Annotated in this window: 42 protein-coding genes and 1 riboswitch (1 of these 43 cut by a window edge); of the genes, 25 read left to right on the forward strand and 17 right to left on the reverse strand. The window is 70.1% G+C overall.

Features of this window, described 5'->3' with window-relative positions; genetic code table 11:
• Both VDQ83_RS13535 and VDQ83_RS13540 read right to left on the reverse strand, forming a co-directional pair.
• A protein-coding gene (locus tag VDQ83_RS13535; protein WP_455435333.1) for an OmpA family protein crosses the window boundary here: on the reverse strand, positions 1-184 show its 5' end (the start). The gene continues 713 nt to the left of window position 1, outside the view; 184 of the gene's 897 nt are visible here — the first part of the coding sequence; its start codon is at positions 182-184; its stop codon lies beyond the left edge, outside the window.
• Positions 181-573 (reverse strand): DUF4398 domain-containing protein, encoded by a 393-nt coding sequence (locus VDQ83_RS13540; protein ID WP_263397147.1) that lies wholly within the window; start codon positions 571-573, stop codon positions 181-183. Before VDQ83_RS13540 ends, VDQ83_RS13535 begins: the two co-directional genes overlap by 4 nt.
• A gap of 99 nt (positions 574-672) precedes the next feature.
• On the opposite strand from VDQ83_RS13540, the gene VDQ83_RS13545 reads away from it, so the two are divergent.
• Positions 673-1,821, forward strand: a complete 1,149-nt coding sequence (locus VDQ83_RS13545; protein WP_263397146.1) for a PilT/PilU family type 4a pilus ATPase — start codon at positions 673-675, stop codon at positions 1,819-1,821.
• Positions 1,822-1,929: 108 nt separating this feature from the next.
• On the opposite strand, the gene maiA is transcribed toward VDQ83_RS13545, so the two are convergent.
• Positions 1,930-2,589 carry a maleylacetoacetate isomerase gene (gene maiA / locus VDQ83_RS13550; RefSeq protein WP_455435334.1) on the reverse strand — a complete coding sequence of 220 codons (660 nt, stop codon included), beginning with the start codon at positions 2,587-2,589 and terminating at the stop codon, positions 1,930-1,932.
• Between the two features lie 91 nt (positions 2,590-2,680).
• Positions 2,681-3,670: a fumarylacetoacetate hydrolase family protein gene (locus VDQ83_RS13555; RefSeq protein WP_263397144.1), complete on the reverse strand. Its 990-nt coding sequence runs from the start codon at positions 3,668-3,670 to the stop codon at positions 2,681-2,683.
• 373 nt (positions 3,671-4,043) lie between these two features.
• Between VDQ83_RS13555 and VDQ83_RS13560 the strand changes: the two genes are divergently transcribed.
• The 3 genes from VDQ83_RS13560 to VDQ83_RS13570 all read left to right on the forward strand — a co-directional run bounded on the left by VDQ83_RS13560 (position 4,044) and on the right by VDQ83_RS13570 (position 6,540).
• Positions 4,044-5,402 carry a DEAD/DEAH box helicase gene (locus VDQ83_RS13560; RefSeq protein ID WP_455435335.1) on the forward strand — a complete coding sequence of 453 codons (1,359 nt, stop codon included), beginning with the start codon at positions 4,044-4,046 and terminating at the stop codon, positions 5,400-5,402.
• A gap of 130 nt (positions 5,403-5,532) precedes the next feature.
• Positions 5,533-5,892 carry a 6-carboxytetrahydropterin synthase QueD gene (gene queD, locus VDQ83_RS13565; RefSeq protein WP_455435336.1) on the forward strand — a complete coding sequence of 120 codons (360 nt, stop codon included), beginning with the start codon at positions 5,533-5,535 and terminating at the stop codon, positions 5,890-5,892.
• 276 nt (positions 5,893-6,168) lie between these two features.
• On the forward strand, positions 6,169-6,540 hold the full coding sequence (locus tag VDQ83_RS13570; protein ID WP_455435337.1) for a phasin family protein: 372 nt from the start codon (positions 6,169-6,171) through the stop codon (positions 6,538-6,540).
• Positions 6,541-6,900: 360 nt separating this feature from the next.
• Here VDQ83_RS13570 and bioD read toward each other — a convergent pair whose 3' ends face one another.
• On the reverse strand, positions 6,901-7,593 hold the full coding sequence (gene bioD, locus VDQ83_RS13575) for a dethiobiotin synthase (RefSeq protein WP_455435338.1): 693 nt from the start codon (positions 7,591-7,593) through the stop codon (positions 6,901-6,903).
• 256 nt (positions 7,594-7,849) lie between these two features.
• On the opposite strand from bioD, the gene VDQ83_RS13580 reads away from it, so the two are divergent.
• From VDQ83_RS13580 to VDQ83_RS13595, 4 genes are all read left to right on the forward strand, one after another.
• On the forward strand, positions 7,850-8,332 hold the full coding sequence (locus VDQ83_RS13580; RefSeq protein WP_309916496.1) for a GAF domain-containing protein: 483 nt from the start codon (positions 7,850-7,852) through the stop codon (positions 8,330-8,332).
• A complete protein-coding gene (locus VDQ83_RS13585) occupies positions 8,329-8,772 on the forward strand; it encodes a TfoX/Sxy family protein (protein WP_455435339.1) in 444 nt (147 codons plus the stop codon). Before VDQ83_RS13580 ends, VDQ83_RS13585 begins: the two co-directional genes overlap by 4 nt.
• Positions 8,773-8,798: 26 nt before the next feature.
• Positions 8,799-9,017: riboswitch (cobalamin riboswitch) on the forward strand.
• Positions 9,018-9,129: 112 nt separating this feature from the next.
• Complete coding sequence (gene btuB / locus VDQ83_RS13590; protein ID WP_455435340.1) at positions 9,130-11,001, forward strand: TonB-dependent vitamin B12 receptor; 1,872 nt, start codon at positions 9,130-9,132, stop codon at positions 10,999-11,001.
• Positions 11,002-11,274: 273 nt separating this feature from the next.
• Positions 11,275-11,730, forward strand: coding sequence for an N-acetyltransferase family protein (locus tag VDQ83_RS13595; RefSeq protein ID WP_455435341.1), 456 nt, complete (start codon positions 11,275-11,277; stop codon positions 11,728-11,730).
• Positions 11,731-11,775: 45 nt separating this feature from the next.
• Here VDQ83_RS13595 and gph read toward each other — a convergent pair whose 3' ends face one another.
• Both gph and VDQ83_RS13605 read right to left on the reverse strand, forming a co-directional pair.
• Positions 11,776-12,429: a phosphoglycolate phosphatase gene (gene gph, locus VDQ83_RS13600; protein ID WP_455435342.1), complete on the reverse strand. Its 654-nt coding sequence runs from the start codon at positions 12,427-12,429 to the stop codon at positions 11,776-11,778.
• 45 nt (positions 12,430-12,474) lie between these two features.
• Entirely contained in the window at positions 12,475-13,377 is a 903-nt protein-coding gene (locus tag VDQ83_RS13605) for a LysR family transcriptional regulator (protein ID WP_455435343.1), read from the reverse strand.
• A 100-nt stretch (positions 13,378-13,477) separates the two neighbouring features.
• On the opposite strand from VDQ83_RS13605, the gene VDQ83_RS13610 reads away from it, so the two are divergent.
• Both VDQ83_RS13610 and VDQ83_RS13615 read left to right on the forward strand, forming a co-directional pair.
• On the forward strand, positions 13,478-14,113 hold the full coding sequence (locus VDQ83_RS13610; RefSeq protein WP_455435344.1) for an NAD(P)-dependent oxidoreductase: 636 nt from the start codon (positions 13,478-13,480) through the stop codon (positions 14,111-14,113).
• Positions 14,114-14,255: 142 nt separating this feature from the next.
• Positions 14,256-15,197, forward strand: a complete 942-nt coding sequence (locus VDQ83_RS13615) for an MBL fold metallo-hydrolase (protein ID WP_455435345.1) — start codon at positions 14,256-14,258, stop codon at positions 15,195-15,197.
• Between the two features lie 51 nt (positions 15,198-15,248).
• Here the strand turns inward: VDQ83_RS13615 and dinB are convergent, their stop codons facing one another.
• Entirely contained in the window at positions 15,249-16,310 is a 1,062-nt protein-coding gene (dinB, locus tag VDQ83_RS13620; RefSeq protein WP_309916463.1) for a DNA polymerase IV, read from the reverse strand.
• A gap of 207 nt (positions 16,311-16,517) precedes the next feature.
• On the opposite strand from dinB, the gene fabA reads away from it, so the two are divergent.
• Both fabA and fabB read left to right on the forward strand, forming a co-directional pair.
• Positions 16,518-17,033, forward strand: coding sequence for a 3-hydroxyacyl-[acyl-carrier-protein] dehydratase FabA (gene fabA / locus VDQ83_RS13625; RefSeq protein WP_309916460.1), 516 nt, complete (start codon positions 16,518-16,520; stop codon positions 17,031-17,033).
• Entirely contained in the window at positions 17,033-18,241 is a 1,209-nt protein-coding gene (gene fabB / locus VDQ83_RS13630; protein ID WP_455435346.1) for a beta-ketoacyl-ACP synthase I, read from the forward strand. Before fabA ends, fabB begins: the two co-directional genes overlap by 1 nt.
• A gap of 54 nt (positions 18,242-18,295) precedes the next feature.
• Here fabB and VDQ83_RS13635 read toward each other — a convergent pair whose 3' ends face one another.
• The 6 genes from VDQ83_RS13635 to VDQ83_RS13660 form a co-directional block, all read right to left on the reverse strand.
• The gene (locus VDQ83_RS13635) at positions 18,296-19,153 is read right to left on the reverse strand and encodes an SH3 domain-containing protein (protein WP_455435347.1); all 858 of its coding nucleotides are present in this window, start codon (positions 19,151-19,153) and stop codon (positions 18,296-18,298) included.
• 313 nt (positions 19,154-19,466) lie between these two features.
• A complete protein-coding gene (locus VDQ83_RS13640; protein ID WP_455435348.1) occupies positions 19,467-21,491 on the reverse strand; it encodes a M3 family metallopeptidase in 2,025 nt (674 codons plus the stop codon).
• 61 nt (positions 21,492-21,552) lie between these two features.
• Positions 21,553-22,656, reverse strand: coding sequence for a PLP-dependent cysteine synthase family protein (locus tag VDQ83_RS13645; RefSeq protein ID WP_455435349.1), 1,104 nt, complete (start codon positions 22,654-22,656; stop codon positions 21,553-21,555).
• Between the two features lie 156 nt (positions 22,657-22,812).
• A complete protein-coding gene (locus VDQ83_RS13650; protein WP_455435350.1) occupies positions 22,813-23,025 on the reverse strand; it encodes a heavy-metal-associated domain-containing protein in 213 nt (70 codons plus the stop codon).
• Between the two features lie 40 nt (positions 23,026-23,065).
• Positions 23,066-25,516 carry a heavy metal translocating P-type ATPase gene (locus tag VDQ83_RS13655; RefSeq protein WP_455435351.1) on the reverse strand — a complete coding sequence of 817 codons (2,451 nt, stop codon included), beginning with the start codon at positions 25,514-25,516 and terminating at the stop codon, positions 23,066-23,068.
• A complete protein-coding gene (locus VDQ83_RS13660) occupies positions 25,513-25,956 on the reverse strand; it encodes a heavy metal-responsive transcriptional regulator (protein ID WP_455435352.1) in 444 nt (147 codons plus the stop codon). Before VDQ83_RS13660 ends, VDQ83_RS13655 begins: the two co-directional genes overlap by 4 nt.
• Before the next feature lie 244 nt (positions 25,957-26,200).
• Here VDQ83_RS13660 and VDQ83_RS13665 point away from each other — a divergent pair, with 244 nt between their 5' ends.
• The 3 genes from VDQ83_RS13665 (at position 26,201) to VDQ83_RS13675 (ending at position 29,997) form a co-directional block, all read left to right on the forward strand.
• Positions 26,201-26,635, forward strand: a complete 435-nt coding sequence (locus tag VDQ83_RS13665) for a CopL family metal-binding regulatory protein (RefSeq protein WP_455435353.1) — start codon at positions 26,201-26,203, stop codon at positions 26,633-26,635.
• 111 nt (positions 26,636-26,746) lie between these two features.
• Positions 26,747-28,567 carry a copper resistance system multicopper oxidase gene (locus VDQ83_RS13670; RefSeq protein ID WP_455435354.1) on the forward strand — a complete coding sequence of 607 codons (1,821 nt, stop codon included), beginning with the start codon at positions 26,747-26,749 and terminating at the stop codon, positions 28,565-28,567.
• Positions 28,568-28,893: 326 nt separating this feature from the next.
• Entirely contained in the window at positions 28,894-29,997 is a 1,104-nt protein-coding gene (locus tag VDQ83_RS13675) for a copper resistance protein B (protein ID WP_455435368.1), read from the forward strand.
• Positions 29,998-30,254: 257 nt separating this feature from the next.
• On the opposite strand, the gene VDQ83_RS13680 is transcribed toward VDQ83_RS13675, so the two are convergent.
• Positions 30,255-30,728, reverse strand: a complete 474-nt coding sequence (locus tag VDQ83_RS13680; protein WP_455435355.1) for a hypothetical protein — start codon at positions 30,726-30,728, stop codon at positions 30,255-30,257.
• 325 nt (positions 30,729-31,053) lie between these two features.
• Complete coding sequence (locus tag VDQ83_RS13685; RefSeq protein WP_455435356.1) at positions 31,054-31,779, reverse strand: TetR/AcrR family transcriptional regulator; 726 nt, start codon at positions 31,777-31,779, stop codon at positions 31,054-31,056.
• 145 nt (positions 31,780-31,924) lie between these two features.
• On the opposite strand from VDQ83_RS13685, the gene VDQ83_RS13690 reads away from it, so the two are divergent.
• Entirely contained in the window at positions 31,925-33,010 is a 1,086-nt protein-coding gene (locus tag VDQ83_RS13690) for an FAD-dependent oxidoreductase (RefSeq protein WP_455435357.1), read from the forward strand.
• A 168-nt stretch (positions 33,011-33,178) separates the two neighbouring features.
• Here the strand turns inward: VDQ83_RS13690 and glmS are convergent, their stop codons facing one another.
• Positions 33,179-35,011 (reverse strand): glutamine--fructose-6-phosphate transaminase (isomerizing), encoded by a 1,833-nt coding sequence (gene glmS, locus VDQ83_RS13695; RefSeq protein ID WP_455435358.1) that lies wholly within the window; start codon positions 35,009-35,011, stop codon positions 33,179-33,181.
• Between the two features lie 296 nt (positions 35,012-35,307).
• Here glmS and VDQ83_RS13700 point away from each other — a divergent pair, with 296 nt between their 5' ends.
• The 9 genes from VDQ83_RS13700 (at position 35,308) to VDQ83_RS13740 (ending at position 46,792) form a co-directional block, all read left to right on the forward strand.
• Complete coding sequence (locus tag VDQ83_RS13700) at positions 35,308-36,579, forward strand: efflux RND transporter periplasmic adaptor subunit (protein ID WP_455435359.1); 1,272 nt, start codon at positions 35,308-35,310, stop codon at positions 36,577-36,579.
• A 168-nt stretch (positions 36,580-36,747) separates the two neighbouring features.
• Positions 36,748-37,470, forward strand: coding sequence for an ABC transporter ATP-binding protein (locus VDQ83_RS13705; protein WP_455435360.1), 723 nt, complete (start codon positions 36,748-36,750; stop codon positions 37,468-37,470).
• Positions 37,471-37,551: 81 nt separating this feature from the next.
• Positions 37,552-38,850 (forward strand): ABC transporter permease, encoded by a 1,299-nt coding sequence (locus VDQ83_RS13710; protein ID WP_455435361.1) that lies wholly within the window; start codon positions 37,552-37,554, stop codon positions 38,848-38,850.
• A 64-nt stretch (positions 38,851-38,914) separates the two neighbouring features.
• On the forward strand, positions 38,915-40,144 hold the full coding sequence (locus VDQ83_RS13715; protein WP_309916409.1) for an ABC transporter permease: 1,230 nt from the start codon (positions 38,915-38,917) through the stop codon (positions 40,142-40,144).
• A gap of 49 nt (positions 40,145-40,193) precedes the next feature.
• A complete protein-coding gene (locus tag VDQ83_RS13720) occupies positions 40,194-41,495 on the forward strand; it encodes an ABC transporter permease (protein ID WP_455435362.1) in 1,302 nt (433 codons plus the stop codon).
• A 37-nt stretch (positions 41,496-41,532) separates the two neighbouring features.
• Entirely contained in the window at positions 41,533-42,759 is a 1,227-nt protein-coding gene (locus VDQ83_RS13725) for an ABC transporter permease (protein WP_455435363.1), read from the forward strand.
• A 16-nt stretch (positions 42,760-42,775) separates the two neighbouring features.
• The gene (locus VDQ83_RS13730; protein WP_455435364.1) at positions 42,776-43,948 is read left to right on the forward strand and encodes an ABC transporter permease; all 1,173 of its coding nucleotides are present in this window, start codon (positions 42,776-42,778) and stop codon (positions 43,946-43,948) included.
• A 157-nt stretch (positions 43,949-44,105) separates the two neighbouring features.
• Positions 44,106-45,443, forward strand: a complete 1,338-nt coding sequence (locus tag VDQ83_RS13735) for a sigma-54-dependent transcriptional regulator (RefSeq protein WP_263397107.1) — start codon at positions 44,106-44,108, stop codon at positions 45,441-45,443.
• On the forward strand, positions 45,440-46,792 hold the full coding sequence (locus VDQ83_RS13740) for a sensor histidine kinase (RefSeq protein ID WP_455435365.1): 1,353 nt from the start codon (positions 45,440-45,442) through the stop codon (positions 46,790-46,792). The genes VDQ83_RS13735 and VDQ83_RS13740 overlap by 4 nt, the downstream gene beginning before the upstream one ends.
• Positions 46,793-46,860 lie beyond the last annotated feature (68 nt).

A 46,860-nucleotide genomic window follows, 5' to 3' on the forward strand; every position in this document is an offset into this window, starting at 1 on the left:
CCGCCTGCTGCGCCTGCAGCCGCTCGTAGGCGGCCACGTCGGCGCTCAGCGGATCGGCCTGCAGGGCGACCAGGCGCTGGTTCAGCACCGCCAGTTCCGGATCGTCGGCCGCGAACGCGGCCAGCGGCGCGACCAGCAACAGCAGCGCGGCCAGGCGGCCGGCCATCCCCACGCGACGGCTCATGGACGGCCCTCCCCGGTGTTCAAGCTGCGCTGCAGGTCGGCCACCTCGGCCTTGCGCTGCTGCAGTTGCGCGTTCGCCACCGCCTCCTCGCTGCGTACCCGCGCCAAATCGGCATCGGCCGCCACGCGCAGCGCCAGCTGCGGCGCGGTCTTGCGTTGGCGGCGGTCCAGTGCCGCCTGCTGGGCCTGCTCCAGGCCCTGGCGGGCCGTGGCGATCAGGTCCGGCGCGTACTGGTCGGCGTCGGCCTGGATCGCGCGCTGCACCGCCTGCTGCGCGGTCTGCAGCTCCGGCGAGGCGACCTGGGCGAACGCGGCGGGCGCGGCAAACAGCGCCAATGCGCACGCCATCACGTACTGCGGGCAACGGATTTGTGCGAAGCTAGTTTTCATCAAGGGGGGCCGTAGGCGGAGACGTCGAGCGCGGCCATTGTCGGAAGCCTGTGGCGCGCTTGCAACGGGCAGCCGCGGATTGTTGGGGAACCATTGCGCATGGATATCGGCTACTTCCTGAAGCTGATGACCGAAAAGAACGCCTCGGACATGTTCCTGACTACGGGAGCACCGGTCTATATCAAGATCGAAGGCAAGCTGTACCCGCTCGGCGCCACCGGCCTGCCGCCGGGCATGGTCAAGAAGATCGCCTATTCGCTGATGGACGAGGGCCAGGTGCCGCAGTTCGAGCGCGAGCTGGAGCTGAACATGGCCATCGCGCTGCAGGACGCCGGCCGCTTCCGGGTCAACGTGTTCAAGCAGCGCGGCGAGGTCGGCATGGTCATCCGCGCGATCCGCAGCAAGATCCCCAGCATCGAGGAACTGCACCTGCCGCAGGTGCTCAAGGACGTGATCATGACCCCGCGCGGGCTGGTCCTGGTGGTCGGCTCGACCGGCTCCGGCAAGTCCACCTCGCTGGCGTCGATGATCGACCACCGCAACAGCACCACCACCGGGCACATCCTCACCATCGAGGATCCGATCGAATACCTGCACAAGCACAAGATGTCGATCGTCAACCAGCGCGAGGTCGGCCTGGACACCCACGCCTTCCACAACGCGCTGAAGAACGCGATGCGCGAGGCGCCGGACGTGATCCTGATCGGCGAGATCCTGGACGCGACGACGATGGAGGCGGCGATCGCCTTCGCCGAGACCGGCCACCTGTGCCTGGCCACGCTGCACTCCAACAACGCCGACCAGACCATCGAGCGCATCCTCAACTTCTTCCCGGAAAGCGCGCACAAGAACGTGCTGATGAACCTGGCGCTGAACCTGCGCGCGGTGGTCTCGCAGCGCCTGGTCAAGGACAAGAACGAGCGCCGCCGCCCGGCCACCGAGGTGCTGCTGAACACGCCGATGATCCGCGACCTGCTGCGCCGCGGCCAGGTGCACGAGATCAAGGCCGCCATGGAGGAGTCGCTGGAGGAAGGCATGGAGACCTTCGACCAGTGCCTGTTCCGGATGGTCAAGCAGGGCCAGATCGAGCAGGAGGAAGCGCTGCGCGCTGCCGACTCGCGCGACGGCCTGGCGCTGAAGTTCCGCCTGTCCGAGGGCTCCAGCGGCGAACACGACCCCTACGCGGACTATGACGCCGCAGCCGGCGGCGGCGCCAGTTCGCCGCGGATCACGCACGGCTTCGGTTGAGCGCGCTGCGCCCCTGTACCTGTAGGAGCGGCTTCAGCCGCGACACACATCGTCCGGCAAGACCCTGTCGCCGCTGAAGCCGCGCCTCCAGGGTCGAGACGCCAGGCCTCAGCCCTGCGCGTCCGGCTGCCGCTCCGGGCGCGCCGCATCGAACGCCGGCAGCGCCAGGCAGGCCTGCTCGATCCGCGCCAGGGTCGGATAGACCTGCATGTCCACGCCGAAGCGGCGCGCGTTGAAGACCTGCGGCACCAGGCAGCAATCGGCCAGCCCCGGCTGCTCGCCATGGCAATAGGTGCCGGTGTCGGGCGATTCGGCGAGCAGTTGCTCCAGCGCATCGAAGCCCAGCACGATCCAGTGCAGCATCCACTCCTCGCGCTCGGACTGCGGCACGCTCCACACGGTCTCGAAGAACCGGCCCACGCGCAGGTTGTTGAGCGGGTGGATGTCGCAGGCGATCAGCTGCGCGAGCCCGCGCACCCGCGCGCGGTCGATCGCCGCATCCGGCAGCAGCGGCGGCTCCGGCCAGCGTTCGTCCAGGTATTCCAGGATCGCCAGCGACTGGCGGATCGGCTGGCCGTCGTGGCACAGCGTCGGCACCAGCTCCTGCGGATTGAGCCGCGCGTACTCCGGCGAGTGCTGCTGGCCGCCGTCGCGCACCAGGTGCACCGGCAGCGCCTGGTAGGCCAGCCCTTTCAGGTTGAGGCCGATGCGCACGCGATAGGCGGCGCTGGAACGCCAGTAGGTGTACAGCTGCAACGCCTCTTCCACGCCCCTGCCCCTCCCCGTCCGGACGATCACGATACCGGTGGACACAGTAGCAGCGGCACCGCCGGTCGTCTCGGCGCCGCCGCCGGCCGGCTCAGGGCCGGGAAGCGGGCTCGATGCGCTGTTCGATCGCGCCGAAGATGCTCACCCCGTCACGGTCCAGCATCTCGATCCGCACCACGTCACCGAACTTCATGAACGGCGTACTCGGCTGGCCGTCGCGCAAGGTCTCGACCACGCGCTGTTCGGCGAAGCAGGAGGCGCCGCGGCTGGTGTCCTGGTTGGCGATGGTGCCCGAGCCGATCACCGCGCCGGCGGCCAGCGGCCGCGTCTTCGCCGCGTGCGCGACCAGTTGCGCGAAGTCGAACTGCATGTCCTCGCCGGCTTCCGGCGCGCCGAACCACGCGCCGTTGATGTGGGTCAGCAGCGGCAGGTGCAGCTTGTTGTCGCGCCAGGCCTCGCCCAGTTCGTCCGGGGTCACGAACACCGGCGACAGCGCCGAGCGCGGCTTGGACTGCACGAAGCCGAAGCCCTTGGCCAGTTCGGCCGGGATCAGGTTGCGCAGCGACACGTCGTTGACCAGCCCGATCAGCTGGATATGCCCTGCGGCCTGCTGCGCATCGACCGCCATCGGCACGTCGTCGGTGACCACCACGATCTCCGCCTCCAGGTCGATGCCGTAGTCCTCGCTGACCACCTTGACCGCGTCGCGCGGGCCGTAGAAGCCGGCGCTGACCGCCTGGTACATCAGCGGATCGCTGTAGAAGCTCTCCGGCACCTCGGCGCCGCGCGCGCGGCGCACCCGCTCCACGTGCGGCAGGTAGGCGCTGCCGTCCAGGAACTCGTAGGCGCGCGGCAGCGGCGCGGCCAGCGCGGCGATGTCCAGGTCGAACTGGCCGTCGGCGCTGCCGTCGTTGAGCGACTCGGACAGCGCGTTCAGGCGCGGCGCCAGGTTGCTCCAGTCCTCCAGCGCGCGCTGCAGGGTCGCAGCGATGCCGGTGGCGCGCACCGCGCGGGTCAGGTCGCGGGAAACGACGATCAAGGTGCCGTCGCGACCGCCTTCCTTCAGGGAACCTAGCTTCATGTCCGTCCAGTGCTGGGGAGCCGATCGGACGATTGTACGGCCAGACCGGATATTGGTTGCAACTGAAACAGAGCCGCCGGCCGTCGGAAAACCGCCCGGCCTTTTGTGCATTGCGCCAATTCAGCGTAGACTGGCCAGGTCTGCATGCGGCCGTCCGTTTCCCTCAGGGACCGCCGGCGAGGTCAGGATCGTTCGATCCGCTCGCCCGCCCCGCCCGACGCCTTTCGTGGTGCCGACAAACCCGAGCGCTGTCTGCTCCGGGTTGTTCCACCCTCTCGCAGCGCGGTTCACGGGAACGCTCCGAGCCTCACCCTACTTGCGTCTGCACTCCGGGCACGTCCCGGCGACGGCGCGTTATCCGGAGCTTTTCTCGATGTCATTCGAATCCTTGGGCCTGGCGCCCTTCCTGCTGCGCGCGTTGGCCGAGCAGGGCTACGAAACCCCCACCCCGATCCAGTTGCAGGCGATTCCGCTGGCGCTGGCCGGCCACGACCTGATGGCTGGCGCGCAGACCGGCACCGGCAAGACCGCCGCGTTCGGCCTGCCGCTGCTGCAGCACCTGGGCACCTCGCCGCAGCCGGTGGGCAATGGCGCGCGCAAGCCGCGCGCGCTGATCCTGACCCCGACCCGCGAGCTGGCCACCCAGGTGCACGACAGCCTGCGCGGCTACAGCAAGTACCTGCGCATCCCCAGCACCACCATCTACGGCGGCGTCGGCATGGGCAACCAGCTCGACGCGCTGCGTCGCGGCGTGGACCTGCTGATCGCCTGCCCGGGCCGCCTGCTCGATCACCTCGAGCGCCGCAGCGTGGACCTGTCGGGCATCGAGATCCTGGTGCTGGACGAGGCCGACCGCATGCTCGACATGGGCTTCCTGCCCTCGATCAAGCGCATCCTGGCCAAGCTGCCCAAGCAGAACCGGCAGACCCTGCTGTTCTCGGCCACCTTCGAGGAAGGCATCAAGCAGCTGGCCCGCGAGTTCATGCACGACCCGCAGGAAATCCAGGCCACGCCGAGCAACACCGTCGCCGACACCATCACCCACCGCGTGCACCCGGTCGATGGCACCCGCAAGCGCGAGCTGCTGCTGCACCTGCTGGCCGCCGATTCGCGCATGCAGACGCTGGTGTTCGCGCGCACCAAGCACGGCGCCGACAAGCTGACCATGTTCCTGGACAAGTCCGGGCTCAAGACCGCCGCGATCCACGGCAACAAGAGCCAGGGCCAGCGCCTGCGCGCGCTGAGCGACTTCAAGGCCGGTCGCATCACCGTGTTGGTGGCGACCGACATCGCCGCGCGCGGCATCGACATCGACCAGCTGCCGAAGGTCATCAACTACGACCTGCCGATGGTCGCCGAGGACTACGTGCACCGGATCGGCCGCACCGGCCGCAACGGCTCGCAGGGCGAGGCGGTGTCGCTGGTGGCGCAGGACGAGGCCAAGCTGCTGCGCGCGATCTCGCGCATGCTCAAGCGCGAGATGGACATCCGCGACGTGCCGGGCTTCGAGCCGTCCACGCCGATCCGCTGGGGCAACAACAATCCGGCCGACGAGCGTCCGGGCGGCCAGCGTCCGCCGCGCAAGAGCACCCACGCGCGCCGTCCGCACGGCGATGCGCCGCGTCCGCACGCGCATGCCGGCGCCAAGCCGGCCGGCGGCACCCAGCCGGGCGGCGCACGCCGCCAGGGCGAGCGCCGTCGCAGCGGCGGCCAGCCCAGCGCTGCGCGCTGAGCGCAGCCGACCGCAGCACCACGAACGCCGCCTCCGGGCGGCGTTCGTGTTTTCGCGACGCCTCGCCACCGCAAATCCCGCAGCCGCCAGCGCCGACGATCCGCGCGGCGCCCACACTTAGAATGACGCCATGAATATCTTCAAGATCTTCACCCTCGAAGCGGCGCACCGCCTGCCCAACGTCCCGCCCGGCCACAAGTGCGCGCGGCTGCACGGGCATTCGTTCCGGGTCGAGCTGCACGTCAGCGGCGAGCCTGGCGCCGACACCGGCTGGGTCATGGACTTCGGCGACATCAAGGCCGCGTTCGGCCCGATTTACGACCAGCTCGACCACCACTACCTCAACGATATCGAGGGCCTGGAGAACCCGACCAGCGAACGCCTGGCGGTGTGGATCTGGGAGCGGCTCAAGCCGGCATTGCCGCTGTTGAGCGAGGTGGTGATCCACGAGACCTGCACGTCCGGCTGCCGGTATCGCGGTCCTGCTTGAGGCAGGGATTGGGGATTGGGGATTGGCAAGGGCGGCATGACGGCGACTGACCCATTGCGGATGGACGGCCCTGTTCCCGGGTGCCCGCGTAGGCGCAGCTGGCGTCCGCCCAATGCGTCCGCAGGCCAGGTCGGCGCCAGGCAGATCGCCTCCAACCTATTGATCCGAAAGCCAGTTTGAACCAAGCCTGAGCGACTTCAGAAAATTTTGTTGCATTGCAGCAGAATGCGCGTATGTTGCACTGCAACAGCAATCGGCATTCCCTGGAGTTGCATGATGTCCGCTCAGTTCAATGATCAGTTCAGCAGCTACACCCAGCAGTTCGCCGCCGCCGCCGCGCGGGCCAACCGTCTGGCGCTGGAAAGCGCTGAGAGCGTGTTCGGCGTGCAGCTGAAGACCTTCGAGAAGAACGTCGCCGCGACCACCGGCTTCCTCGGCGAGCTCACCGAAGCGCGCGACATCGGCAGCGTGCAGTCGCTGTGGCCGAAGGGCCTGCAGATCGCCCGCGACAACTTCGAGCGGCTGGCCACGGCCAACCAGGAAATGTTCGGCCTCAGCCTGAAGACCTCCGAAGCCATCGGCCAGCTCGCCAAGAACCAGTTCGAGGCGGCCACCGATCAGGCCGCGCCGAAGGCCAAGACCAAATAAGCAAGACCAGACAAGTCCGCTGCGGCACAGCCGCAGGACTGACCAGTGGTACGCGCGGGTCCCTCCCCCCGTGCAGCCAAGACCCGGTAGATCCCTCCCTCTACCGGGTCTTTTTTATGGCTGGGATTCGGGATTCGCGGTTCTCGGTTCTCGGTTCTCGGTTCTCGGTTCTCGGGACTCGGTTCTCGGGACTCGGGACTCGGGACTCGGGATTTTCGCAGTGCCAGGCATTCTTGTGCTTCTTGCGGATGTCTCAGCCCGACTTTTTCGGTCCGTTGGGGCCGAAAGTCCCTCCTCCACAAGAAACCCTCCTCGCGGCCGCCATTCCTGCGCTGCGCGCGCTCGCGGCCAGGCGCCGAATCAGCCCGCCGTCTGCGCGCCCGGCCATGGGTGCAGCTGCGCCGCCAGCGCGGCCGGATCCGGTTGCGGCCGGTACGGCAGCCGCCCCCAGCAGGGCATCGGCAAGCGCTCCTGCAGCATCTGCATATTGGCGTCGATGCGTTGCATCGCCGGATCGATCTCGTTACCGATCCAGCCGATGCAGCGCAGGCCGTCGGCGGCGATCGCCGCGGCGCTGAGCCGGGCGTGGTTGAGGCAGCCCAGGCGCAGCCCGACCACCAGCAGCACCGGCAAGGCCAGCGCGCGCGCCAGGTCGGCCTGGTCCAGCGTCGCCGACAGCGGCGCCGCCCAGCCGCCGACGCCTTCCACCACCACCACGTCCGCCTGCGCGCGCAGACGCGCGAAGGCCGCCGCGATCGGTTCCAGCTCCACGCGCACGCCGGCCGCGGCGGCGGCCAGTTCCGGCGCCAGCGGCAGCGGCAAGGCATAGGGATTGAGGTCCGCGTAGTCCGGCCGCGGCGCGCTGGCCGCCTGCAGCGCCAGCGCATCCTCGTTGCGCCAGCCGTCCGCGCCGCGTTCGCAGCCGCTGGCGACCGGCTTCATGCCCACCGCCGCCTGCCCGCGCGCGCGCAGCGCATGCAGCAGCGCGGTGCTGGCGACGGTCTTGCCGATGCCGGTATCGGTGCCGGTGACGTAGAAGGCGGGGAAGCGCATCGTCGCAGGATCCTCGGGGGCCGCCACATGCGGCGCGGCCGCGCAGGATAGCCGGCGCCGTGCCGCCGCGTCAGCGTCAGCGGCGATCTGCCCGTGCGCACAGGGGCCATCGCGCGGATGCATGCGCCAAGGAACACGTGGGGCGCAGGTCGATCGCTGCCAGCGACGGCTCGGCCCATCCAGGCACGCGTCCGCTCTCCCTTGCGTCGGCCGTCTCCGCCGCCAGGCCGCCACCGGCCGCTGCTAGACTCGTGCGATGTTCGCTTCCTCTTCGCTCACCGGCAGCAAGCCGGAACAGTACGCCCAGTTGCTCGCCCAGGCCCGCTCCCTGGTCAGCGGCGAACCCGACCGCATCGCCAATGCCGCCAACCTGGCGGCGCTGGTGTACCACGCGCTGCCGCGGTTGAACTGGGTCGGCTTCTACCTGTACGACGGCAAGGAACTGGTGGTCGGGCCGTTCCAGGGCCTGCCCGCGTGCGTGCGCATCCCGCTGCACAAGGGCGTGTGCGGCGCCGCCGCCAGCAGCGGCCAGACCCAGCGCATCGACGACGTCGAGGCCTTCCCCGGGCATATCGCCTGCGATGCGGCGTCGCGCTCGGAGCTGGTGGTGCCGCTGCTGCGCGACGGCGAGTTGATCGGCGTGTTCGACCTGGACAGCCCGGACCTGGCGCGCTTCGATGCCGACGACCAGCACGGCCTGGAGGCGATCGCCCAGGTCTTCGTCGACGCGCTGCGATGAGCACCGAGAAGCTGCGCAACATCGGCCCCAAGAGCGCGGCCTGGCTGCGCCAGGTCGGCCTGCGCACGCAGGAGGACTTGGCCGCGGCCGGCGCGGTGGGCGCATTCCTGAAGGTCAAGCGCGCCGGCTTCAAGCCCAGCCTCAACCTGCTGTACTCGCTGGAGGGCGCGCTGACCGGCTGCCACTGGCAGGAACTGGCCGAGGCACGGCGCACGCAGTTGCTCGCCGAGCTGGACACGGCGGCGGCGGCGCTTCCGGCGCAACGCGGCCTGCCGGTGGCCGGACCGGTGGCGACCACCCATTTCGACCGCGGCGGCGACCATAGCGATACGCCGTATGCGGACTACGCCGACGACGCGTCCGGCGGCCATGCCTACGACGCCGAGCGCGACCACGGACGCGACGACGACGGCCACGCCGGCGAGCGCGACGCCGACTGATCCGCGCGTCACGCCGGCGATCGCGTACAATCGCGCCGCTTCAAGGTGACCTGCCGGCTCCGGCCTGCAGGTTGAAACGGGAAGCCGGTGCGTCTTGCGACAAGGCCGGCGCTGCCCCCGCAACGGTAAGCGATCCAAGCTGACGACCTGCGCCACTGTGCAAACCGCATGGGAAGGCGTCGCCAGCCGGGAGTTCCGACTCCCAGATCGCCAGCCCGGAGACCGGCCTTGCAGTCCACTGGTTGCGATGCGGAGGGCGTCGCGGCGTGCCGCGCCGCGTCTGGCGCCGTCCGCTCGCACCTTCCGTTCGCGACTCCTTCGCCGTCACAGCGCGCAACCGCGCGCCGGAGTTGCCCCATGTCGTTCCGCCTGCTTTCGGTCGCGATCGCGTCCGCCCTGTCCCTGCCCTCGCTGGCGCTCGCCGCCGATGCCGCCACCGACCTGGACCAGGTCCTGGTCACCGCCACCCGCACCCAGATCTCGGTCGAGGACAGCGTGGTCCCGGCGCAGGTGATCGACCGCGCCGAGATCGAGCGCAGCCAGGCCACGTCGCTGGCGCAGCTGCTGCAGGGCCGCGCCGGCATCGGCGTGTCCAACCAGGGCGGGCTGGGCAAGCTGACCACGCTGAGCCTGCGCGGCAGCGAATCGGACCACGTGCTGGTGCTGGTGGACGGCGTGCGCATCGGCTCGGCCAGCGCCGGCCTGGCCGCGTTCCAGGACCTGCCGCTGAGCCAGATCGAGCGCATCGAGGTCGTGCGCGGCCCGCGCTCGAGCCTGTACGGCTCCGATGCGATCGGCGGGGTGATCCAGATCTTCACCCGCCGCGGCGGCCAGGGCCTGCAGCAGAACCTGAGCCTGGGCGCCGGCAGCAATGGCCTGCGCCAGGCCAGCGCCGGCTTCAGCAACCGCGGCGAGCGCGGCTGGCTGTCGGTGCAGGGCGGCTACCAGAAGACCGACGGCATCAACGCCTGCAACGGTTCGGCCACCCTGTTCGCCGGCTGCTTCATCGACGAGCCGGACCGCGATGGCTACCGCAACACCTCGCTGAGCGCGCGCGCCGGCTATGCGCTGAGCGACACGCTGCGCATCGAAGGCCAGGCGCTGAACATCGACAGCCGCAACGAATACGACGGCGATGCGCTGTTCGCCGGCAACGAGGCCGACAACACCCAGCAGGTGTTCGGCGGCAAGCTCGACTGGACCCCGTCCGAGCGCGTGCACGTGGCCGCGCAACTCGGCCGCAACACCGACCAGGCCGACAGCTACTACCACGCCGCCGGCAGCGACACGCGCAGCTTCGTCAGCACCTTCGACAGCCGCCGCGACACCGCCTCGCTGCAGGGCGACTTCGGCCTGGCCGAGGGCCACCTGCTCAGCGCCGGCGCCGACTGGCAGCGCGAGGAAGTCACCGGCAGCACCGCTTTCGACCTCGACCAGCGCGACAACACCGGCGTGTTCGCCGAGTACCAAGGCCGCTTCGGCGCGCAGCAGGTGCAGGCCAGCGTGCGCAGCGACGACAACGAGCAGTTCGGCCAGCACACCACCGGCAGCCTCGGCTGGGGCCTGGCGCTGGACGGCGGCTTCAAGCTCACCGCCAGCGTCGGCACCGGCTTCAAGGCGCCGACCTTCAACGACCTGTACTACCCGTTCTCCGGCAATCCGGAACTGAAGCCGGAGAAGTCCAAGAGCGGCAACCTGGGCGTGGCGCAGTACGCCGATACCTGGAACTGGACCTTCAACGTCTACGAGACCCGCGTCGACGACCTGATCTCCTACGACGCCGTCAGCTTCCTGCCGGTCAACGTGGACGAAGCGCGGATCCGCGGCGCCGAGCTGACCGGCTATGCGACGCTGGCCGGCTGGGAACTGTCCGCGCAGCTCAGCCACACCGATCCGCGCAACCGCAGCGACGGCGGCAACCGCGACAACTGGCTGGCGCGGCGCGCGCAGAACACCGCGCGGCTGGACGTGGACCGCGGCTTCGGCCCGGTCAAGCTCGGGGTGACCGCGTTCGGCAGCGGCCACCGCTACGACGACGCGGCCAACAGCGTGCGCCTGGCCGGCTACGGCACTGTCGACCTGCGCGTGGAATACGCATTCGCGCCGGACTGGACGCTGCAGGCCAAGGCCAGCAACGTGTTCGATCGCGACTACCAGACCATCAACTGGTACAACCAGCCGGGCCGCGAGTACGCGGTGACGCTGCGCTACGCGCCGGCGGCACGCTGAGGAACGAAGCGCTGCGCCGCACGGCGCAGCGCTTGCTACGACTGTGAAAAGCGCGGCAGCATCGACATCGACGCTGCAGCCCTTGTAGCAGCGGCTTCAGCCGCGACCGGGCTCTACCGGTAAAGCGTCGCGGCTGAAGCCGCTCCTGCAGGATCGAACGCGCATTGGCTGCTTCGTCGAAGCAGCGCTTTCGCGCATCGTCGCCTGTTCCCGCGACATGCCGCGCGCGCCCCGGATAATGACCGGCGTAGCCAGTCAATTCCGGGATCACCCATGCACATCTCTTATCGCGCCGCCGTGCCCGCCGACGCGGCGGACTGCATCGACCTGCGCGGCCGGACCCGTGAGAACGCGTTCTCGGCCGAGCAGCTGGCTGCGCTGGGCATCACCGTGGACAGCTGGCAGGCCGGTATCGCCAACGGCAGTTTCCCCGGACACGTGGCCGAGGCGGGAGGCCGCATGGTCGGCTACTGCTTCGGCGATCGCGACAGCGGCGAAATCATCGTGCTGGCGCTGCTGCCCGCGTGGGAGGGCAAGGGCCTCGGCAAGGCATTGTTGGCGCGGATGGTCGAGGATTTCCGCGCATGGGGCTTCACGCGGCTGTTCCTCGGCTGCGCGGCCGACCCGGCGGTGCGCTCGCATGGTTTCTATCGGCACCTGGGCTGGCGTCCCACCGGCGAGATCGATGACCTGGGCGATGAAGTGCTGGAGTACCGGCTGTCGGCTTGATCGGTCGCAAGCCCGAACGCGCGCTCGGGCAGCGATCGCCGGCGGCTACCCCAGCGTCAGCAACTCGCGCATGTCGTCCATCAGCAGCACCACGTCCGCGGTGGCCAGGTCCAGGTCGCGCGGGTAGCCGTAGCGCACCAGCGCGGCCGGCATGCCGGCGGCGTGCGCGGCCTGCAGGTCGGTGCCGGAATCGCCGACCATCAGGCAACGGGCCGGCGGCTGCGCGAAGCGCTGCGCCAGGTGCAGCAGCGGCAGCGGGCTCGGCTTGCGCTCGGGCAGGCTGTCGCCGCCCAGCACTGCGGCGAACGCGTCGGCCACGCCGAGATGGCGCAGCAGCGGCGGCACGAACGCGGACGGTTTGTTGGTGCACAGCGCCAGCGTCACGCCGCGCGTGCGCAACTGCGCCAGCGCCTCGGCCGCGCCCGGATACAGGCGCGGGCTGCGCAGCAGGCACTCCTGGTAATGGCGCATGAAGGTCGGCATCACCGTGTCGATCGGCGTGGCGTCGTGCGCATGCCGCCACGCGGCCTCGACCAGCTTGCGCACGCCCTCGCCGATCCAGCCGAGCACGGTGGCGTCGGGCACGCGCGCCAGGCCGAAGTCGGCGAGGGTGCGATTGAGCGCTTCGGCGATATCGGCGCCGCTGTCCACCAGCGTGCCATCCAGATCGAATACCACCAGCGCATACGGAAATGTCATCTCGTTCCTCGGTGCGAAGCGCAGCGCCCATTGTAGGCGCCGCGCTCAGTCGCGATCCCAGTACGGCACTTCGCCGAAACGCGCGACCAGGAAATCCAGGAACGCGCGCACGATCGCCGGCTGCTGCCGGCGCGACGCATACACGCCGAAGATGTCCATGGTGTCGAGTTCGTGGTCGGGCAAGACGCGCCGCAGTTCGCCGCTGCGCAGCAGCGCCGCGGCCTGGTAGGTGGGCAGCATCGCGATGCCGGCGCCGATCCGCACCGCCTCCAGCAGCACGGTGGCCTCGTTGGCGCTGAAGTTGCCGCTCACCGGCACCGACACCCGTTCGCCGCGATAGCGCAGCGGCCATTCGTGCTTGCCCACGTAGTGATGGCCCAGGCAGTTGTGCGCGGCCAGGTCGGCGGCGCTCAGCGGCGCGCCGTGCCGCTGCAGGTAGGCCGGCGCCGCGCACAGCACCGAGCGGCACACGCTCAGGCGCCGCGCGATCAGTCCGGGATCGACGCGACTGGAAATGCGCACTGCCAGGTCGATGCGCTCCTCGACCAGGTTGACCGTGCGGTCGGCCAGCAGCATGTCCACCCGCGCCTGCGGATAGCGGGTCACGAACTCGGCGGCCGCCGCGGCCAGATGCGCCTGACCGAACGAGGCGGAGGCGGTGACGCGCAGCTGTCCGTGCGGCTCCGGGTCGTCGCTGGCCAGCTCGTCGCGCAGCGATGCGCCGATCGCCAGCATCGGCCGGAACCGCGCCAGCGCGGTCTCGCCGGCGCCGGTCAGGGTCACCCGCCGCGTGGTCCGGTGCAGCAGGCGGGCGCCCAGCCAGCGCTCCAGCTCGGCCAGGTAGCGCGAGACCATCGCCCGCGACAGGTCCAGCGCCTCGGCGGCACCGGTGAGACTGCCGCGCTCGGCGACCTCGACGAACACCGCAATCGCGGTCAGACGGTCCATTTGCCCGTTCCATGCAACAAAGAATCGACTTATACGCGGTTTATCGCGCTAATTGCCATGGCTAGGCTGTGCACATCCCGTCCCTCTCTGGAGCACCTCGATGCACATCGCCCTGATCGGCGCCACCGGCAATATCGGCCGCCATATCGCCCAGGAAGCCCTGCGCCGCGGCCATGCGCTCACCGCCCTGGTCCGCCGCGCGCAGCCGCTGCCGCCGGAACTGGACGGCGCCAGCATCGTGATCGCGTCGCTGGACGACCGCGCCGCCCTCGTCGCCGCGGTGCGCGGCCACGACGTGCTGGCCAGCGCCTACGGCCCCGGTGCCGAGGCGGCCGACACGATTCCCGGCGTGGCCCAGACCCTGATCGAGGTCGCCCGCGACGCCGGCGTGCCGCGCCTGCTTGCGGTCGGTGGCGCCGGCAGCCTGGAAGTGGCGCCGGGCGTGCAACTGGTGGACACGCCGAACTTCCCCGACGCCTACAAGCCCTATGCGCTGGCGCACCGCGCCGCCCTGCAGCGCTTCCAGGCGGCCGCCGACCTGGACTGGACTTTCTACGCCCCGGCCGCGGAAATCGGCCCGGGCGCCAAGCGCGGCGGCGTGCGCACCCAGGCCACCGCGCTGCTCAGCGATGCGCAGGGCCACAGCGCGATCAGCTACGCCGACTACGCCAGCGCCTTCGTCGACGAGATCGAACGCCCGCAGTACCTGCGCCAGGTCGCCACCGCCGCGTACTGAGCAGCGACGCCCGGCGCACTGCGCGGCGGCGTGCCGATGGCGCCGCGCGCGGCCGCCCGTTCCGCGCCGCGACCGCATACGGGCGCGGCCGATCCGCACGCCATGCCGATGCCTGGCGGCGCCTTTCCCGATGGAGTTCCGCATGTCTTCCTTTTCGTTGTCGCGCCTCGGCGCCGCGCTGATCCTCGCCCTCGGCATCGCCGGCACTGGCGCGGCGCACGCCGCCACCGGCACCCCGGCCCAGGCCGCGGCTGCCACCGCGAAGCAGCCGGCGGCCGCGCCGCTGCAGCTGCAGGTCTACCATCCGGACGCGAACGCGATCTTCGGCGTCGCCTCGGTGCTGGTGAGCGGCGCCAAGGACGCGCTCCTGGTCGATGCGCAGTTCTCCGCAGCCGATGCGCGCGCCCTCGTCGCACAGATCCGCGACTCCGGCAAGCGCCTGACCACGATCTACATCAGCCACGGCGATCCGGACTACTACTTCGGCCTGGACGTGCTCACCCAGGCGTTCCCGCAGGCCAAGGTGCTGGCCAGCCCGGCGACGGTCGCGCACATCCGCCAGACCCAGGCGCAGAAGCTGCAGGTGTGGGGACCCAAGCTCGGTGCCGACGCGCCGCAGCGCATCGTGCTGCCGCAGCCGCTGCATGGCGACCGCCTGCTGCTGGAAGGCCGCGAGCTGCAGATCGTCGGCCTGGACGGCGCGACCCCGGACCGCACGTTCGTGTGGATTCCCTCGATCCAGACCGTGCTCGGCGGAATCCCGGTGATGGCCGGCGAACACGTGTGGATGGCCGATACGCAGACCCCGGCATCGCATGCGCAGTGGCTGGCCACGCTGCAACGGATCCAGGCGCTGCAGCCGCAGCGGGTGATTCCCGGGCACTTCGTGCCAGGCGCGGCGCAGGACCTGGCCGCGGTGCGCTTCACCGCCGACTACATCCGCGCCTTCGACGAGGAAACCGCCAAGGCGAAGGATGCGGCCGCGCTGGTCGCGGCGATGCAGCGCCGCTATCCGCAGCTGGGCGGCGTCGAGGCGCTGCAGCTGAGCGCGAAGGTGGCCAAGGGCGAAATGCGCTGGCCGTGAGCGAGGCGCCCGCGCGCGGCGCGAACACGGCCGCGCGCATCGCTGCACGGTTCAGCGGAACAGCTGTCCTTGCGTCTGCACCGGCTCGGCTTCGTGGAAGCCGGCCAGGCCCACGCCGACCAGGCGGTAGCGCGTGGACGCGGGCAGCTCGACGCGCTGGCGCAAGGCCAGCGCGATGTCGGTCAGCGCCTGCAGCGAGTCCGGCGGCTGCTCCGGGGTGAAGCTGCGGGTCAGGATACGGAACTGCGCGGTCTTCAGCTTCAGCACCACGGTGCGCGCGACGCGCTCGGTGCGACGGGTCGCGTTCCAGGTCTTCTCCGCCAGTTGCCGGATCGCCGGCTCCAGCGCGTCCAGCGCCAGGTCCTCGGCGAAGGTGTCTTCGGAAGAGATCGACTGCACCGGCTGGTCCGACTCCACCGGCCGCTCGTCGATGCCGCGCGCGCGCTGGTACAGGCGCCGTCCGAAGCTGCCGAAGTGCGCCTCCAGTTCCGCTTCGGCATGCGTGCGCAGGTCGCCGACGGTGACGATGCCCAGCGCCGCCAGCTTGGCCTGCATCACCTTGCCCACGCCCGGCACCTTGCTCACCGGCAGCGGGGTCAGAAACGCGTCGACGCGATGCGGGCGGACCACGAACTGGCCGTCGGGCTTGCGCCAGTCCGAGGCGATCTTGGCCAGGAACTTGTTCGGCGCGATGCCGGCCGACGCGGTCAGCTGGGTTTCCTCGCGGATCTGCGCGCGGATGGTCTGCGCGATCTCGGTGGCGGTGGCCAGCTCGCCCTTGGGCACGGTGACGTCGAGATAGGCTTCGTCCAGCGACAGCGGCTCGATCAGGTCGGTGTGGCGCTGGAAGATCTCGCGCACCTGCCGCGACACCGCCTTGTAGCGAACGAAATCCGGCGGCACGAAGATCGCGTCCGGGCACAGCCGCTCGGCGCGCAGCGCCGGCATCGCCGAGCGGATGCCGAACACGCGCGCCTCGTAGGACGCGGCGCAGACCACCGAGCGCATGCCGCGCCAGGCCACCACCACCGGCTTGCCGCGCAATGCGGGATCGTCACGCTGCTCCACGGACGCGTAGAACGCATCCATGTCGACGTGAATGATCTTGCGCATCGGCCCTGCACCCTACGCCAGCGAACGGTAGCCGCATGATAAGCCAGGCTCGCGCATACGCCGAGAACGCATGCCTTGATTTCGCTCAGCGCGCCGCATTGCAGCACTGTCTACGCTACGCGTGCGTACGGATAAAACGTTTGATTGAAAGCGCGCACCTCGTGCACGCTTGCGCGCCTCGACTGTCTGCCCTGGGAATTTCTGCTCATGAGCCGCCTCACTTCGTATTCACGCGAACAGCTTCTCGCCAGCGCACGCGGCGAACTGTTCGGCGCCGAGGCTGGACGCCTGCCCAACGATCCGATGCTGATGTTCGACCGCATCACCCACATCGACGATGCCGGCGGCGCGCACGGCAAGGGCACGGTCCGCGCCGAGCTCGACGTGCGCCCGGACCTGTGGTTCTTCGGCTGCCACTTCATCGGCGACCCGGTGATGCCCGGCTGCCTGGGCCTGGATGCGATGTGGCAGCTGACCGGCTTCTTCCTGACCTGGATCGGCGCGCCGGGCCGCGGCCGCGCGCTGGGCGTGGGCGAAGTGAAGTTCACCGGGCAGGTGCTGCCGAGCGCCAAGCAGGTCGTCTACGAACTGGACATCAGCCGTGTCATCAACCGCAAGCTGGTGATGGCGGTGGCCGACGCGCGCATGGCGGTGGATGGCCGCGAGATCTACACCGCCAAGGATCTGCGCGTGGGCCTGTTCACCTCGACGGAGGCGTTCTGATGCGCCGCGTCGCGATCACCGGCATGGGCATCACCTCATGCCTGGGCAATGACCTGGACACGGTGTCGCGCGCGCTGCGCGACAGCCGCGCCGGCATCCGCGCCAATCCCGAGGCCGCCGAACACGGCCTGCGCAGCCAGGTCGCCGGCGACGTGCAGTTGGACCTGGAAGCGCTGATCGATCGCAAGCTCAAGCGCTTCATGGGCGATGCGTCGGCGTACGCCTACCTGGCGCTGCGCGATGCGATCGCCGACGCCGGCCTGAACGAGGCCGTGGTCAGCGACGTGCGCACCGGCCTGATCGCCGGTTCCGGCGGCGGCTCCAGCCATTGGCAGGTGGAAGCGGCGGACCTGCTGCGCAACCGCGGCGTGCGCAAGGTCGGCCCATACATGGTGCCGCGCACCATGTGCTCGGCGGTCTCGGCCAGCCTGGCCACCGCGTTCAAGATCAAGGGCGTGAGCTATTCGCTGTCGGCGGCCTGCGCGACCTCGGCGCACTGCATCGGCGCGGCCGCGGACCTGATCCGCCATGGCCAGCAGGACGTGATGTTCGCCGGCGGCGGCGAGGAACTGGACTGGACCATGAGCCTGATGTTCGATGCGATGGGCGCGCTGTCCAGCGGCTTCAATGACCGCCCGGCGGTGGCCTCGCGCCCGTACGACGCCGAGCGCGACGGCTTCGTCATCGCCGGCGGCGGCGGCATGCTGGTGCTGGAAGACTACGAGCGCGCGGTGGCGCGCGGCGCGCGCATCCATGCCGAACTGCTCGGCTACGGCGTGACCTCCGACGGCGCCGACATGGTCGCCCCGTCCGGCGAGGGCGCGGTGCGCTGCATGCAGATGGCGATGCAGGGCGTGGACGCGCCGATCGACTACCTCAACACGCACGGCACCTCCACGCCGCTGGGCGACGTCACCGAGCTGGGCGCGGTGCGCGAGGTGTTCGGCGACGCGGTGCCGCCGCTGTCCTCGACCAAGGCGCTGTCCGGGCATTCGCTGGGCGCGGCCAGCGTGCACGAGGCGATCTACTGCCTGCTGATGATGCGCGACGGTTTCATCGCCGGCTCGGCCAACATCGACGCGCTGGACCCGCGCGCCGAGGGTTTCCCGATCGTGCGCGAGAGCCGCGAGGCGGACCTGCGCACGGTGATGTCCAACAGCTTCGGCTTCGGCGGCACCAACGCCGCGCTGGTGTTCGGCAAGCGCTGAGCGGGGCTGCGCACGGCAGCGGCAGGAGCGTCCTGCCGCTGAGTACCGGCGACGTCAGCGTTCCAGCTGCTTGCCGTCGCGGCGCTTGTTCTCGTCCTCGTCCTTGATCCGCTCTTTCCTGGGCGGCGGCGCGGATGGCGGTGGCGCGGGCGGTGGCGAAGCGGGCTTCGGTGGCGGTGGCGGTGGTGCCGGCGGCGGCGTGTGCTGCGCCGCCAGCACCACCGTCTCCGGCTTCGGCGGCCACCACGGCGTGGCGGACGACGAGGATTGCGGGGGCTCGGTCGACTGGTGCACGGACTCGCGCCAACGCCGCTCGTCTTCGTCGCGCCGCTGCTGCTCGGCCAGTTCCTTGTTGCGCTTGGGGTTGAGCGCATCCGGCGGTGGCGCCTGGTACATGCGCTCGCCCGGCGGCACCCATTGCGACTGCATCGGCGCCTCCACGGCGGGCGGCGCCGGCTGGTAGCCGAGCGTGTCGGCGATGCGTTGCGGGATCAGCTGACGCTTGAGCGCCTCGGGCATCGGCGCCGGCGCAGAGGGCGACGCCTGCGCTTGCTGTCGCCAGCGCGCGCGGTCGCGCGCCCAGGGCCGGCCACGGTAGTGCGCGTCCCAATAGGGATCGATGGCGAACCCGATGGCCGGAGCGAAGACACCGTCGCGCGCGTCGAACTCGACCACGCCGGCCGGCAGCCATCCGCGCGCCTCGCGCCAGCGCACATCGCACCACGAAAAATCGTTGACGCATCCGTAGACGGTGATGCTGTCGCCGCCCACCACCGTGGCGACGCGCGGATAGTCGTTGGCCGGGCCTGCGCGCAGATTGGCGGCACTGCGGGCGAACCCGCCGTTGCTCTGCGCCAGCACCGGCGCGACGGCGGCCAGCAACAGCGGTGCGATCCAGATGCAGCGTTTCATGCCCAACCTCCTGTGCCTGGCCGGCCCCGTGGCCGGGGTTTCTTCCATGGGCTCGTGAGAGCCATCGTGTTCGGCAATGTTCTAGCACGCCGACGCGCTAAGGACCTGTTAACCCGCTCGGGCCACGGTGCAACTAGGCGCATGCCGGCCGGAAGACAAGGAAGAAACCGCTGCCATCAGCCACCACGCGCACATGTGGCACGTGCGCACCAAGACGGATTGGCGGATTGCTGCGCGCGAAAGGCGGATGCCTGCGCCAGCGCATCGGCACGTCGCCACCGCGCCGCAAGGATCGCGGCGCGGTGGCGCGCGATCAGCCGGCCATGCCGCTGTGCCGCAGCAAGGCGTCCAGTTCCGGCGCGCGGCCGCGGAAGGCGGTGAAGTTCTCCAGCGCCGGACGGCTGCCGCCGCGCGCCAGGATCTGCTGCAGGAAGCGCGCGCCGGTGGCGGCCAACTGGTCCGGCGCTTCCTCGAACGCGGCATAGGCGTCCGCGCTGAGCACTTCGGCCCATTTGTAGCTGTAGTAGCCGGCGCCGTAGCCGCCGGCGAAGATGTGGCTGAACTGGTGCGGGAAGCGGTTCCATGCCGGCGGCCGGTTCACCGCGACCTCGTCGCGCACGCGTTCGAGCAGTTGCAGCATGCTGTCGCCGGCGGCGTCGAAGCTGTGATGCAACTGCATGTCGAACAGCGCGAATTCCAGCTGACGCACGGTGAACATGCCGCTCTGGTAGTTCTTCGCCGCAAGCATCTTGTCGAACAGCGCGCGCGGCAGCGGCTGCCCGCCGTCCACGTGCGCGGTCATCGCCTGCAACCGCGGCCACTCCCAGCAGAAGTTCTCCATGAACTGGCTGGGCAGTTCCACCGCGTCCCATTCCACGCCGTTGATGCCGGCCACGCCGAGTTCGCCGACTTGGGTCAGCAGCTGGTGCAGGCCGTGGCCCATTTCGTGGAACAGGGTGGTGACTTCGTTGTGGGTGAAGGTGGCCGGCTTGCCGTCGCCGCCGCGGCCGAAGTTGCACACCAGGTACACCAGCGGCGTCTGCACGCCGTCGGCGCGGTCGCGGCGGTTGCGGCAATCGTCCATCCAGGCGCCGCCACGCTTGCCTTCGCGCGCGTACAGGTCGAGATAGAACTGCCCGACCAGGCGGCCCTGTGCATCGCTGACGCGGAAGAAGCGCACATCCGGATGCCACACCGGCGCGCTGTCCGCTTGCACCTGCAGGCCGTACAGGTCGTTGATGACGCCGAACAGGCCGTCCAGCACCTTCGGCTCGGTGAAGTACTGCTTCACTTCCTGCTCGGAGAAGCTGTAGCGCGCCTGCTTGAGCTTTTCGCTGGCGTAGGCCAGGTCCCAGGCCTGCAGCTCGTCCAGGCCCAGATGCTCGCGGGCGTAGGCTTCCAGTTCGGCGCGGTCGCGCTGCGCGTACGGCTTGGCGCGCGCGGCGAGGTCGCGCAGGAAGCCCAGCACCTCGTCGGGGCTGCGCGCCATCTTGGTCGCCAGCGAATACTCGGCGTAGCTGGCGAAGCCGAGCAGGCCGGCCAACTCGCCGCGCAGCGCCAGGATGCGCTCGATCGCCGCGCTGTTGTCCAGCGCCGGGTCGCCGAACTCCGAGGCGCGGATCGCGTTGGCGCGGTACAGGGTCTCGCGCAGCGCGCGATCGTCGGCGTACATCTGCACCGGCAGGTAGCACGGCATCTGCAGGGTCAGCTTCCAGCCTGCCTGGCCGTCCTTGTCGGCGGCCGCGCGCGCCGCGGCGACCACGTCCTCGGGCAGGCCGGCCAGGCGCGCGCGGTCGTCGACCAGCAGCGACCACGCGTCGGTGGCGTCGAGCACGTTCTGCGAAAACTTCGCCGACAGCGCCGACAGTTCTTCCTGGATCGCGGCGAAACGCTGCTTGTCGGCATCGCCCAGTTCGGCGCCGCCCAGGCGGAAATCGCGCAGCGCGTTGTCCAGCACCTTGCGCCGCGCGGCGTCGTAGCCGGCGGCCTCGGGCATGGCGGCCAGCGCGCGGTACTGCGCGAACAGCGCCAGGTTCTGCCCCAGCGCGCTGGAGAAGCGCGTCACCTTGGGCAGGTTGGCGTTGTAGGCCTCGCGCAGCGCCGGCGTGTTGACCACGCCCTGCAGGTGGTTGACCTGGCCCCAGGCGCGCCACAGGCGCTCGGTGGCGTCGTCCAGCGGCGCCACGAAGCTGTCCCAGCGCAGCGGCGCGACCCGCTCGGCCTGGGCGACCGCCGCCTCGGCCTCGGCCAGCAGCGCATCGATCGCCGGGCCGACGTGCTCGGGCTGGATCGCATCGAAGCGCGGCAGGCCGGAAAAATCGAGCAGGGGGTTGGTCATCGCGGGACTCTCGGTAGCGGGGGAAGGGCCGGCACCGCCGGCCATCGTGGGGATATGGCGATCAGGACAGCGCGGCACAAGCCAGCGGCGGCAGGCCGGCGCCGGCCACCGCCGCGGCCAGCTGCGCGTCGGCCTGCTCCACGTCGATGCCGTGCTGGCGGTACCAGTCCGGCTGATAGTAGCTGTGCCCGTAGCGTTCGCCGCTGTCGCACAGGATGGTGACGATGGAGCCGCTGCGGCCCTGCTCGCGCATCTGCGTGGCCGCCTGCAGCACGCCGACGAAGTTGGTGCCGGTGGAACCGCCCACGCGCCGGCCCAGGCGCGCGGTGACATAGCGCATCGCCGCCAGGCTCAGCGCATCGGGCACCTTGACCATCGCATCGACGCAGCTGGGAATGAAGCTGGATTCCACCCGCGGGCGGCCGATGCCCTCGATGCGCGAGCCGCCGGTGCTGGTCAGGCCGGCATAGTCGCGTCCGGCCAGCGCCTCGCGGTAGCCGTCGAAGAACATCGACACCTCCGGATCGGCGCACAGGATGCGGGTGGCGTGGCGGCGATAGCGCACGTAGCGGCCCAGCGTGGCGGCGGTGCCGCCGGTGCCGGGGCTGCACACGATCCATTCCGGCACCGGATGCGGCTCTTCCTGCATCTGCCGGAAGATCGACTCGGCGATGTTGTTGTTGGCGCGCCAGTCGGTGGCGCGCTCGGCGTACAGGAACTGGTCCATGAAATGGCCGCCGCTCTCGCGCGCCAGCTGCACCGAATCGGCATGCAGGTCGCAGGCGCGCTCGACCAGGTGGCAGCGCCCGCCCTGGAACTCGATCGCGGCGATCTTCTCCGGCGAGGTCGTGGCCGGCATCACCGCGATGAACGGCAGCCCCAGCAGGCGCGCGAAATAGGCTTCAGACACCGCGGTGGAGCCGCTGGAGGCCTCGATCACCGGCCGCCCCTCGCGCAGCCAGCCGTTGGCCAGCGCGTACAGGAACAGCGAGCGCGCCAGGCGGTGCTTGAGGCTGCCGGTGGGATGGCTGGACTCGTCCTTGAAATACAGGTCGATGCCGGGGAAACCGGGCAGGTCCAGCGGGATCAGGTGGGTGTCGGCCGAGCGGTTGAAATCGGCTTCGATCTTCTGGATGGCGTTGGCCACCCAATCGCGAGGGGTCATGGCGGTGCGCAGGGCGGAAAAATCGTGCCCACGATACACGCCTGCCGATGTCCTTGGGTTGCGCCGCAGCGGCGCCGCACGACGACGTTCACTTGGTGGCCGCGTGGCGTTTCGTGGGCGTGGTCGCAACTGGCTGAGCGACGCCCGCGCCGCCGCTCAGCGCGCCGCGACGCCGAAGCCGGCCTCGACGATGGCGCGCTCGATCGCCGCCGCGTCGATGCGGGCGTCGTCGTAGTCGACATCCACGCGTCCGCCGTCCAGCACGATCTGCGCCGCGGCGACGCCGGCGCTGGCCTCCAGCACCCGTTTCAGCCGCGCCGCGCAGCCGCCGCAGGTCATGCCCTGGACTGTGAGTTGGAGATGGTGCATTGCAGTGTCCTCGTTCGGAGTGGCGTCGCCGCCGGCGCGCTCACCGCGACCGCCAGCGGTTCAGCAGCAGGGAGTTGCCCAGCACCGAGATCGAACTCAGTGCCATCGCCGCGCCGGCGAGCACCGGATTGAGCAGGCCGAACGCCGCCAGCGGGATGCCGAGCACGTTGTAGACGAAGGCGAAGAACAGGTTCTGGCGGATCTTGCGCAAGGTCGCCGCGGACAGGTCGATGGCGGTGGCCACGTCGTCCAGGTCGCCATGCACCAGCACCACGTCGGCCGCTTCCACGGCGATGTCCGAACCGGCGCCGATCGCGAAGCTGACGTCGGCCGCGGCCAGCGCCGGCGCGTCGTTGATGCCGTCGCCGACCATGCCGACGTGCGCGCCGGGTTCGGCCTGCAGGCGCCGCACTTCCTCGGCCTTGTGCTGCGGCAACACCTCGGCCAGCACCCGCGCGATGCCGACCTGCGCGGCCACGGCCTGCGCGACATGGCGGTTGTCGCCGCTGAGCATGATCACCTCGATGCCGCGCGCCTTGAGCCGCGCCACCGCGTCGAGGGCACCGTCGCGCAGCGGATCGGCGATGGCGATGTAACCGGCGAGGCGGCCGTCCAGCGCGACCGCAACCACGCTCTGGCTCTGCGCCTGCGCCGCCTCGGCGCGCTGCAGCAGCGCCGCATCCGGCGCCTGCACGGACAGCTCGCGCAACCACGCCAGCGACCCCAGCGCCACCTCGCGGGTATCGACGCGGCCGCGCAAGCCCTTGCCGGGCACCGTTTCGACCGCCGCCACCGGCAGCGGCAGCGTCCCGCGCACGCCCTCGTCGGCGGCCCGCCGCACGATCGCATCGGCCAGCGGATGCGCCGAACCGACCTCCAACGCAGCGGCCAGGCGCAGCAGCGCCGTCGGATCGGCGCCTTCCGCCACGCCGATCGCAGTCACCTGCGGCCGGCCTTCGGTCAGGGTGCCGGTCTTGTCCAGCACCAGCGTGGTCAACGCACGCGCGCGCTCCAATACCTCGGCATTGCGGATCAGGATGCCCGCCCTGGCGCCCACGCCGGTGCCGACCATGATCGCGGTCGGCGTGGCCAGGCCCAGCGCGCACGGGCAGGCGATCACCAGCACCGCCACCGCATGCACCAGCGCAGTGGCGAAGCTGCCGCTCAGCGCCCAGGTCGCGACCAGGGTCAGCGCGGCGATCGCGATCACCGCCGGCACGAAGATCCCGGCGATGCGGTCGACCAGATGCTGGACCGGCGCCTTGGAGCCTTGCGCCGCGTCGACCATGCGCACGATCTGCGCCAGCAGGGTGTCGGCGCCGACGCCGGTGGCGCGCGCGCGCAGCATGCCGAACTGGTTCACGGTGGCCGCGAACAGGCGGCTGCCCGGTTCCTTGGCCACCGGCATCGCCTCGCCCGACAGCATCGCCTCGTCCACGCTGGAGCGGCCGTCGAGCACCTCGCCGTCCACCGGCACGCGCTCGCCGGCGGCGACCACGAACACGTCGCCGACGACCAGCGCGGCGGCATCGATCTCCACGATCGCGCCATCGCGCTCGACCCTGGCGGTCTTCGGCTTGAGGTCGAGCAAGGCACGGATCGCCGAGGAGGTCCTGCGCCTGGCGCGCGCCTCGAGCAGGCGCCCGAGCAGGATCAGGGTGATGATCGAGGCGCTGGCCTCGAAGTACACGTGCTGCCCGGCCAGGCCGAACACGGTGACCGCGGCGCTGTACAGATAGGCCATGCTGGTGCCGAGCGCGACCAGCACGTCCATGTTGGCGCGGCCGTTGCGCAAGGCCGCAAACCCGGCGCGGTAGAAGCGCGCGCCGATCCAGAACTGCACCGGCGTGGCCAGCAGCAGCTGCAGCCAACGCGGCAACGGCTCGGCGTGCTGGCCGCCGAAGGCATGTTCGATGCCGGAGGGGTCGAACATGCCGAACATCTGCGCGAACAACGGCAGGGTCAGCAGCACCGACGCGGCGAACAGGCCCAGCTCGCGCTGCCAGGCGCGGCGCTCGGCCTGTTCGCGCGCGGCCATCTGCGCCTGGTCCAGTTCGCGCACTGCAGTGGCGCCGAAGCCGGCCTGGCCGATCCGCGCGATCAGGTCGGCCGGCTCGACCACGCCGGCCACGTACTCCACGCGCGCGCGGGCCGCGGCCAGGTTGACCGTGCCTGCGATCACCCCGGGCGTCTTTGCCAATACCGCTTCGATCGAAGCGGCGCAGGACGCGCAGCTCATGCCGCTCAGTTCCAGTGTCGCGGTCTGCGTCGGCACCGCGTAGCCGGCCTGGCCGATGCGCTGCAGCAGGGTCTGCGCATCCACCTGCTGCGGGTCGTAGTCCAGGCGCACGCGCGCGGTGGCGAAGTTGGCCTGGGCGCTGACCCCGGGCAACTGGTTGAGCGCCCGCTCCAGGCCCACGGCGCACGACGCGCAGCTCATGCCGTGTACCGGCAGGCTCAGCGTGGCGGTGCCGGCGACTGCGGTGTTCACGGCTGCACCTTGGCTGGCGCCGCGTCGCCGCGGATGTCGCTGAGGATCGGGCAACGCTCGGGTTCGCCGCTACCCGGGCATTCCTCGACCAGTGCGGCCAGCGCGTCGCGCATCTCGGTCAGTTGCGCGATGCGCCGGTCCAGTTCGTGCAGGCGCTCGCTCGCGCGCTGCTTGATGCCCTGCACGCCGTGCAGGCGGTCGTCCTGCAGCGCGAGCAGGTCGCCGATCTCCTCCAGCGAAAATCCCAGGTCCTTGGCGCGGCGGATGAAGCGCACCCGCTCCACCGCGGCGGCATCGTAGTCGCGGTAGCCGGACGCGCGCCGCGGCGGCGCCGGCAGCAGGCCCTGGCGCTCGTAGTAACGGACCGTGTCGATGGCGACATCGGCCTGGCGCGCGAGCGCGCCGATGGTGAAGTGGGACGGAGTGGCAACCGGTTTCATGCGTCCAAGCTACTCCCTGGACGTCGGTCCAGGGTCAAGCCATTGTCGCCGTGGCGCGCACGTCGTTCATTGGCCGCTCACGCTGCAACGAAATCCAGGTCCGCCAAGCGTTTGCCGGAGTGCAGGGGCGCCCTGGACCCGGCTCCAGGGTGCGGCCTTGGCGAGCGGCCAGCGCGCGCCGGCGCTTGCCCGCAGCGATCACTCCAGTATTCTCTGGGCATCCTCCGCGCGCCTTTCGTGTCCCGTGCCGATCTTCGCCCTGCTGACCCGCCTGCTGCTGTGCCTGAGCCTGTTGCTCAATGGCGCCGGCAGTGCCGTGGCGATGCCGGGGGTGCACGGCACGGCCGACGCGGCGCCAGGCGCGGACCATGCCATGGCGCATGCGCATGCCGGCAAACACATGCAGGCCGTGCAGGTCGCCCGCGCAGCGATGCCCTGTCATGAGGGCATGCCGCCGCAGGCCGACGAGCACGGCGACGATTGCCATGACAAGGCCGGCAAGCACGGCTGCTGCGGCACCGCGGCCGGCTGCCAGTGCCCGCATGCGCAGCCGTTGCCGGCGCTGATCGCGCTGCCGTCGGCCCTGCCCATCGCCGCGCAGGGCGGGTTTCCAGGCGGCCATCAGGATGGCCGCGGCGCGCCGGGGCTGCCGCGACTGGAGCGACCTCCCAGCGCCTGATCGCGACGCTGCCGCCCTTCCGGGTGGCGCCACTGCGGCCGCGCTTCCGCGCGCCGTCGTTTCCGCGCATGCACCGCTCAGGCGGTCGCGCATCGCATCGAGGCTTGCCCCATGAAACCACCTTCCTCCGGCCTGCCGGCCTTGCCGTCGCGGCGCCGTTTCGTCACCGGGCTGGCGCTGGGCGCCGCCGCCGGCCTCGGCGGCCTGTCGCTGCGCCCGGCGCAGGCTGCGGCGCTGGCCCGCAACGGCGCCGTGCCCTACCAACTGCACGGCACCGATTTCGACCTGAGCATCGGCAGCGCACGGGTCAACTTCACCGGGCGCGAGCGCCCGGCCATCACCGTCAACGGCAGCGTGCCCGCGCCGATCCTGCGCTGGCGCGAAGGCGACACGGTCGACGTGCGCGTCGCCAACCGCCTGCCCGGGCAGGCGCAGACCTCCGTGCACTGGCACGGCATCCTGCTGCCGGCCAACATGGACGGCGTGCCCGGAATGAGTTTCGACGGCATCTACCCCGGCGAGACCTACCGCTACCGCTTCACCCTGCGCCAGTCCGGCACCTACTGGTACCACAGCCATTCGCTGCACCAGGAGCAGGCCGGCCTGTACGGCGCCATCGTCATCGATCCGCTGCAGCCGCCGCCGTATCGCTACGACCGCGAGCACGTGCTGCTGCTGTCGGACTGGACCGACCTGGACCCGGCAGCGCTGTTCCGGCGGTTGAAGAAGATGCCGTCCTACGACAACACCTACCAGCGCACCGTCGGCGACTTCCTGCGCGACGCGCGCGAAGACGGACTGCGCGCCACCCTCGCCGATCGCGGCATGTGGGGCCGCATGCGGATGACCCCGAGCGACCTGTCCGACGTCAACGCCAACACCTACACCTACCTGCTCAACGGCGTCGCCCCGGACGGCAACTGGACCGGCGAATTCCGTCCCGGCGAAAAGATCCTGCTGCGCCTGATCAACGCCTCCAGCATGACCTACTTCGACGTGCGCATTCCCGGGTTGAAGATGACCGTGGTCGCCGCCGACGGCCAGTACGTGCACCCGGTGAGCGTGGACGAACTGCGCATCGCTGCCGCCGAGACCTACGACGTGCTGGTCGAGCCCAGCGGCCAGGACGCCTACACCGTGTTCGCCCAGGACATGGGCCGCACCGGCTACGCGCGCGGTACGCTGGCGGTGCGCCAGGGACTGCAGGCGCCGGTGCCGGCGAACGATCCGCGGCCGCTGCTGCGCATGCAGGACATGGGCCACGACATGGGCGGGCATGCCGGCATGGACCATGGCGGCGGCGCGCCGATGCAAGGCGTGCAGGGCGGCGGCGCCAGCATGGGCATGGCCGGCATGGAGCATGCCGCGATGGATCACACCACGCACGCGGCTGCCGGCGCTGGCGCCGCGCCCGCGCACCCGCCCAGCGAGCGCGGCAATCCGCTGGTGGACATGCAGTCCTCCGCCACCGCGCCGAAGCTGGACGACCCGGGCATCGGCCTGCGCGGCAACGGCCGCCGCGTATTGACCTACGCCGACCTGCACAGCCTGTTCGAGGACCCCGACGGCCGCGAGCCGGGGCGCGAGATCGAACTGCACCTGACCGGCAACATGGAGAAGTTCGCCTGGTCGTTCGACGGCATCCCGTTCGCCAGCGCCGAGCCGCTGCGGCTGAACTACGGCGAGCGCCTGCGCATCGTGCTGGTCAACGACACGATGATGCAGCACCCGATCCACCTGCACGGCATGTGGAGCGACGTGGAGGACGCCGAAGGCCGGTTCCAGGTGCGCAAGCACACCGTGGACATGCCGCCCGGCACGCGCCGCAGCTACCGCGTGCGCGCCGATGCGCTGGGCCGCTGGGCCTACCACTGCCATCTGCTGTACCACATGGACGGCGGCATGATGCGCGAAGTGCGGGTGGACGCATGAACGCCGCACCGCTCGCCACGCTCGCGCAGGCCATCGGCCTGGCGCTGCTGTTCGCGCACGCCGCTGCGCATGCGCAGCATCTGCATGCCACTGCAAGCGATGCCGACCCGGCCGCGGTCGCTCCCACCGCCGCCGCTGCGCCTGCGTCTGCATCGTGCGAGTGCCCGGCACCCGACGACCGGACACTTATGCACACCCCGCCGCCGCCCGCTGACGCCGGCAACGCTGACGCAGCGATGGCCCATGCCGGCATGGACCATGCCACGATGGGCCATGTCGCACACACCGACGCTGCGCCAGCCACCCCGACAGCGAGCGATGGCGGCATGCAGCACGTGGGCATGGACCACGCAGCACATGGCGCCCACGCCGTGCCGAACGCTGCAGACATGCAGCACACAGGCATGAACCATGCCGCACACACCGGCACTGCACCGGCCACCCCGGCGGCGAGCGATGGCGGCATGCAGCACGTGGGCATGGACCACGCAGCACATGGCGCCCACGCCGTGCCGGAGACTGCGGACGTGCAGCACACAGGCATGGACCACACCACGATGGAACACGGCACGCCAACCACGCCGCATGCCGATCGCGCCATGCACGACCCTGCCATGCCCGACCACGCCGGAACGCCGCACGCCGCTGCGGCAGCGGCGGCTGCAACGCCACCAGCCGCGGCATGCACCTGCACGGGTGCGCCCGCTGCGGCCCTGCCGCGCGAGCCGATCCCGCCGCTCACCGACGCCGACCGCGCCGCGGCATTCCCGACCCTGCGCGCACACACCATGCAGCATGGCCCGGCGCGCACCGGCTACCTGCTGTTCGATCGGCTGGAGGGCTGGGACGCCGACCACGGCAGCGGCCAGGCCTGGGAGGCCAGCGCCTGGTATGGCGGCGACATCGATCGGCTGTGGCTGCGCAGCGAAGGCGAGCGCAGCGGCGGCCGCACCGAAGCGGCGGACCTGGAGGCGCTGTACGGTCACGCGGTGTCGCCCTGGTGGGATCTGCTGGTCGGAGTCAAACAGGATTTCGCCCCGGGCGACGCGCGCACCTCGGCCGCGTTCGGCGTGCAGGGCATGGCGCCGTACAAGTTCGAAGTCGCCGCCACGCTGTACGTCGGCGAAGGCGGCAGCGCCAGCGCGCGCCTGGAAGGCGAATACGACGTGCTGCTGAGCAATCGCTGGATCCTGCAGCCGCGGCTGGAAGCGGAGGCGGCGTTCGCCGACGATCGCGCACACGGCATCGGCAGTGGCCTGTCCACGCTGGAAGCCGGATTGCGCCTGCGCTACGAGATCAGCCGCCGCTTCGCGCCGTATCTCGGCGTGGTCCACGAGCGCGCGTTCGGCGCGACTGCGGACTATCGGCGCGAGGCGGGAGAAGCCGCACGCGACACGCGTGTGGTGGCGGGCGTGCGGGTCTGGTTCTGAGGCTGCAGAGCGAGCATTCCGGTTCGGCACCCTCCCAACGTCAGCGAAACACTGCAAGAAAGCACCACTGTGGGAGCGACTTCAGTCGCGACGGGCATTCCCGGTAGAGCCCGTCGCGACTGAAGTCGCTCCCACATGGATCAGCGCAGGCGTTCGCATCGCTGTGATCGCGCCGCAAACCACCATTGAGCGCAGCGCCATGCCGAGCAGCGTTCAACCGCCAAGGCTACCTATGCGGCAAGCAGTGGCGCCGCCCTTCAGGCGCGCAGCGAACCGCCCTGCCCGATCCGCCACTCGCGCGGCGGCCGCAACGCGCCCAGCGTGCGCACCAGTTCCTGGTAGCTGCGCGCCAGTTGCCCGAACAACCCGGCGTCGCTGGCGCGGGTTTCGGCGACCTCGTAGTAGGCGCCGCGGCCCAGCTCGATGAAGTAGTCCACGCTGACCCGGCGCCGCGCGGCCATGCCGGGAAACAGCCCGGCGATCAGCAGGCATCCGTCGCCGACCTCGCGCAGCGCGTCGGCGCGGGCGCGCCCGACCTGCTCCTGCGCATGCAGCCAGGCCAGCGCCTGGGTGCGCGACAGCAGATGCCCATCGGCCTGGTAGCGCAACAGCACGAACACCAGATAGCTCTCGCGCGACTCGTCCAGCGGCCGGCCCAGCCGCTGCCCTGCCTCGTGCACCAGCGCCTGCCACAGTTCGGCCGGCGCCCCCTGTCTGAAAGACTCGTACATACGTCCTCCTGCGTGGTGGGAACCCTCGCCGAAAGCTTATGCATAAGCTGGGCCACTGCGTTGGCAGCCGACCGCCGCGGCTGCCAATCCGGCGTGCGTGGGTGCGCGGCAAACCGCGGAAGCCTGTTGATACGCGGATGCCGTGCGACGCGGCAATCACCGGCATGCGTGCGTGGAATCGGTGCGACCTGCACCGACAACCAGCGGCGATCCGGCACCGAAGAGGCTCGCGACCGCAAAACGATGTCACATGGCGCCAGCATGTTGACCAGCACCGCTTCCGCTACACGCGCCATGCCGGCACCGTGACGCGACGCCAACCCCGCTACTTCTTCTTGGTGGCGATCTTGCGGGCCGGTACGGCGGCCGGCTGCGCCTGCGCGCGCCCTGCCAGACCATGCAGGATCAGGTCGATGCCGGCCAGGAAATCCACCCGGTCGTCATGCGTGCGCAGGTGTACGGCCATGCCGCGTACGAACGGGTACGTGTCCGCATCCAGCCGCGACCACGCATTCGCCACCGCATCCAGGAAATCGGATCTGACGATGCCGCGCGCGCGCGCGCGCTGCGTGTTGGCCGCGTTCTGCCCGGCAACGCCGAGCACATAGCTCAACAACGCGGAGACCGCCGCCCACTGCTCGTGGTCCGGCACGCCAAGCGCACGCACCTGCTGGCCGATGCGCTCGACGATACGTACGATCGGCAATTCACCGGGTGCGCCGGTGAGCGCCGACCCCATCCACGGATGCGCATCGATCGCGTCGAACATGCCCAGCGCCAGCGCGCGGATCGCAGCCTCCGGCGTGGCGTCGGCGAAGGGCGCATGCAAAGTGCGCGCGACGATGGCGTCGCAGGCGGCGGTCAGCAGATCGCGCTTGTCGGCGACGTGCCAATACAGCGCACCGGGGCCGGTGGCGAGCCGTTCGGACAGCGCGCGGAAGGTCAGGCCGCCCTCGCCGCCGCTGTCCAGCAGCGCGATCGACGCGTCCACGATCTGTTCGCGCGAGAGCGATTCCTCGCGTCGCGGGGTGCCGCGCATTGTCTTGGCCATGTCCCATGTTGACACGGATGGAACGTCATTCCAATATGTGGAACGACGTTCCATTCGTACGCGCACCCGTCCTGGCGCGCCCACTCGACCAAGGATTCAGATGCACACTCCCATCGCGATCATCGGCGCCGGACTCGGCGGGCTCATGCTCGCCCGCGTGCTGCACGTGCATGGCATCGCCGCGACGATCTTCGAAGCCGAGGCATCGGCGGATGCCCGCCCGCAAGGCGGCCTGCTCGATATCCACACCTACAACGGCCAGCGCGCGCTCAAGGCCGCGGGTCTCTACGACGCGTTCCTCGGCCTCGTCCTTCCCGGCGCGGATGCGAAGCGGGTCGTCGACAGCCAAGGCACCCTCCTGATCGACAGGCCCGACATGGGCAGCGGCGGCAGGCCCGAAGTGGACCGCGGCAACCTGCGCCGGCTCCTGCTCGATTCGCTACCCGCGGGCACCATCCATTGGGGACGCAAGCTGGCCATGGCGGCCCCGCTCCCCGACGGGCGGCACCTGCTGCGCTTGGCCGACGGCGCGACAGTGACCACCGATCTGCTGGTGGGTGCGGACGGCGCCTGGTCGCGCGTGCGCCCGCTGCTGTCCCACGCAGTGCCCGCCTACGCCGGCACCTCGTTCGTCGAGACCTGCCTGTTCGACGGCGACATCCGCCACCCGGCCAGCGCGCAGGCGATCGGCGGCGGCACGCTGATGGCGGTCGCGCCGGGCAAGGGTATCCTCGCCCACCGCCATGCCGATGGGACGCTGCAGACCTACGTGTCGCTGAACAGGCCGGAGGAGTGGTTCGCGCGCCTGAACTTCGCCGACCCGGCGACCGCGCTGGCCCGCGTCGCCGCAGAATTCGCCGGCTGGGCGCCTGCGCTGACCGCACTCATCACCGACGGCGACACCGCTCCCGTGCTGCGCCCGATCCATGCGCTGCCGATCGGGCACCGCTGGGAGCGCACGCCCGGGGTGACATTGCTCGGCGATGCGGCGCACCTGATGTCGCCGTTCGCCGGCGAAGGCGCCAATCTCGCGCTCTACGACGGCGCCGAACTTGGCAAGGCCATCGTCGCCAATCCCGGCGATGTTGAAGCCGCGCTCACCGCGTACGAAAGCGAGATGTTCCCGCGCAGCGCGGCCTTTGCCGAAGAGTCCGCGCAGAATCTCGCGATGTTCTTCGACGCCGACGCGCCGCAGGGCCTGGTCGCGTTCTTCAACAGCGTGGCCGGGTAGCCAAATCGGTACGCGGAGGCAGTCGTGCCGCATCGCGCCGACGCGGCCGTGCCGGCATCGGCCGCGCCGCACGGCACTTCTGAAACCAGCGGTGTAACAGCGATATCCATGCGCTGCGCCAGCCGGCATGCGAAGGCACGCAGGCCGGCCTAGCGACGCACGTCGCACCTACTCCACCGTCACCGACTTGGCCAGGTTGCGCGGCTTGTCCACGTCGGTGCCGCGCGCCAGCGCGGTGTGATAGGCGAGCAACTGCACCGGGATGGTGTGCACTACCGGACTGAGCAGGCCGGCATTGCGCGGCGTGCGGATCACGTGCACGCCTTCGGATTCGCTGAAGTGGCTGTCCTGGTCGGCGAACACGAACAGCTCGCCGCCGCGCGCGCGCACTTCCTGCATGTTGGACTTCACCTTCTCCAGCAGCGCGTCGTTGGGCGCGATCACCACCACCGGCATGCTCGCGTCGACCAGCGCCAGCGGGCCGTGCTTGAGTTCGCCGGCCGGGTAGCCCTCGGCGTGGATGTAGGTGATTTCCTTGAGCTTGAGCGCGCCTTCCAGCGCGATCGGGTAATGCAGGCCGCGGCCAAGGAACAAGGCGTTGTGCTTGTCGGCGAAGCGCTCGGCCCACACCGCGATCTGCGGCTCCAGGTTCAGCGCGTGCTGCACGCTGCCCGGCAGGTAGCGCAGTTGCTCCAGGCACTCGGCTTCCTGGGCGGCGCTCAGGCGTCCGCGCAGCTTGGCCAGCACGCAGGTGAGCTGGAACAGCGCCGCCAGCTGGGTGGTGAAGGCTTTGGTCGAGGCCACGCCGATCTCGGCGCCGGCGCGCGTGTACAGCACCAGTGCGCTGGCGCGCGGGATCGCGCTCTCGGGCACGTTGCAGATCGAAAGGGTCTTGGCATGGCCCAGCGACTTGGCGTATTTCAGCGCCTCCATCGTGTCCAGGGTTTCGCCGGACTGGGAGATGGTGACGATCAGCTGCCGCGGATTGGCGTGGGCGGCGCGGTAGCGGTACTCGCTGGCGATCTCCACGCTGCACGGCAGCCCGGCGATCGACTCGATCCAGTAGCGCGCGGTCAGCCCGGCGTAGTAGCTGGTGCCGCAGGCAAGGATCTGCACGCCGTCGATGTCGGCCAGCAGCGCGTCGGCGTTGCGGCCGAACAGCGTCGTCTCGAAACCGCCGGCATCGAACAACGCTTCCAGCGTGTCGGCCAGCGCGCGCGGCTGTTCGTGGATTTCCTTCTGCATGAAGTGGCGGTACGGGCCCAGCTCCAGCGAGGCCAGCGACACTTCGGACATGTGCACTTCGCGCTGCACCGGCCGGTTCTCGGCGTCGTACACCTGCACGTCGGCGCGGCGCAGTTCGGCGGTGTCGCCCTCTTCCAGGAAGATCACCCGGCGCGTGGCCTGGATCACCGCCGACACGTCCGAGGCGATGAAGTTCTCGCCCTCGCCCAGGCCGATCAACAGCGGGCAGCCCATCCGCGCGCAGACCAGCACGTCCGGCCGCGACTTGCTGACCGCGGCCAGCGCGTAGGCGCCGGTCAGTTCCTTCACCGCGGCCTGCAGCGCCGCCAGCAGCGAAAGTCCCTGCGATGCGTGGTGGTGGATCAGGTGCGCGATGACCTCGGTATCGGTCTGCGACTCGAACACGTAGCCCAGCGCGCGCAGGCGCTCGCGCTGCTGCTCGTGGTTCTCGATGATGCCGTTGTGCACCAGCGCCAGGTCGCCATGGCTGACGTGCGGATGCGCGTTGGCCTCGGTGACGCCGCCATGGGTGGCCCAGCGGGTATGGCCGATGCCCAGCGTGGCGTGGACGTCCTCGGCCAGCGCGGCGCTCTCCATCTCCGCCACGCGCCCGGTGCGGCGCACCCGGCGTACGTGGTCGCCGGCGACCACGGCGATGCCGGAGGAATCGTAGCCGCGGTACTCCAGACGCTTCAGGCCTTCGATCAGCACCGGCACCACGTCCCGCTCCGCAATCGCACCCACGATCCCGCACATAGCCGCACCCTTCGCCGAAAGATCGCCATTCTAGCGATGTCCGCTGAATGTCCCGCAGGAGCCCGCAGCGCGACCGGAACAGGCCACGTCCTGTCCCAAGCGCAGTCCTGTCGGCTGGCCGTGGCTTTCCGCGCGTGTCAGGCCTGCTCGATCGCGGCGGACACGGTGTCCGCGAACGTGTCCGCGGACACCCGGACAGCCGTCAGCCCCACAAAAAAATACTATTTTTCAAACGTTTGCGATTGGCACGCAGCATGCTTTGGATTCGTTCATCTCCACTGCGCCGACCCGACCCGATGATCCGCGACACTTCCGCCCAGGACCAGGTTCTCGCCCGCCCCCGCTCCGCCGCCGCCTGGCGCCGCTGGTTCTGGCCCGCACTGATCGCGTTGGCGGTGCTGCTCGGCATCGCCTTCGCCGCGCGCGGCTGGATCGCCGGCAGCCGCTCGTTCGATGCGCAACGCGTGCGCATCGCCACGGTCAGCCGCGGCGACCTGGTCCGCGACATCTCCGCCGACGGGCGCCTGATCGCCGCCAACAGCCCGACCCTGTACGCGATCTCCGGCGGCACCGTGAGCCTGAAGGTGGTCGCCGGCGACGTGGTCAAGCAGGGCCAGGAGCTGGCCGAGATCGACAGCCCCGAACTGCGCAGCAAGCTCGCCCAGGAAGAGGCCACGCTGGCCGGTCTGGAAGCCGAAGCCGGCCGCGCCGACCTGGATGCGGTGCTGGCGCGCGCCAACGCCAGCAAGCTGGTCGACCAGGCGCAGATCGAGCGGCAAGCCGCCAGCCGCGACCTGGAACGCTACCAGCGCGGCTACGACGGCGGTGCGGTGCCTGCGGTGGAACTGGCCAAGGCGCAGGATTCGCTGAAGAAGGCCGACATCGCGATGAGCCATGCGCAGAAGGATTCCGGCCTGCAGACCCAAGGCGCCGGCCTGGACGCGCGCAACAAGCGCCTGCTGGCCGAGCGCCAGCGCGCGGTGGTGACCGAGGTGAAGCGGCAGGTGGAGCTGCTGACGCTGCGCTCGCCGTTCGACGGCCAGGTCGGCCAGGTGCAGGTGTCCCAGCACACCAACGTCGCCGCCAACGCACCGGTGCTGAGCGTGGTGGATCTGTCCAAGTTCGAACTGGAGATCAAGGTGCCGGAAAGCTTCGCCCGCGACCTGGCGATCGGCATGCCGGCGCAGCTGACCAGCGGCGCTGGCGAACCGTTCGCCGGTGCGATCTCGGCGGTGTCGCCGGAAGTGGTCAACGGCGAGGTCAACGCGCGCATCCGCTTCACCGACAAGCAGCCCCCCGGCCTGCGCCAGAGCCAGCGCATGAGCGCGCGGGTGCTGCTGGATACCCGCAAGAACGTGCTCAAGCTCGAGCGCGGCCCGTTCGTCGAACAATCCGGCGGCCGCTACGCCTACGTGATGGACGGCAGCTCGGCGATCCGCCGCCCGGTGGAGCTCGGCGTCACCAGCCTGGGCGAAGTCGAGGTGCGTTCGGGCCTGCAGCCCGGCGACCGCGTCGTCGTCTCCGGCAGCGACCTGTTCGGCGAGGCGCCGCAGGTGACGGTGCATTGAAGCCGGGACTCGGGACTCGGGACCGGGGACTCGGAAAAGCAAACGCAAGATGCAGAACAACTGAATTTCGGCGGGGAGACGGGTAACGAAGCGTGAGCTTTTCGAGTCCCGAGTCCCCAGTCCCCAGTCCCGGCACCACAACATCACTCCTAGCGAAGGAACCACCTCATGCTCGAAATGCGCTCCGTCTCCAAGGTCTTCCGCACCGAACAGGTCGAAACGCACGCGTTGCGCTCGCTGGACCTGCATGTGCGCGAAGGCGAATTCGTCGCCGTCACCGGGCCGTCCGGCTCCGGCAAGACCACCTTCCTCAACATCGCCGGGCTGCTGGAGACCTTCACCAGCGGCCAGTACGTGCTCGATGGGCAGGACGTCAGCAACCTCAACGACGACGCGCGCTCGCGCATGCGCAACCAGAAGATCGGTTTCATCTTCCAGGGCTTCAACCTGATCCCCGACCTCAACCTGTTCGACAACGTCGATGTGCCGCTGCGCTACCGCGGCATGGCCGCGGCCGAACGCAAGCAGCGCATCGAGGACGCGCTGGGCCGGGTCGGGCTCGGCTCGCGGATGAAGCACTACCCGTCCGAACTGTCCGGCGGCCAGCAACAGCGTGCGGCGATCGCGCGTGCGCTGGCTGGTAGCCCGCGCCTGCTGCTGGCCGACGAACCGACCGGCAACCTGGACTCGCAGATGGCGCGCGGGGTGATGGAACTGCTGGAAGAGATCAACGCGCAGGGCTCGACCATCGTCATGGTCACCCACGACCCGGAACTGGCCGCGCGCGCGCAGCGCAACGTGCACATCGTCGACGGCCAGGCCACCGACCTGCAGCGCGAACCGGTGCTGGCGCAAGCCGCGATCGGCACCATCCCCAACGTCGCGCGCTGAGCGAACCTACCCGGCCCGGCGCTGCGCGCCATCGCCATCCCACCCATCGTCGCCACCCGCAGCGCCCGCCCGGAGCCACCCATGTTCGGCTATTACTTCCGCCTCGCCTTGCGCAGCTTCCGCCGCAACAAGATCCTCACCGCCCTCATGGTGCTGGCCATCGCGCTGGGCATCGGCGCCAGCATGACCACGCTGACCGTGTTCTACGTGCTCTCGGGCGACCCGATCCCGCACAAGAGCGACCGGCTTTTCTACGTACAGGTCGATGCGCTGCCGAAGGCCGGCTTCCAACCCGGCGAGGAACCTGATTTCCAGAACACGCGCTACGACGCCGAAGCGCTGTTGCGCGAGAAACGGGCCAAGCGGCAGGCGCTGATGACCGGCGGATCGGTGGCGGTGGAACCGCTCAAGAGCGGGCTGAAACCGTTCAAGTCGGAAGTACGCTTCACCTCGGCGGACTTCTTCCCGATGTTCGACACGCCGTTCCTGTACGGCCGCGGCTGGACCGGAGTGGAAGACGAGCGCCACGAGCGGGTGGTGGTCATCACCAAGAAGCTCAACGAAAAGCTGTACGACGGCGCCGACAGCGTCGGCCGCGAGCTGCGCATGGACCAGAACACGTTCCGCATCGTCGGCGTGCTCGACACCTGGGAGGCCAACCCGCGCTTCTACGACATCAACAATACCTACGGCTCCGACGAGCAGGCCTACCTGCCGTTCTCGGTCGCGATGGACCTGAAGATGGACCGCAACGGCAGCATGAACTGCTTCGGCGACAGCGAGGGCGACAACACTTCGCTTAACGCGCCGTGCACCTGGGTGCAGTACTGGGTGGAGCTGGAGAACCCGGCGCAGGCCGCCGACTACAAGGCCTACCTGGAAAACTACTCCAGCCAGCAGCGCGCCGCCGGCCGCTTCCAGCGCCCGAACAACGTGCGCCTGCGCAGCGTGATGGAGTGGCTGGACGTGGTGAAGGTGGTGCCCAGCGACGTGCGCCTGCAGCTGTGGCTGGCGATGGGCTTCCTGCTGGTGTGCCTGCTCAACACCGTCGGCCTGCTGCTGGCCAAGTTCCTGCGCCGCAGCGGCGAGATCGGCATCCGCCGCGCGCTCGGCGCCTCGCGCCGCGCGATCTTCGCCCAATGCCTGGTGGAGGCCGGCACCATCGGCCTGGCCGGCGGCATCGCCGGCCTGGGGCTTGCCCTGCTCGGCCTGTGGGCGGTGCGCCAGCAGCCGGCCGACTACGCCAAGCTCGCCCACCTGGATCCGAAGATGCTGGCGTTGACCTTCGCCATGGCCCTGGTCGCCAGCCTGCTGGCGGGCCTGCTGCCGTCGTGGCGCGCGATCCAGGTCGCGCCGGCGCTGCAGCTCAAATCGTCCTGACCCTCACGCCCGCCGCTCGGCGGCGGGCCGACCGCCAACGAAGGTCCCTCACAAGGTTATCGCCATGGACATCCGCCCCATCCTTTCCACCCTGCGCCGGCACAAGACCGCCGCCGCGCTGATCGTGTTCGAGATCGCACTGGCCTGCGCGATCGTGTGCAATGCGCTGTTCCTGATCGGCAACCGCATCGAGACCCTGCAGCGGCCCAGCGGCATCGCCGAGTCGGAACTGGTGACGGTCGCGCTGGGCGGCATCGGCCAGCAGGTCAATGCCGCCGCGCGCACCCGCGAGGACCTGGCCGCGCTGCGCGCGGTGCCGGGCGTGCGCAGCGCGACCGTACTCAACCAGGTGCCGTTCGTGCGCTATTCCTGGAACACCAGCCTGTCGCTGACCCCGGACCAGGAGCGGCCCACGCTCAATGCGGCGCAGTACATGGCCGAGGAAAGCAGCCTGAAGACCCTGGGCCTGCGCCTGGCCGCCGGGCGCGACTTCGCCCCCGACGAGTACGTCGACCTGGAAGCCGCGCAGAGCAACCGCACCGTGCGCGACAAGGGCACCGCGATCATCCTCAACCGCGCCACCGCGGAAAAGATGTTCCCCGGGCAGAACGCGCTGGGCAAGACGATCTACACCGGGCCCACGCCGCTGCGCGTGGTCGGCATCGTCGAGACGCTGGCGCGTCCGAACGCGGCCGCCAGCGGCCTGGGCGACATCGACTACGCGATGCTGCTGCCGCTGCGCCTGAGCTACACCGACGGCCTGTACGTGCTGCGGGTCGCCGATCCGGCGCGGCGCCAGGAAGTGCTGGCCGCAGCGGTCGCGGCGCTGATGAAGGTGGACAGCAGCCGGCTGGTGCTCAAGCAGGAGACCTATGCCGAGATCCGCGACAAGTACTTCCAGGGCGACCGCGCGATGGTGTGGCTGCTCGGCGCGGTGTGCATCGCGTTGCTGATCGTGACCGCGCTGGGCATCGTCGGCCTGGCCAGCTTCTGGGTGCAGCAGCGCACCAAGCAGATCGGCATCCGCCGCGCGCTCGGCGCCACCCGCGGGCAGATCCTGCGCTACTTCCAGACCGAGAACTTCCTGCTGGCCAGCACCGGCATCGTGCTCGGCATGCTGCTGGCGTATGCGATCAACCAGTGGCTGATGGGCAAGTACGAACTGCCGCGGCTGCCGCTGTACTACCTGCCGTTCGGCGCACTGACCCTGTGGCTGCTCGGCCAGATCGCGGTGTTCGCACCGGCGCGGCGCGCCGCGGCGGTGCCGCCGGCCGTCGCCACGCGCAGCGCTTGACGTGTCCCCTTGGCCGGCGTCATGCCGGCCCTTTTTTTCAGGACTCCCGATGTTCGGCTACTACTGCAAACTGGCGCTGCACAGCTTTCGTCGCAACCGGTTGCTGACCGCGTTGATGGTGCTCGCCATCGCGGTCGGCATCGGCGCCTCGATGACCACGCTGACCGTGTTCCACGTGCTGGCCGCCGATCCGATCCCGGGCAAGAGCGCGCAGCTGTTCTACGTGGAGATGAACGTCTATCCGGACGACAAGTACGAGCCGGCCGGCGAGGAGCCGCTGCAGCTGACCCGCCGCGACGCCGAAGCGCTGTTGCGCGACAAGCGCGGCGATCGCCAGGCGATGATGTCCGCCGGCGGCGTGAACGTGGTGCCGGTCAAGGCCGAACAGACGCCGTCCCACGTCGAAGCACGCTTCACCTCGGCCGACTTCTTCCCGATGTTCGCGGTCCCGATGCGCTACGGCCACGCCTGGACCGCCGAGGACGACACGCGGCGCGCGCGCGTGGCGGTGCTCTCGCGCAAGCTCAACGAGCAATTGTTCGGCGACGTGGACAGCACCGGGCGCGACCTGCAGGTCGGCGAAAACATGCTGCGCGTTGTCGGCGTTACCGAGGACTGGAGTATGAACCCGCGCTTCTACGACCTGACCAACACCGAATACGGCGACAGCGAGGACATCTTCGTCCCGTTCTCGACCTCGCGCGACCTGCAGATGGGAGCGAGCGGCACCATGGAGTGCTGGGGCAGCAGCGGCGATGGCCAAGACAGCGAGAACGCGCCCTGCACGTGGATCCAGTATTGGGTGGAACTCGCCGACGCCGGCAAGCGCGCCGCCTACCGCGATTACCTGGACGGCTACGCGCGCCAGCAACACGATAGCGGCCGCTTCACCCACCCCGCCGACGTGCGCCTGAGCGACGTGATGGCATGGCTGGACCGCAACCATGCGGTACCGGCCGACGTGCGCCTGCAACTGTGGCTGGCGCTGGTGTTCCTTGGCATCTGCCTGCTCAACACCGTCGGCCTGATGCTGGCCAAGTTCCTGCGCCACGGCGGCGAGATCGGCGTGCGCCGGGCCCTGGGCGCATCGCGCCGCGCGATCTTCGCCCAGCATCTGGTGGAAGCCGGCATGATCGGCGCGGCGGGCGGCATGGCCGGCCTGCTGCTGGCCTGGCTCGGCCTGTGGCTGGTGCGCCGGCAACCGGCCGACTATGCCGCACTGGCGCACATGGACGGCAGCATGCTGTTCGTCGCACTGGCGTTGACGTTGGGAAGCAGCCTGCTGGCCGGCGCATTGCCTGCATGGCAGGCCATGCGCGTACAGACCGCCATGCAACTCAAGTCGCAGTGACGCGCTACGCGTCCCCCTTCCTGCCAGGAACGCCCCCGTGCCTATCCGCCCCATCCTCTCCAGCCTGCGCAAGCACAAGATCGCCGCATTGCTCATCGTACTGGAGATCGCCTTCAGCTGCGCCGTGGTGTGCAATGCGCTGTTCCTGATCGGCACGCGCCTGCACAACATGCAGCGCCCGACCGGCGTGGCGGAAGCGCACCTGGTCTACGTCAAGGTCGGCAACGTGCTCGGCAGCGGCGATGCCGCCGCGCTCACCCGCGAGGACCTGGATGCGCTGCGGCGCATTCCCGGCGTGCGCAACGCCAGCGTCATCAACCAGCCGTTGTTCGGCAGCTCGATCGGCGCCAGCGGCATCTCGCTCGGCCCGGACCAGCAACGCGCCACCCTGAGCGCCACCAACTACTTCGGCGATGCGCAGCTGCTGGACACGCTGGGGCTGAAGCTGGTCGCCGGCCGCGGCTTCAACGCCGACGAATTCCTCGACCACGCGCGCTTGATGGACCCCAACGACGATGCCGTCGTTCCCTCGGTGATCCTGAGCCAAGCCCTGGCCCAGCGCCTGTTCCCCGGGCAGTCGGCGATCGGCAAATCGATCTACGTGTACGGCCAGCAGCGGGTGGTGGGCGTGGTCGAGCGCCTGGTCCAGCCGCGCGACTACGGCTCGGCCGCCGACTACGAGAGCACCATGCTGTTCCCGGTGAACATGGCCTACACCCGCGGCACCTACGTGCTGCGCGTGGACGATCCGGCGCAGCGCGAGGCGGTGCAACAGCAGGCGCGCAAGCTGCTGCTGGCGCACGGCCCGCGGCGCATGATCCGCGACAAGAGCAGCGTGTCGCTGGAACAGGCACGCGCGACCTACTACCGCAACGACCGCGCGATGGCCTGGCTGCTGGCCGGCGTGTGCGTGATGTTGCTGCTGATCACCGCGCTGGGCATCGTCGGCCTGGCCAGTTTCTGGGTGCAGCAGCGCACCAAGCAGATCGGCGTGCGCCGCGCGCTCGGCGCCACGCGCGGCCAGGTGCTGCGCTACTTCCAGCTGGAGAATTTCCTGCTCGCCAGCGTCGGCATCGTGCTGGGCATGCTGCTCGCCTACGCCGCCAACCTGTACCTGATGAGCGCCTACGAACTGGAACGGCTGCCGCTGTGGTACCTGCCGGTCGGCGCGCTGGCGCTGTGGCTGCTCGGCCAGCTCGCGGTGCTCGGCCCGGCGCGGCGCGCCACCCGCGTGCCGCCGGCGGTCGCCACGCGCAGCGCCTGAGCGTCGCGATTCGGCCATGGATCGCTTCCTGGTCTCGCTGCGCCGGCACAAGCTGCTGGCGGCGCTGATCGTGCTGCAGATGGCGATCAGCTACCCGGTGCTGCTCGCCCTGGGCACGCTGGCCAACCAGGCGCATGCGCGCATGCATGCGACCAGCGGCATCGCCGACGATGCGCATCTGCTGACGCTGCGGCTCGGCGGCCGGGTGTCCGCCGCGGCGGCGCAGCGCGAGGCGGCGGCCTTGCGCGCCGTGCCCGGCGTGTTGCACGTCGCGGCAATCAACCAATTGCCGTTCGGGCCCGAACGCTGGGACACCCTGATGGGACCACGCGCCGGCGGGGCCGGCGGGCAGTTCCAGGCCAGCACCTACCTCGGCGACCCCGGACTGCTGGCGACGCTGGGCCTGCGCCTGCAGCGCGGCCGCGACTTCACCGACGACGAGTATCGCGATCTCGCATCGCCCTCTGCGCTGAACCTCGCGCAGCGGGTGATCCTGACCCGGACGCTGGCGGCGCGGATGTTCCCGAATGGCGACGCGCTGGGGCAGACGGTGCATCTGGGCGGCGAGCCGCCGGCGCGGGTGGTCGGCATCGTCGAGCAGCTGCGCGCGCCTGGCGAGGGCGGCGAGGACAGCGCCATCCTGCCGTTGCGCCTGCACGATCGCAGCAACGCGCTGTACGTGTTGCGGGTCGCGCCCGGCGATCCGGCGCGGGTCCGCGCGCGGCTGGCGGCGGACGCGGAGCGGATCGCGCCGGGGCGGCTGCACGAACTGAGCAGCGCCGGCGAGCTGCGCCTGCAGCGACTGCGCCTGCATCGCCATCGGCTCTTGCTGCTCGCCGCGGGTGCGGCGCTGTGGCTGTTCGGCACGATCGCGACGGTCTACGCCATCAGCGAAGCGATGGTGCGCCAGCGCTACCGGCAGATCGCGCTGCGGCGGGCGCTCGGCGCGCGCGCGGCGCAGATCCGTGGCCATCTGCGCCGCGAGAACCTGTTGCTGTGCGGCCTGGGCATCGCCGTGGGTGTGGCGATCGCTGCGCTGCTGCGCCGCGCCCTGCTCGAGTTCCCGGCGCTGTCGCCGCCGCCGCTGTATCCGCTGGCCACCGCGCTGCTGTTGCTCGGTGGTGGCTGGCTGGCGATGCGCGGCCCGGCCGCACGCGCCGCGCGGCTGTCGCCTGCGGCGTACCGATGATGCACGCGATCGCGGCGGCGACACCGCACTCGCCCGCAGCGCCACGGGCCGACCGCCTGCCGCCCATGGCGCACACGACAAGCCACGCCGGGGCTGCGATGATGCCGCCTCGTCCCGCATCCGCCGGTTCCGCCCCGGCCATCCGACAAGGTTCCCGATGCCCTGCATCCTGATCATCGACGACAACCCCGCCGTCGCCACCGCGCTCGAGGTGCTGTTCTCCCTGCACGACATCGACACGGTGCATGCGGACAGCCCGGATGCCGGACTGCAGCGCCTGGCCGAGGGCGACATCGATCTGGTGCTGCAGGACATGAACTTCACCGCCGACACCACCTCGGGCGAGGAAGGCGTGGCGCTGTTCGATGCGATCCGCGCGCGCCACCCGGACCTGCCGGTGATCCTGCTCACCGCCTGGACCCAGCTCAGCAGCGCGGTGGAATTGGTCAAGGCCGGCGCCGCCGACTACCTGGCCAAGCCCTGGGACGACCGCAAGCTGCTGACCACGGTCAACAACCTGCTGGAGCTGTCCGAGGCGCGGCGCGAACTGGAACGGCGCCGCGACGGCGAACGCCGCCATCGCCAGCAGCTGGCGCAGCGCTACGAGCTGCGCGGCGCGGTGTTCGCCGACCCGGCCAGCGAGCGCGCCATCGCCTTGGCCTGCCAGGTCGCGCGCTCGGAACTGCCGGTGCTGATCACCGGCCCCAACGGCAGCGGCAAGGAGAAGATCGCCGAGATCATCCAGGCCAATTCGCCGATGCGGCAGGGCCCGTTCGTGGCGCTGAACTGCGGCGCGATTCCGGCCGAGCTGATCGAGGCCGAACTGTTCGGCGCCGAAGCCGGCGCCTACACCGGCGCCAACAAGGTCCGCGAAGGCAAGTTCGAGGCCGCCGATGGCGGCACCCTGTTCCTGGACGAGATCGGCAACCTGTCGCTGGCCGGGCAGATGAAACTGCTGCGCGTGCTGGAGACCGGGCGCTTCGAACGGCTGGGTTCCAACCGCGAGCGCCAAGTCAAGGTGCGGGTGATCAGCGCCACCAACGCCGACCTGACCACGATGATCCGCGACGGCGCGTTCCGCGAGGATCTGTACTACCGGCTCAACGCGGTGGAGCTGTCGCTGCCGGCGCTGGCCGACCGCCCCGGCGACATCCTGCCACTGGCCGAGCACTTCCTGTCCGGCGCCAAGCCGCTGTCGGCCGGCGCGGCGCAGGCGCTGCAGCGGCATGCCTGGCCGGGCAACGTGCGCGAGCTGCGCAACGTGATCCAGCGTGCCGAGCTGCTGGCCGGCGGCCGCCAGATCGACGCCGCCGATCTCAACCTGCCCAAGCCGGCGCCGCAGCGCCCCGCCGCCGGCGCCGAGCCGGACCGCGAGCGCATCGTCGCGGTGCTGGGCCGCGCCAACGGCGTCATCGCCCAAGCCGCGAACGAACTGGGCATGAGCCGGCAGGCGCTGTACCGGCGCATGGACCGCTACGGAATCCCGCGCGAATGAAATTGCGCCGCTCCTTCACCGCCGGCCTGTTCCTGCGCCTGCTGCCGGTGCTGGCGCTGGCCGCGGCGATGCCGTGGCTGCTGGCGTACTGGATGGACCGCGGCTGGGAAGTGGTGACGCTGTCGGCGCTGCTGCTGCTGGCGCTGATGTGGTGGACGCTGCGCCGCGCCACCGCGCCGATGCGCTCGCTGTTCCGCGCCCTGGCGGGCACCGTCAGCAGCTACCGCGACGGCGAATACAACTTCGGCGTGCACTGGCGCGGCGACGACGAACTGGGCGAGATGGTCGCCGCGCACCGGCAGCTGGGCGAGATCCTGCGCGAGCAACGCCAGGGCCTGGCGCAACGCGAACTGATGCTCGACACCATGGTGCAGAACACGCCGGTGGCGATGCTGCTGACCTCCAACGGCGGCGACGGCCTGCGCCGCGTGGTGTTCTCCAACCTGGCCGCGCGCAAGCTGCTGCACGGCGGCTGGAAACTGGAAGGCCAGCGCCTGGACGACCTGCTGCTGGGCATGCCGCCGGCGCTGCGCGAGGCCGTGGCGCGCGGCGGCGACAGCCTGTTCACCATCGACGACGACGAGGATCCGGAAGAGGAGCAGGTCTACCATCTGTCGCGGCGCCGCTTCCGGCTCAACGGCCGTCCGCACGAACTGCTGCTGATCCGCCTGCTCACCGCCGAGCTGCGCCGCCAGGAAGTGCATACCTGGAAGAAGGTGATCCGGGTCATCAGCCATGAGTTGAACAATTCGCTGGCGCCGATCGCCTCGCTGGCGCATTCGGGCGCCGAACTGGTGCGGCGGCAGAAGGTGGAGCGGCTGGAGGAAGTCTTCGGCACCATCGAGGAACGCGCGCGGCACCTGGAAGGCTTCATCCGCGGCTACGCGCGCTTCGCAAAGCTGCCGCAACCGCAGTTGCAGACCGTGCACTGGGCGCAGTTCCTCGGCGGATTGCAGCAGCAGATTCCGTTCGCGCTGGAGCTGGAGGCGCCCGACCTGCACAGCCGGGTCGATCCGGCGCAGCTGCAGCAGGCCTTGCTCAACCTGGTCAAGAACGCGCACGAATCCAGCCCCGAAGGTCTGGCGCCGGCCGACAGCGTGCGCATCCGCGTCTCCACCCGGCCGGAGTGGCTGCGCATCGAGGTGCTGGACCGCGGCAGCGGCATGAACGAGGCGGTGCTGCAGAACGCGCTGATGCCGTTCTATTCGACCAAGCGCAATGGCACCGGCCTGGGTCTGGCGCTGACCCGCGAGATCATCGAAGCGCACGGCGGCCGCCTGTCGCTGCAGAACCGCGACGAAGGCGGGCTGTGCGTGGCGGTGCAGCTGCCGCTGGCGTCGGGTAGCTGACGTCTCGCGCTCGTCTGTAGGAGCGGCTTCAGCCGCGACAGGCACTAACCGGAGTGCCTGTCGCGGCT

Source organism: Xanthomonas sp. WHRI 7945, from assembly GCF_035026585.1.

Excerpts from the sequence above, each read along its gene's own strand:
- VDQ83_RS13570 (WP_455435337.1), top strand. The coding sequence starts at position 6,169 with ATGTCCGCTCAGTTCAATGATCAGTTCAGCAGCTACACCCAGCAGTTC.
- VDQ83_RS13635 (WP_455435347.1), bottom strand. The coding sequence starts at position 19,153 with ATGAAACGCTGCATCTGGATCGCACCGCTGTTGCTGGCCGCCGTCGCG.
- VDQ83_RS13675 (WP_455435368.1), top strand. The coding sequence starts at position 28,894 with ATGCAGCACGTGGGCATGGACCACGCAGCACATGGCGCCCACGCCGTG.
- VDQ83_RS13720 (WP_455435362.1), top strand. The coding sequence starts at position 40,194 with ATGTTCGGCTACTACTGCAAACTGGCGCTGCACAGCTTTCGTCGCAAC.
- bioD (WP_455435338.1), bottom strand. The coding sequence starts at position 7,593 with ATGCGCTTCCCCGCCTTCTACGTCACCGGCACCGATACCGGCATCGGC.
- VDQ83_RS13595 (WP_455435341.1), top strand. The coding sequence starts at position 11,275 with ATGCACATCTCTTATCGCGCCGCCGTGCCCGCCGACGCGGCGGACTGC.
- VDQ83_RS13690 (WP_455435357.1), top strand. The coding sequence starts at position 31,925 with ATGCTCGCCCGCGTGCTGCACGTGCATGGCATCGCCGCGACGATCTTC.
- VDQ83_RS13640 (WP_455435348.1), bottom strand. The coding sequence starts at position 21,491 with ATGACCAACCCCCTGCTCGATTTTTCCGGCCTGCCGCGCTTCGATGCG.
- glmS (WP_455435358.1), bottom strand. The coding sequence starts at position 35,011 with ATGTGCGGGATCGTGGGTGCGATTGCGGAGCGGGACGTGGTGCCGGTG.
- VDQ83_RS13730 (WP_455435364.1), top strand. The coding sequence starts at position 42,776 with ATGGATCGCTTCCTGGTCTCGCTGCGCCGGCACAAGCTGCTGGCGGCG.
- VDQ83_RS13685 (WP_455435356.1), bottom strand. The coding sequence starts at position 31,779 with ATGGCCAAGACAATGCGCGGCACCCCGCGACGCGAGGAATCGCTCTCG.
- VDQ83_RS13605 (WP_455435343.1), bottom strand. The coding sequence starts at position 13,377 with ATGGACCGTCTGACCGCGATTGCGGTGTTCGTCGAGGTCGCCGAGCGC.
- VDQ83_RS13650 (WP_455435350.1), bottom strand. The coding sequence starts at position 23,025 with ATGCACCATCTCCAACTCACAGTCCAGGGCATGACCTGCGGCGGCTGC.
- btuB (WP_455435340.1), top strand. The coding sequence starts at position 9,130 with ATGTCGTTCCGCCTGCTTTCGGTCGCGATCGCGTCCGCCCTGTCCCTG.
- VDQ83_RS13580 (WP_309916496.1), top strand. The coding sequence starts at position 7,850 with ATGTTCGCTTCCTCTTCGCTCACCGGCAGCAAGCCGGAACAGTACGCC.
- VDQ83_RS13540 (WP_263397147.1), bottom strand. The coding sequence starts at position 573 with ATGAAAACTAGCTTCGCACAAATCCGTTGCCCGCAGTACGTGATGGCG.
- VDQ83_RS13585 (WP_455435339.1), top strand. The coding sequence starts at position 8,329 with ATGAGCACCGAGAAGCTGCGCAACATCGGCCCCAAGAGCGCGGCCTGG.
- VDQ83_RS13670 (WP_455435354.1), top strand. The coding sequence starts at position 26,747 with ATGAAACCACCTTCCTCCGGCCTGCCGGCCTTGCCGTCGCGGCGCCGT.
- fabA (WP_309916460.1), top strand. The coding sequence starts at position 16,518 with ATGAGCCGCCTCACTTCGTATTCACGCGAACAGCTTCTCGCCAGCGCA.
- queD (WP_455435336.1), top strand. The coding sequence starts at position 5,533 with ATGAATATCTTCAAGATCTTCACCCTCGAAGCGGCGCACCGCCTGCCC.
- VDQ83_RS13735 (WP_263397107.1), top strand. The coding sequence starts at position 44,106 with ATGCCCTGCATCCTGATCATCGACGACAACCCCGCCGTCGCCACCGCG.
- VDQ83_RS13555 (WP_263397144.1), bottom strand. The coding sequence starts at position 3,670 with ATGAAGCTAGGTTCCCTGAAGGAAGGCGGTCGCGACGGCACCTTGATC.
- VDQ83_RS13740 (WP_455435365.1), top strand. The coding sequence starts at position 45,440 with ATGAAATTGCGCCGCTCCTTCACCGCCGGCCTGTTCCTGCGCCTGCTG.
- VDQ83_RS13660 (WP_455435352.1), bottom strand. The coding sequence starts at position 25,956 with ATGAAACCGGTTGCCACTCCGTCCCACTTCACCATCGGCGCGCTCGCG.
- dinB (WP_309916463.1), bottom strand. The coding sequence starts at position 16,310 with ATGCGCAAGATCATTCACGTCGACATGGATGCGTTCTACGCGTCCGTG.
- VDQ83_RS13700 (WP_455435359.1), top strand. The coding sequence starts at position 35,308 with ATGATCCGCGACACTTCCGCCCAGGACCAGGTTCTCGCCCGCCCCCGC.
- VDQ83_RS13615 (WP_455435345.1), top strand. The coding sequence starts at position 14,256 with ATGTCTTCCTTTTCGTTGTCGCGCCTCGGCGCCGCGCTGATCCTCGCC.
- VDQ83_RS13715 (WP_309916409.1), top strand. The coding sequence starts at position 38,915 with ATGGACATCCGCCCCATCCTTTCCACCCTGCGCCGGCACAAGACCGCC.
- VDQ83_RS13610 (WP_455435344.1), top strand. The coding sequence starts at position 13,478 with ATGCACATCGCCCTGATCGGCGCCACCGGCAATATCGGCCGCCATATC.
- VDQ83_RS13645 (WP_455435349.1), bottom strand. The coding sequence starts at position 22,656 with ATGACCCCTCGCGATTGGGTGGCCAACGCCATCCAGAAGATCGAAGCC.
- VDQ83_RS13680 (WP_455435355.1), bottom strand. The coding sequence starts at position 30,728 with ATGTACGAGTCTTTCAGACAGGGGGCGCCGGCCGAACTGTGGCAGGCG.
- VDQ83_RS13545 (WP_263397146.1), top strand. The coding sequence starts at position 673 with ATGGATATCGGCTACTTCCTGAAGCTGATGACCGAAAAGAACGCCTCG.
- gph (WP_455435342.1), bottom strand. The coding sequence starts at position 12,429 with ATGACATTTCCGTATGCGCTGGTGGTATTCGATCTGGATGGCACGCTG.
- fabB (WP_455435346.1), top strand. The coding sequence starts at position 17,033 with ATGCGCCGCGTCGCGATCACCGGCATGGGCATCACCTCATGCCTGGGC.
- VDQ83_RS13560 (WP_455435335.1), top strand. The coding sequence starts at position 4,044 with ATGTCATTCGAATCCTTGGGCCTGGCGCCCTTCCTGCTGCGCGCGTTG.
- VDQ83_RS13705 (WP_455435360.1), top strand. The coding sequence starts at position 36,748 with ATGCTCGAAATGCGCTCCGTCTCCAAGGTCTTCCGCACCGAACAGGTC.
- VDQ83_RS13710 (WP_455435361.1), top strand. The coding sequence starts at position 37,552 with ATGTTCGGCTATTACTTCCGCCTCGCCTTGCGCAGCTTCCGCCGCAAC.